Raw genomic sequence first — 57,671 nt, forward strand, 5'->3', positions numbered from 1 at the left:
GTCCTGCACCGGGTGACGGATCACGCTCTCCACCTGCTGCATGCCGTTGTACTGGTATTCGGTTTGACGTCCGGCGTAGTCCTGCTGCTGCGTCAGCAGCCCGGCTGGCGTGTACGCAAAATGCCACTGCTGACGGTTGCCATTGGTGAGCGACACCAGCCGTCCGGCGCGGCTGAAGTCATAGCGCGTCACTTGTCCGGCAGGGTCAATCGCCTCGGTGACCTGACCGCGTGCATTAAGCGTCACCCTGCGCTCCAGCATGCCGTCGATGTTCTGACCGCACACCAACCCGGCTTTGTTGTACTTAAACAGCGTTTCCCGCCCGTCGGCGCGCACCCAGGTCTGCAGTCGTCCCGCTGCACTCCACTGGTAGCGGTCGGTGTTACCCAGTGCATCAGTGGTGCTGAGCAGTTTTCCGCAGGCGTCGTACTGGCGCTGACTTTGGTAGCCGGAGCAGTCCTCTTCACGGATCAGCTGTCCGCGCATGTCCCACCAGAATTGATGGCTGTTTTCCAGTGCATCGATACGCCGCGTCAGATCCCCCTGCTCATTCCATTCGAAACGGGTCACGCCGCCCGTGGGATCGGTCAGTGCGACGACATCACCCGCCAAGTTATAGTCATACTGCCACTGTGCGCCATCTGGCAGCACCTCTTTGAGGGGCAACGCGTACAGCGGATGCCAGGTGGTGATGCGGGTGCGATCCAGCGGGTCACGCTCCATCGTCAGATTACCGCGTTCATCCCAGGCGTATTCCCAGCGTGCGCCACCCGGCTGCGTCATCGCCAGCAATTGTTCGCTGTCGCCGCTCCAGGTATATGACCAGTGTCCGCCGTGTGGATCGGTCCAGGCGGTGATGCGGCTCAGTGCATCCCAGTGATGCTCGCTGCTGACACCTTCATCATTACTGACACGCGCCACCCGCTGCTGCTCATCCGTTTCAATACGCCAGCTCTCCAGCTCGTCACCCTGCTCGTCACAGACCTGATAAGCATCGACGAGCCAGTGTCGTGAGTGGAGTGCGGGCCGCCACTGATACTGAACCTTCAGTCCGGTGGAATAGCTGTGCCACGCCAGCATGTCGCTCGCTTGATCCCAGCCATAACGACGCGTGACGACAGCGTCGGCGTCCGTCACCGTCGTTAATTGCCCCTGGTCGTTATAATCGTAGGTAACCAGCAGATGCCGGGCCCCTGCCGATATCTGGTAAACTGCGCTCAAACGCCCGGAATGCGTGTCATACTCCAGTTCCACATCCAGCGCATCGTTATCGCTGGAGATACGGAGCAGTCTGCCCTCATCGTTCCAGCTGAAATGCTGCACGTTTTCATGGCGGTCATAAATACGGTGGATGCGCCATTCACCCGGTCGCGTGGGATCCGGCTCAAACAGCTGATGCTCACCTTCACTGGTTTGTATCACCATCGCACCGTTCGGGCTGCAAAACAGCTTCAGCCCCTCGCCCTGGAAATCAATCACATCACCGGCATGCACTTCCCCCATACCCAGCTCACGCCCGGTCATGTCCTGGTAGATCAGTTGATTATCCGGCAGGCGCCAGAGACGCACCTCGAACGGCAGCATCCAGCCGGTACCGAGTATCCCGGCCGCCAGATTGCGGCTGTGGTAGATGCGCTGCCAGTAGAGCGGCATGCGATCCGGCAGCACAAAATCGAGATCCTCTTCCCGTGCCAGTATTTTCGCACCGGTGGCAATATTCACCGGGTGTAGCGTCTGGACAGCGGCTTCCATGGCGATACTCCCGCCGATGGGGCAAACGATATCTTTTGCCAGCCCGCGTAAAATCAGGCGGCTGAAGCCAATGCGGTAGAGCTCCGGCAGAATACCCACCAGCGCCCCGCCGATCAGGTTACCGGCCATGTACGCCCAGATGTTTTTGCCACTGTGGATATCGCGCACCGTGATGGTATCGCCACCGATGCGCACACGCGGGTTTTCGCTCAGTTTGATTTCTGCTTCACAGGTGCTTTTGTGGCCGTTACGTGCCGCGGGCTGATTGTTGATCAGGACTTTTTTCGATCCCTGCGCAATAAAATTGCTGCTGGTGACCATATGACCTTTAGTACAGGCCACGGTATCGAGCGGCAGTGGCGTTGCATACGGACTGGCGCTCTCCACCACTGGCTGCATCAGGCTGGTCCAGACGTTCTTGCCCCACTCCTTTACATCATCCACTGAGAGATGGCTGGCGCGCTCGGCTACCGCCATCAGCGCGGCACCAGGGTTAAGCGCGGTCTTCATCGCCGCCGCGACACCGGTCAGTGCCAGCATGCCAACCGCCGCCCAGTCGATGCCATTGTCAGCCGCCGCAGGCGCGTTGAGGTAATCACGCGACACGCTGCCCGCCGCGCGCGCAGCTAGCTTCCCTTTGATATGGACGTTGCCGGACCCGCTGACAATAAATGCATCCGGCGGTCCGGGGTCGATAAGGCTGTCGACCAGCGATGCCGCCGCGTTGCCGATCTTCTCCAGACCTCCACTGAACACCAGCGTAGCAATGGCCACGCCACCCAGCAGCGCCCCAACGCCAGTGCCAGCGGCGATCATGATGCCAGCGACAATCGCCCCTTCCACCAGACCGCCGACAAAATCCGCCAGCGCCGAACTGTGTACCAGCGGATCGCCAATGCGCGCCGCGAGATAATCTGTCATCCTCAGCCTCCCGGTTGCAGACCCGCTTTGATCGCGGCCCAGAAGGCATCGCCATCGGCATCAAACGGCTGCATGCGGCTAAGGGTAAACGCCAGCAAGTGGTCATCCACCCGCGCCACGGCGAGTTTTTCATATACCATCACATGTTGATTTTCGAAGCGCAGCGCCACCTCGCGGGCAGGGATCCCTGCGATGTTGCTATCTGCAACTTCACTCAGCACCACCTTTTTCATATTGCGTTTAATTTTGCCCAGTTGCTGGCTGAGGTATTTCTCCTCATCCCCTGCCGGGACATCCCAGGCTCGGGTAATGACCAACGTCGCATCAGCGAATTTCAGCACATTGATGGTGTGGTCTTGGACTGCGGCGGGCAGGTTAAGTACGCCTTCTGAGAGGGCAAAAGGGACGGTTTTCATGCTTTATCTTTTCCTTGATCAAATGCCGCTTTAACGGCGTCCTGGATTTGCGCTGGCGTGGGTTCCACTGCGGGTAATGCTCCGGGTTGTTTCAGGTTCAGATCCAGCGTACCGCCGGTGTTGATCTGCCCGGTGCCGGAGGCATCGATATTAAAATTCACGCACTGCAACGTGACCTGGCCGTTAGCGCCTAATTCCAGCACCGACTGGCCCGCCACCAGACGAATGCCGCTGTCGGAAGCCTGCACAATTGCCCCCTGCACACGCTGAACAAAACCACCGCCCACCAGTTGGGAATGGGCCAGTTGCGTCGCCTCGGTGTGGCTGCCCGACACTGTTCCGTTGTAGTCCTGAGTGACACTGACAGTACGCGAACCACCCACGCTGTGGGTTTCGTCGTTTTTAACGTTGGTATCCATGTTCTTCTGCGCCTGGATCCACAACTGCTCCTGACCGGACTTATCCTCGAAGCGCAGGGCATTGGCGGTTTCTGCGGTGCCATCTTTGGTACGGCTGAGGAAGCCCATCTGCGTTGCACCGGCGGGCAGCGCCCAGGGGGGCATACTCGCCTCGTTATAGACGCGGCCGATGATCAGCGGACGGTCCGGATCACCATTAATAAAGTCCACCACCACTTCGTCGCCGACACGCGGAATCTGCACGCCGCCAAATCCCTGGCCCGCCCAGGCGCTGGAAACACGCACCCAGCACGAGCTGGTATCATCGCCCTTTGCCAGCCGGTCCCAGTGAAACTTCACCTTGACCCGGCCATAACGGTCGGTCCAGATCGACTCTCCCTTGGGGCCCACTACTTTCGCCGTCTGTGGACCGTGGGTTTTTGGCCATGACGTGCGGGGTGGCGCACGGAACGTGATCGCGGTCGGCAGCACGGTAAAGGTGATATTGTGCGAGGAGGTAATATCACCGCTGGCATAGCTGTTTTCCTCGAATTTATATTCGGCACTGGTGATGAGATAAGTGCCGTTATCGCTGAAATGCGGCGCATCGAGCAGCCCAAAGGTGTACCCAGGCGCAATGCCGCTCGCCGTACCTGTGCCACTGACGCTGTGATGCTCCACTTCCCACACTTCCTGGCGGATGCGGGTATAAAACTCGCCGTGGCTGTGGTCAACAAAATGACCCGGCCAGTCATAGACATCCACCGAACCCGGCGTGGGCGCCACCGGGTTCTGCCGCGCCTGAAGCATCCAGGCATTGGGTTTACGGAAGTCATAGTCATCTGTGCTGTACATCCCCGGCGTCACGCTCTCGGCCAGTGACCACTGGCTGATCCCCTCTTCCGTTATGCTGCCACCGGAAGGGGCTACGTGGTAGGGAATGGTGGCATAGCCGCTAAACGCCTGATGCTGGTCGGCTGCATCACACAGTACCAGCGTATGCTTATCGGATTCGTGGCGGAACCAGTAGTAGATCCCCTCCAGTTCCATCAAACGGCTTATGAAATCGAAGCTGCTCTCCTGATACTGCACGCAGTATTCCCATACCCGGTAGCTACTGGCGAGTTTTGATTCGACGTTGACGTTGTACTCTTTCAGCAACGTCTGCACGATTTGCGGCACGGTCTGGCTCTGGAAAATACGCAGGTTACGATCACGTTTCATTGGCCACACGTCGGGCTCAACGGTCAGAGCATGAACGGCATAGCGCGATCCATTCAGCTCCTCACTGCGCACGGCCACGCGGGTGATTTTGCCGTTGAAGTAACGTGGCGTGAGCAGGTTCTGTGTCGGCAGGGTAAAAGTCACCGACTTGCCCAGCAGTGCATGGCGATCGATGCGCGCATCGGTCGCCAACAACTCCGCCTGGAGGGTGAATGATTCCGACAGGGCTTCACGCCCGCTGAGTTTCCAGAACAGCAGGCCCTCCGTGGGCAGCTGGACGGTGATGCGTGAGAACATAAGTAAATCCCGGAAAATAATTAACTGTGAGGATCGAGCAGCCAGACACCTTCCGCACTGATGGTGAGTGTCTGTTCACGAGCGCCGTTATGGCTGCTGATAGAGAAGGTGTAGTTGCCCGGAGCCAGTTGCAGCGCGGCAAAACCATTCGCCGCAGGCACCACGGCCTGCTGTTTGCCGTTGACCTGCACGTGTTCGCCCGATTGCAGACGGATGTAGACCTGTGCCACTGGTGCCGGGGGCGGTGCGGGTTCCACTTTAGCCTGTGCGGTCTGGACTTCGGCCTGGGACACCGGTTTCTCTGCCACCACCGGGGGCAGTGTAGCCGGTTGAGCCACCGTGGCGTTTTGCGCCTGCGCGGGCACGTCATCACCGCCTCCGGCCATCAATACCCCCACGCCCAGCCCGACCAGCACACCCGCCGCCACCAGGCCTGGCAGCGCAAAGCGGTGTTGCAGGAAACGTTTCGCTGGCGATAACGGAGCCTCGGCTTCCACCTCTTCGATCGGCACCAGCATGGTGCCCGGCCCACTGATTTTCGCCGCGAGCAAGGGTTCAGATTCGCGCTCGGGCAGCGCCATCAGTTCCGCAAACGCATCGATGTTTTGTGGGCGATCCTCGGCTTTCAACGCCAGTGCCTGGTCGACCGCATTCAGCAGCGCCGTGGAATAGCCAGCAGGGCGACTTTGCACCAGTGGCTGGTAATTATCTTCGATGCTGCGCACCACGCTAACCGGCGGCGGCGCACCGGTGATTAACATGTGCAGTACTGCCCCTAGCGCATAGATATCAGTCCAGGCACCCTGCTCGCTTTCATCGTTGTCGCTATACTGCTCGATCGGCGCAAAACCAGGACGCAACATGGTCTCGCTTTCATCAGACAGGTTACCGATGGTTTTACGTGCGGAACCAAAATCGAGCAGTACGGGTTCGCTATTGCTCAGGATCTGGATGTTATCGAGCGAAATATCGCGGTGCAGATAGCCAGCGTCATGAATGGTTTTTATCGCCCCGAGCAGGGGGGGCAACAGACGACGAATCCAGGCTTCGTCGATCTGCTGTGGATTGCGCGCACGCAGATTGGACAACGTGGTACCACTGTAAAACGCCGTCCCCATATAGGCGGTGTCATTCTGTACCCAGAAGCGCAACACGTGTAACAGGTTGGGATGATTAAAACGTGCCAACAAGCGCGCTTCCTGGATAAAACTGTTCAGACCGGCGTGGAAGGTTTTGCTGAACCGCTCACTGCGCAACACCAGATTCAACCCATCGCTACGCACCGCCAACGAGGCCGGCATAAACTCTTTGATGGCGATATCGCGCTCCAGCTGATGATCCCAGGCGCGATAGACGATGCCAAAGCCGCCACCACCGATGACTTCTTTTATCTCAAACTCATTAAACCGGTAACCCAGCGGCAAGGCGTTGGGTACATTGAGGTGATTATCGTGTTCCGACATAGACGAAAACTCTCTGATAACGAACGGCTTTAGACATCAAACTGGCAAACAAACTCACCCTGTTCACAACGCACCAGCACCCGACGGTAACGTTCATCGCGGGCGTGGGCGCTGAGCAGTATCTGGCTCATTTGCGGCAACAGGGTATTGGTGAGAATGGCATCGACCATACGTCCGCCGGACTCCACTTCGGTGCAGCGCTGCACGATCTGGCTGACGACGCTATCTTCAATTTCCGCTGAGATTCCGTGGTTCTCCTCAAGACGGCGCACAATGCGCGCCAGTTGCAATCGGACGATCTGTGCCAGCATCGCATCGCTGAGCGGGTAGTACGGCACCACCAGCATGCGTCCCAGCAGCGCCGGCGGGAACACCTCCAGCAGCGGCTTGCGCAGTGCATTGCTGAGCGCGTCAGGTTCCGGTAACAGTTCCGGATCGGCACACAATGCGCTAATCAGCTGTGTGCCCACATTGGAGGTCAGGATGATGATGGTGTTACGAAAATCGATATGGCGTCCTTCACCATCTTCCATCCAGCCTTTGTCGAACACCTGGAAGAACAGTTCATGCACATCCGGATGTGCTTTCTCGATTTCATCCAACAGCACCACACTATAAGGCCGACGGCGAACCGCCTCGGTCAGCACCCCCCCTTCGCCGTAACCGACATAGCCCGGAGGCGCGCCTTTCAAGGTGGAAACGGTGTGTGCTTCCTGGAATTCACTCATATTGATGGTAATGATGTTCTGCTCGCCGCCATACAGCGATTCGGCCAGCGCCAACGCGGTTTCGGTTTTCCCCACACCAGACGGGCCACACAACATAAACACCCCGACCGGTTTGTTGGGGTTATCCAGACGGGCGCGTGAGGTGCGCACACGTTTCGCAATCAGATCCAGCCCATGGCGCTGGCCGATGACTCTTTGGTTCAGGGTTTCCGCCAGGTTCAGCACCGCATCGATCTCGTTTTTTACCATGCGTCCTAAGGGGATGCCGGTCCAGTCTGCCACTACAGCCGCCACCACGCTGGCATCCACGGCGGCAAACAGCAGCGGTGCTTCACCCTGCAATTCATGCAACTGCTGCCGGGTGGCATCCAGCTCACTGCGCAGCGCAGTTTCATCTTCAGTGACACAACGTGCACGCAACGCGATAAGTTGATCCACCAGCGTTCGTTCCTGCTGCCAGCGCGCGGTCAATGCCTCTCGCGTAGCGCTGAGTGATGCCTGCTGCCGGGCAATTTCCTGCTGGCGCTCTGGGGCACCGAGCCCGACTTTCGCCTCGCGCCCAGCGATTTCCGCTTCAATGTCGAGTGCCGCCAGACGATGCAAACAATCTTCCAGCGCCGGAGGCTGTGCCCCCTGACTGACGGCGACCCGTGCGCAGGCAGTATCCAGCAGCGCCACTGCTTTATCCGGTAACTGCCGCGCCGGGATGTAGCGGTGCGACAGCTTGACCGCTGCACTGACCGCTTCATCCAGCAGTAGCACCTGATGATGTTTCTCCAGCGCACTAACCGTACTGCGTAGCATCTGGATGGCTTTGGCTTCATCCGGCTCCTGCACCTGCACGGTCTGGAAGCGACGCGTCAGTGCCGGGTCCTTCTCGATATATTTTTTATATTCGGCCCAGGTAGTGGCGCCGATGGTGCGCAGCTGTCCGCGCGCCAGTGCCGGTTTTAGCAGATTAGCGGCATCACCCGTGCCTTGCTGTCCACCCGCGCCGACCAGGGTGTGAATCTCATCCACAAACAAAACAATCGGGGTAGCGCTCGACTGCACTTCGTTGATCAGCGCTTGCAGACGCGCTTCAAACTCCCCTTTCATCCCCGCGCCGGCCTGCAACATGCCGATATCCAGCAGCCAGAGTTGTACATCGCGCAATGGCGCAGGCACATCACCCGCAGCAATGCGCAGTGCCAACCCTTCCACCACCGCCGTCTTGCCGACTCCGGCTTCGCCGGTCAGCAGCGGATTGTTCTGGCGACGGCGCATCAGGATATCCACTATCTGACGGATCTCTTCATCACGCCCGGAGACCGAATCGATACAGCCCTCACGTGCACGCGCAGTGAGATCCTGGGCGTACTGCGCCAGAGTGCTGCTGCCACTGGCTGCCGGGGCTGCTGCGACATCCGGTTGGGACAGCGCCTGTTGCGCCTCTTTGCTCTGGCTCAGTAACGCATCGAATTGATCAGACAGCGCATCGACGTTAATGCGCGCAAACTGCGATGAAATTCCTTTCAGCACACTGGCGAGGCTGTAGGTTTTAAGCAGACCCATCATCAGATGACCGCCACGAATGCGGCTGGCTCCGTATTTGAGCGAGGCATAGACCCAGGCGCGCTCCACGGCACTGTCGATGTGTTCGGCAAGATCGGAGACGGCACTCGCACCGCGTGGCAGACGGTCAAGCGCCGCCACGATATCCCGCGTCAGCGCGTTTTCATCCAGTGAAAAATGACTGATTATCTGCTGTAAGTCCCCGTCCTGTTGCTGCATCAGTTGATGCAACCAGTGCACCAACTCGACATAGGGATTGCCGCGCAGTTTGCAAAAGGCGGTGGCGCTTTCCAGCGAGGTAAATAACAGCGTGTCCAGTTTGCCGAATAACACGGCGCGGCTGATTTCTGACATATCGAATCTCTGTAATAGAAGAAGCAGGCTATGTAACAGGAAAAGGCGATGGGCTAGCGCGAGGCTGCCTCAACTTCAAAAACAAAATCTTCTCGATCGACAGGCTTTGCTGGTTGTCCCAGCCAGCTGGTGTAACCCAGTCGGGCGCTGCCGCCCAGGGTCGCGCCCTGGACCTCGTTCGCGGCGAGGATCAGGCTAAGATCCCACTGCATTTCAATCCCGATGTAGTGTTGCACCCAGTCGCGCACTTCACATGCCCCTGGCGCATCGGGTAAGAAATGGGCATATTGCGCGGCGGTGAGTGGCCCCAAACGCAGGCGAAAACGGTGCTGCACATCGCGCACCGCCACCCCGAGAAAAGCCGATTCACCCAAGCGTGGCATGTGCCGCCCGGCGGCCAGACGCGCCTGATCGCGGCTATCCAGCGTCAGCCACTGCGGTTGGTTTTGCTCCAGCCGCACCGGGATACCAAAATAGAGGCGCAGAATGCGCACCAGACCTTCTGCATCATGTCCGTGGCGACTGAGATGTCCCACCAACATCAGTCGTGCGTGCAGGCTTAGCGAGCTGGCCTGTTGCTGCGCCGGTAAACCAATCCCGGCCAGACAGGCGAGATAGTCCTGAAAACGTTTGTCATCGCCGCGATCGAGAGAAGCGGTCGGCTGCGCATCCGCCCAGGCGCGGTAAAACAGTAAGGTGGCCCGGTGATGAAACAGGTCAGCAAAAGCCGCCAGACTGTAATCCTGATGATGGTCGATACGTTCGCGCACATACTCAGTCAAGTGGGTGGGTAGCGGGCCGTTAGGGCCAAACAGGCCAAAGCTGTAGATGGAGACATCATGACGACCGTCCTCTTCGCGCTCACGCACCGAGGCAAGCGTCGCCGGGGCGAAGGTCAGGGAGGGCATCTGGCCGATACGCAGACTTTCGAACTTTGGCAGCGGCGCGCGCCCCAGCGCATAACGCTGACCACCTTGCGCATTTAACCGTCGCAACAGTTGGAACAGGTCATAGCGCCAGGGAGTCGCCATCACCGCTGGCCAGAAATCGTCCGGCAGACGGCTGGCGCGCGATAAATGGATAATCTGTGCCACCTCACTCATAGCAGCGCCTTCTGGCCCATACGCGGCGGCCAGTAACCTACTTCGCCACGTTGCTGGCTGGTTAGCGTCAGTTCGGTGAAACTGTTGAGCGCCACAAGACGCGAGAAGACCCGTTCCAGCACGCTGCCAAACAGCCACGGACTGGCTCCGGAGAACACCTGCTCATCCACTTCCAGCGCAATACTGACCCCCCGTGCAAACACCACCGGCCCCGGTTCCGGCACCCGCCGATGTACCGCACTCAGTTGGCAATGGCGAATGCCCTCGATCTGACGCGCCACTGGCGCTTCCGCCAGATTGGCATACAAACTCAGCAGTTGGCGCAAGGCGGCAGCCCCTTCCCCGTCAGCGCTGTCCATCAGGCTTAGATAGTTCATTTGCAGATGGCTGATCAGCCGCCAGGAGGATAAACCTTCTGCCAGCGCCGGACGCGGTGGCGTTGGCCCTTTGCACAGTGTCAGCTGACTCACCGGGATTGAATCCGGCATCACAAACTGGCCGTGTTCCTGTTGCAGCAGCATCAGCGGTAAATCGCGGCTGGTGCACATGACCTCAGCAGAAAGATGGCGCATATCGTCGCGCCACGGTGTGTGGTGTTCATCCACCAGCGAGAGAAACACTTCAGAGCCAATATAGCCGGTGCGGGTGCCATAGCGTTGCGCATGTTCGGATAGCGTGCGCTGTTCACGACGCAGGGAAAAATAGGCGCCGTAGTCACCGTTATCCGCGCTGAAGGTGCTCCAGAAGGGTCGGAATACCTGCTCCTCGCGCTGCCCTTGCACGCTGGCAAACAAACGTTGCACCGAATGCACTTCGTAATCCAGCGGGCGGATGTTATCCACCACCAGATGATATTCATGCTGGCTGTCGCTGACTTTCAGTCGCTCGGCCATTTTCGGGAACAGGTTGATCACCGGGGTGCAATGCAGCGCCAGATGGCTGCGATCCACCACGCTCTCCAGTTCGGCGTCGGCCTTATCCAGCAGAATGATGATGTCGAATGCGGTGGCCTGTTCGCAACGGCTTAGTAACGCCGCCAGTTGATGCAGGCTGATAAACTGAAAGCGTGCCGGGAAAGCAAAATATTCCTGCAACAGACGGTAGCCATCGAAGTTGCGTAAATCGTCCGGTAACAATGCCTGCTCCGGTGCAAAACCCTGTTGTTGCAGCGCGTTATCGGCCAGTACCTGGCGCTGCGGCTGTGGTTCGACCGATTGCAGCACAATGCCAACACGGTGCTGCATCAACAGCTCCAGCAACCTGAGCGCCTGAATATCCGGGCCGCTGAGGTAGAGCATCAGTTCATCGACTGTCAGTTGGCTGAGCGACGCAACGCCTTCGCACTCGATCCGGATGCGCAATGCGCTGGCCGCCCCCAGGCCGCTCAACTTCAGCTCACCGAGCGGGATGTCACCGGGTACACCGCCGAGCGCCACATCGCTGATGCGTAACGGATGCAGCATCACGTCATGCGCTGTGGTGTAGCTACAAGTGACGCCCGATTTCTTCAGGCTCTGGCTCTCCATCATGGTGCCACGCGGCACCAGAAAACCGTTGCTAATATCCCCTTTGCGGCTATCCGGCGTTAGCTGGGCAATAGCCATTGAAGGGGTTGGCGCTAAATAGCCTGGTGCAATCATCTCCAGCAGGCGCTGGGAAAAACGCGGGAACTCCGCATCCATTTTTAGCTGAACGCGTGAGGTGAGAAACGCAAAGCCTTCCATTAAGCGTTCAACATAAGGATCGGCGATTTCTATGCCGCGCATCCCCAGCCTTCCGGCCACTTTGGGATAACGTTCGGCAAACTCCCCGCCCATCTCACGCAGATAGGCCAGTTCGCGGTTGTAGTAGTCGAGCAGTTTACTGTCCATGATTACCCCACATCCTGGAGTTCAAAATGACCATTCTCGAGATCGACTTGGGTACGAAACAGAAACTCCAGCGGATACGGCACGCACCACAGGCGACCTTTGATCTCAATCGATAGCACGTTGTGCAGGTCAAGTGCTTTCAGGTCGCTGACACAACGCACCTGCAAGCCCTGTGGCAAGATGCGGGGTTCGAAATGCAAAATGGCGTTAGTCATTTTGCGCTGGATGTCCTGCCATTCGATGTCAGACATGTTTTGTCCGGCCAGCGGCGCTACACCGAAATTCCATACCGAGCGCTGCACCTCGCCAAACGGGCTGAGATCCTGCTGCGCTTCGTTATTGATGGTGTTGAACAGCCACTGCAAATCGCGCAGTACATGGCGGCGTAGCGTGTTATGGGTAATCAGCACGCTGTTTCCCGGCTCGCTGCGTTTGTCAGGGGCATCGTCAGTCAGGCGATCCAGTAGCGAGGATTGCAACTTGTCGCGCGAGGTCAGCGTGTCGCGGTTTTTACGCGCACGATAGCCGCCGTGCAGCTGTGCATAGCCGTCTTCACGACTCATAAGCTGGCCCGATACGGTTAAAAGTAAGGCGTTGCAGTGCCAGCAGTGAGAACTCCTCACTGTCGCTCAGCCAGACTTTCTGTCCCAGACCAATAAACTGATCATCCTGGCTCCCCAGCGGCTGCCATTCGGTGACGCTGGCGCGCAACCAGGCTTCCTGCGCTGGTGCCGGTAAGGGATAGCGCACCGGGATCTGGCACACCTGTTCGCTGCCATCTACCAGTTGGATCAACGTATGGCGCCACACCAAATCCGTTACGCTGGCCGGTGGCTGGAACTGCATTTCCTGGATCGCAGCAAACGGCACCCAGTAATAACGGCCATTAACGATAGCTTCACACACCGGACCAAAGCGGCTGTCGCCATCCATCAACCACGGGAACGCCACGGACTGGTCCTGCTGCTCTAACATACCGGGATTGACGTCGGCTTGTTCCAGCGCTTGCTGGCGTAACTCCGCACCGCGTGCCTCATCCCCTTTGACCTCGGCTTGCAACGCCGCCAGCAGGGTTTCACTCCATGCCCAGGCACTGCCCGGCAGTTGGGGTTGCGCCTCACCGCGTAACACTGCCGCACGTTGCAACTCTCCGGCAATCGCCTGTTGCAATAGGGTGATGGTGGGTTGTGCCTGCGGGGTAAGCGCCAGCCAGGATTGCAGTTGTGTTTGGGCACGCGTCCAGTTACCGGCCAGGCACAGCAGTTGGACAAAGGTGGCGCGCAGATCGGCGTCAGCAGGATTGGCCTGGATTTGCGCCGTGGTACGGGCAAGATTCTCCGCCAGTGATGCATCAGCCAGACGTTGTTGTAGCGACTCCATGCAAACTCCTTTTGCGTTAGTTGAGGGTGCGGTAAGCCGCTGCGGCCGGATCTTTCAATTCCGGATGCAGTTGCTCCACCAGTTGTACTTTCAGCGGCGCGGCGCTTTTCAACCACGGCGACCAGACTTTACGTACCTCTTGCAAGCGGGCACGCAGCGCGCTTTCATCGGCCGCATCGCTGGCGTGCATCTGCACTACCACCTGGTCCGGTGCCTGCCAGCCATTAAATTGCCTACTGAACGGCAGTACCAACCAGCTTTCCGGGGATTTCTCATTAGCCAGCACCATACGTTCACGGTTGACGGTGGTGATGGTCAGTTCGCTGGTCGACTGCCCGCTGCTTAAACCGGCAATCGGGAAACCTTGTAAAAAGCTCACAGCCACTGATTTTGTGGCCCCGTTACCCATCTGTGTCAGGTTGCTGTTGCCGCTCAACCAGCCATCCTTGCCACACACCAGCCCCTGCTTTGTCGGCACAAAGATGGCGCTGGATTGAGCCGGTTGCTGCCACCAGGTGCGGAAGTGGCAGCCATCCAACAGACTGAATTGCTGCCAGGGCGTGGTGTCCGCAGGCGGTGAACTGAGAGTGGGTGCCGCAGGTGTCGGGATCGCCGCCTGAGGTGGCGGGGTAACCACCGGCTGCCAATCTTTCGTGCGCTCAGCTGTACCTTCTGCCAGGGCGTTACCCTCTGCATCCTGTAATTGCCAGTGCAGTTGTTGCAGCGGTTTGCACTGCGACGCCATCAAACCGGCGACACGCGGCAGGAAGCCATCCAGCACGCTGGCACTTTTTTCACCTTTGCTGACGATGCGCAGATCCACACTCTTCTGACACCAACTCGCCAGCTGGTTATCTTTGACGTCATCAATCCAGACATCCAGTTTCTGTGCCGGGGACTGCACAATGCGGTAGTTCTCGGCAAATACCTGTGTACTCAACAGCAGCGCAGCCAGCCCCAATAATCCATATTTCATGTTGGCGTTCTCAATCGCGAAGAGGGAAAAACTGCGCCGCATCTGACAGCGAGTGCAGTAAGGTGGTGTCCTGAGGTGAACCAACCCACACGGCTAGCGCACTAAAGTTGTCCTGCTGCCCCTGTTGCGGTTGTTCGTTTTTAATGATCTGCTGCATCAGCGTGAGCCACTCTTGCGGCGTGTTGACCATATGCAGTGACTGCTGCATCTGTTCCAGCGTGACGCCATGCCAGAAGCCGTCGGTACACAGCAGAAAGGCATCACCATCTTCAATCGCCACCACATCGCTGTAGCTGGCATCACGCTGCTCGTCGCCCATGCCGAGCGCAAAATAGAGCAAATTGGTGTTGATGCCCTCGGTCTGATGCCCGGCATCTTTCATTTGCTGCACTAAGCTGTGGTCGGTGGTGACGTGGTAGAGGTAACCGCGTCGAAACAGATAGAGGCGACTGTCACCGGCGTGTGCCCAGTAAGCCAGGCCGTAATCACGATCGATAAACAAGCTCACCAGCGTTGTACCCATCCGGCTGTGCTCGCTGCTGGCTTTCTGTTGCTGGCGGATGGAGTGATTCGCATGATTGACATAGTTACGGATCGACTGCGCATTCAGATGGGTTTCGCCGTTGAAGGTATCCATCAAACTGCTGCGGGCGATGGTGGCAGCGACGTCTCCACCAGGGAAACCGGCCACGCCGTCACAGACGACAAAGCAGGCTGAACGTTCACCGATGATCTCACCGGTCTGATCCTGATTGCTGGCGCGGTCGCCCTGATTCGACGTGGAAGCAATAGTGATATTCATGCGTCATCCGTGTGGGTTTGTGAATCTTTGTACTGATTAACTTCCATGTCATAGGCATGCAGGAACGCTTCGCCAAACAGGGTGTGAAAGTCGTCTTCGATCTCGCCTGCGGTTTCGCCGTAGCGCTCGACAAAATGCTCCCACAGCGCCGCCTTACGGCTCCCCGGCAGGCCAAGGCGAGACACGGAACCCGCCTCGCGCGCTTCTTCTTCTAGCTGATCGGGGTTAAAGGATTGCAGCATAGAGGCGATGATGGCGCGGATTCCGGCGATCATCCCTAACTGGTGCGCCTGGAGGTCGATCAGCGCATCACGTACTGCCTGGCGTGGCGGCATAAAGCCGGGCATGCGGCTGCCAAACATCTGCATCAGCACGGTTTTGCCGGAAGGCAGCAGTTTGAACGGGTTGTTGGCATCGTCGAGGATCACCGTCATATCCGCTTTTACGCCACGCTTGAGAATCGAGCGGGAAGAGAGCAATGCGACTGTGCCCTGCGAGAACATGCTGAGCATCTGGCCGAACTGGCGCATTTGATCGCAATCGAACTGCGGCGTGGGCTGCAAATCCTGTAGCCCCATTCCTTCCAGCAAGGCATCCAGTAACTCACCTTTCAGCGCATCACCACTGCTCTGAGCCGCCGCCTCGCGCTGGCTGTGAGACGCCACCGGATCAATGCGCAGACGCCCTTTCGGGGTGGGTGATGGGCTACGCTGCACCGCCTGCGGAGTAGGCAGGGTGATACCACCATATTCAATCGGTGTCGGGCTGGCTTCGGTCGGTTCTTCAGCTTCTTCAGCTTCTTCACCCACGATGGGCGCAGGCGTCGTGTCAGTGTCATCAAATAATGGCGAGCTGCTAAGTTCAGCCAGATTGACGGTGTCTGGCGCGGCCGACGCTGGCTTTAGCTCTGGTTCTGGTTTTGGTTCTGGTTCAACTTCTGGCAGCGGCGGTCCTTCGGGTTGTGCCAGCGGAGCCGCTCCGCTCATCATCAAACCTAGTGGGTCATCGTGATGGCGGGGGTCAGGAGTGTTCTGGCTGCCAAACAAACTAAGAGGATCCAGCTCATCGGGCTGCTTCTCAACCGGTGCAGAGGCCGCAGCACTCTTCTGCCCCACCAGTGCACTCGGGGTCGCATCATCAAAAATGCTATCCTGGGCGAACAACGCATCCTCTTCATCAAACAAACTGCGGTGAGGTCGCTGTTGGCCGATATCCAGTGGCGTCTCACTGATCAGCGCAGCCAGTGGATTTTCCGGATTACGGTCAACTGCAGCGGGAGCCGTCAGCGGATGAGCTTCGGATGGCGCTGGCACAGGTTTGTTACGTTGCGATAAATCGTCAGAGATGGAGAATTCTTTCGCCAGGCTGTCCCAGATCTCACTGGGGATGGCGGCAGTGGTACTGCTCACCACTCCGGCGGGCTCATCAACAATGACGGCCGCTTTGGCGGCTGGCTTAGCGACCACGCTGGCAGACGATGCGGCGTGAATATCGTTAACCAGCAACTGATAATCATCAATGCCAAGAATATCGCCGTCCTGCAATTCCACCTGACGTCCACGTTCCAGTGGAATATCGTTCAGAAGCACGCGAGTGACGTTACCACGGTTGGTCAGACGACATTCACCGTCAGCAGTAATATGCACAATCGCCTGTAATCGGGAAATGGTACGGTCGTCATCAGGCAATACCAGATTGTTATCCACCCCACGACCAATGGTGCCGCCAGGGGGTAAGAAGTCAAAAAGAGTTTGCGGCGGCTGGTGGCCGGGTTTAGTCGTTATTATCGTAAAGCGCATAACGGATTCCTGCGGTTGGCTGTTCGGCATCTATATCGCGCCTCTCTCGCGAAAGAGGCGGAATATAGGAAGCGTTTTATGACGGGTTGCGGCGCGATTTATCGCGCTCTTTTTAGCTGGTTAGATATTTATTTATTACCGCGCGATAAATTGCGCCACTACGAAATACGGACAATTATAAGAAATGAGAGAGACGCAACAATGATTAAAGGGCCGAGATATTTTGTTTTACTCATATCTCATTAGAAACAACGCCCCCAACAAAAAGGCGCCAGCAATAAGATAAAACTTATCAATGATTATTCATAAGGCATCGATTTAAGTTGCTCTACACGTTCCAAATCAATTCTGGCAACGCATTTATCTGTCAGCGTATCGTGAGTGAGGGTTCCTTTCTCAGCCATAAAGGACTCAAGACTACATTGGCCATCGCGGTACTTGAGCCAACCACGCTGGGTATCGGCTAACGTTGTCATGTAACTTTGTAAATTTGCCGGTGAAGCGGAATACTCAGCATTAATTCTTTTCTTTGCTGCGATATATTCTCTATTTAACGTCCTTTCTGCTGCCTTTTTTGCGGAATTAAAACAGGCGAAAATCTCACCATCATTAGCAGCTTCGCTGCATTTACCCTGCGCATTAGCGTAATTCTGTAGCACACCTATAAACAGAAAGATAATAATTCCCTTTTTCACATCAATTCCCTTATTTTTTGAAATAATTCGGCCATCTCATAAAGACCACTGAATTTTACTTTTGATATGCCTTACGCAATTCAGCAATGTTTTTCAGCGAAGAATTCTGGAATTTTTCAGTAGTACCATCATCATAGTAAACACCGTCACCCGCTTTAACTCCCATAACATAGTAGTCGGTACCGTAGTGAACAGCGGCTTCAATGGTATAAATCACGGCAATTTTTTCATTTTCATCATCTTTCTTAAAATGAAACCTACCGAATCTACTTTATGGCAACCTACTGTTTCCCAGTCACCCTGCTCAATCGTTTGAATAAACTGATTAAGACATTAGTTCAAACTTCCGTAGAAACCATTATCTTTAAAGATAATGGTTAATTAGACTCAACGCAACAGCAATAAAAAGCACTGCAAAACTCGCGACATTCAGTTTATGGAGAGACAATAACCAACCCACCCTTTCCATAGGTTGACTCCTGATAAAATCACAGGATTCTTCACTAGCCGGTTTTTTTTTGTCAAGGATGGCTTTTTGGCCGTGATACAGGCTGGAAAAATAAGCAATTTTATGGGCATTAAACATTGGACCAAGAAAAGAGGCTATATCTGTGATCAGATCTAACTTCAGACCTCTTTGCCTGAAATCGCTAAGCAACAAATCATATTTATCTTGGTTGCGCTTGAATATTAAGTAAGAAGCAACCTGGGAGGTAAAAAAAATAAAATAAAAAAACAAAGATAAATAAAACAAAAAATCAAATCTATTCATAAAATTTTATCCATCAATGTGCCAACAGTCACTTCAGCACCTTTCGCGGAAATATAACTCCCGACAGCTGAAGTGACGATAGTACATGTCAGAAGCCCTACTGGTCCAGTCGCAGCTCCAACTGCAAGGCACGCTCCCCGAAGTGCTAATGCAGCGCCAATGCCCCCATAGATTCCAGCCGCTGTACTGCCTGAAAACTTTGCATATTCAATCACCGCCACTCGCCCACATTCATTTTGGCGCTCAACTGTACAAGCCTTATAGACTTCATTCGTTGTGTTCAACGCGCTAAATCCAATAGACACCCAACCACCAGCTTTCATAAATTTTGCTGCCTTGGCTGCACCATCAACATAAGTTGAATAGCCCCGGATGGCGCCAACTCCCGCCGTTTGCCAATCATGAACAATCGATGAGCTGGACAGATTCAACGCATGTTTCAGCTTCTCGTAAGGCTGTAACCTCAAAACCAGCCGAGAGAATTTATTCAACATTATGTCAAGCTCAGCAAACAAGCGACGGCGTTCGACAAAGAACTGTTCACCAAATAGTGTTCCAGAAGTGAGATATTGGTTACGGTACGCGCTCTCGATGGCCGTCAGTTTTTTTCCAATCTCAGCAAAGTATTTCTCTCCGGCATCGCCTATCAGACCCGAGGACTTGTCCATAAAGTTCGTCATTGCCGCAATCGAGGCGTAGTGCTGATGAAAAAAGCTCGCTTCATCGCTGGACAGTTGTGACAAACTATTATTCGTGGTCGTTTTCGCCGCTTTCAGAGCATTCATTGCTGCCGTTGTGTTGTTACCCTCAGGATCGGCCACAATCAAAATCTGACCTGGCTTTGCCCAGGCAACGTCTGCATTCAATTGCAAAAAGTAATTTGCTGCTGCAACATTGCGATTGCCAAATAAAAACATCGCCTGCTCCGTGAGCCTTCCAGGACGCTGCACCACACAAAAACCTGGTTCGACCCTACTTTTCCCGCTCATTACAATCTCCTTTTGTAATTCAATGCATTCAATAACGTTGAATACCGTAATGTAGCGGCGCGATTTAACACGTGCCTTTGAATAAAATTAAATCGCGCCGCTACAATTACTGCAGAGTTAATTAATAAAGAACATTACGCCTCTTTATTTTCCTTAATGTTCCAGCCTGAACTGCTTTCTGCTCCTTTACCACCGGAAGAGCTCTGCTCCCAATACTGCTGCTTAACTTTAGATGCCTGGAAGGAGTAGCTCATTCCCAGCGTATCGCCATTGTCAGAACCATTATAATTCACATTAGTTACCAGCACGTCTTCCAGTGTAATGCGGGCATACTCAACCTGAGTGCCACCCGCTTTACAGATAGAGAGTTCGACCTTCGTGAGATGTTTACCGCTGGCGCAGTTCTTCAGTAGCGCAGTGGTGGATTTATCGATCAGTGCATTGACGTGCAGATCGTTGAAATTAACCTTACCCGCACCGCCGCCACCGCCAACAGACATATTGCCTGGTTGAGAAGCTCCCCATGAGAAAGAGGTAATATCGGTCCAGCCAGTGTGGTTTGAGTCTTTTGATTCGCCGGTAACGCCGTCGACCTTCATAAACATATCAATAGCCATTATCTTTCTCTCTTAATTGATTGAGATTGTTGCTTTAAAAAAAGCAAGGATATGGCAAAAAGAAAAGCATGGGGCTGAATAAAACAGTCCATATTTTACCTTTGCCTTGCTTCTGAAACAGTGTCGTAAACAATATTTCAGATAACGTATTGCCGGATACATACCCGACAAAATTTGTATGCGTTTTTAAATCGATATATATATTGAGAACCTGATTCCTTTTTGCATACCCGGACTTCACGCGCTCATTTCATGGACAGTGACCTGACAGATAGTCTATAGTAGCCCAGCGTATCAAAAGTTCACCGAAGGAACGAATATGAAAAAGGTTATCTCAGCATTCCTGATATTAGTGTTATCGCTGCTCTCACTCTATTCAATTGCAGATATTATCGAATCGATAGTGCTGGTTTCTCGTTATGAAAACTTTAATGCTGCTTCTGCAGGTATCATTGCCGGTAAAGTTATCTTTTCAGCGCTCTGCATCGCTATTATTTTTGTTTTATATAAAACAGTATACAAAAAACCGCTTAATTAGTTCGCTTTAGCTTTTCGGCCACTGCATAGATTGCTATTGACGCAGTTATTGAAATCATTATCAGAACTGCGTGGATAACTTTCCCCACTAAAGAGACATTCCAGTCAAAGAACAGAATATAATAACCTGCACAGGTTATTAAAATCAGCGCAGATAAAAAGGTCAGCAAAAGGCTGATGATATAGAACGCTGATTTTTTAAACATCCCGTATCCCTTCCAGAAAATTCGAAAACACCTGTTGCGCGAGTGGCGAATTATTCTGTTGTAGTGCAATCGCATCCAGCCAGGGATCAATATTATCTTGTAGCAGAAAATAGAGTAAATCGAGATCACCTGCACCGCGCAACATGGCATAAACCTCCCTATTCTTTTTCATCAAATCCCGTGAGGTATAGATTGACCTTGAAACAGAAGCACCAATGGTGATGATCCCTGTCATCCCCGCGCTAAAAAGAAACTTAGGGATGACCCGGCTAAAGAATCGTGACACGATCTCATTCACAAACACGTATTTAAACGCAAAAGATCCCGCTGCACTCCCACCCATTTTTACCAGTAATTTTTCTAACTGCTCTTCGCTGAGCCGTTTGAAATATTGCTCAACCACCAGTTTTATCAACGTGCGCAGATCATCACTTGTCGCTCCCTTCTTCAGCAGGCTGATCAAGCGGATGCGATCCGTTTCGTTATCCCAACGATGATCACTATCGAGAAAGTCTTTGGTCAGCGCATAGAGATCACCCGGAATCGCGGCAAATCCACTCAGCGCACTCACCATAAACGTCTCAACATCCGATTTCTTTTTGGTATTGAACAGGGCCAGCATGCCATCAGCAATACTTTTCGGCGAATCCATATCCCGAATCCTTTTATACAGCGATGATTCCAGAAGACATCAGGCGCAAAACCCTCTAGCGCCTGACATCTTAAAAGTTTTAGGATGTGTTCTGCTCAGTGAGACTCAGGCATCGCACATCCTTTTCAACACTTACGCATTGTCATTTTTCAGCGAAGGCAGTTTCGATACCAGACGCAGCGAGACCGTCAGGCCTTCCAACTGATAATGCGGACGCAGGAAGAATTTCGCCGCGTAGTAACCTGGATTGTCTTCCTGCTCCTCAACGGTCACCTCGGCTGCGGCCAGAGGTTTGCGTGACTTAGTTTCCTGTGAGGAGTTAGCCGGGTCACCGTCCACGTAGTTCATCACCCAGTCGTTCAACCAGCGTTCCATCTCATCGCGTTCACGGAAGGAGCCGATTTTGTCACGCACAATGCACTTCAAATAGTGAGCAAAGCGGCAGCAGGCAAACATATACGGCAGACGCGCCGCCAGACGCGCATTGGCGGTAGCGTCGGCATCGTGGTATTCCGCCGGTTTCTGCAATGACTGCGCACCAATAAAGGCCGCGAAGTCCGAATTTTTACGATGTACCAGTGGCATAAAACCGTTTTTCGCCAGCTCCGCTTCACGACGATCGCTGATGGCGATCTCAGTTGGACATTTCATGTCCACACCACCATCGTCACTCGGGAAGGTATGGCACGGTAAGTTTTCTACCGCCCCGCCCGATTCCACACCACGGATTGAGGTGCACCAGCCGTACTCTTTGAAGGAACGGTTGATGTTGGCTGCCATCGCATAGGCGGCGTTACTCCAGGCGTAATTGCCATGATCAGAGCCATCCGTTTGCTCTTCAAAATCATAACTGTCCACCGGATTAGTACGGATACCGTATGGCAGACGAGCAAGGAAACGTGGCATCACCAGGCCAAGATAACGTGAATCCTCTGATTCACGCAGACTGCGCCAGGCAGCATATTCAGTGTTCTGGAAAATCTTGGTCAAATCGCGTGGATTCGCCAGTTCCTGCCATGACTCCATCTGCATGACTTCGGGTGCCGCACCGGTAATAAACGGACAGTGTGCCGCTGCGCCAATACGTGCCATCTCTCCCAGCAACTCCACATCCTGTGGGCCATGATCAAAGTAGTAATCACCGACCAGGCAACCGAAAGGTTCGCCACCAAACTGGCCGTATTCCTGCTCATAGATTTTCTTGAACAGCGGGCTGCGATCCCAGCCCACACCTTTGTAACGTTTCAGGGTACGTCCCAGCTCCTGCTTGGAAATACTCATAAAGCGAATTTTAAGCATCTCATCGGTTTCGGTGTTGTTCACCAGATAACTCAGGCCACGCCACGCGCTTTCCAGTTTTTGGAAATCCTGGTGGTGAATAATCTGGTTAACCTGCGCCGATAATTTCTCGTCAATTTCAGCGATCAGTGACTGGATAGTGCGGTACGAGTCGTTGGAAATGGTAACGCTGTTCTCCAGCGCTTGTTGGGCCAGAGTTTTGACCGCGTTTTCAACCGCTTCCCGCGCCTGATCGTTCTTCGGACGAAACTCTTTACTGAGAAGCGCGCTGAATTCATCCTGGCTGAAGCTGGATGCGCTTTCCGCCTGCTGTTGCAATTTCTCTCTCATTATTCTTCCTCCTTACCTTCTGCTACGTCGGCTTGCTTTGGCAGATGCGTCAGCGCCTGCAGTAGCGTCGGGTCATGCAGAATTTTGCCAATCAACTCTTCCGCGCCGTTTTTGCCATCCATATAGGTCAACAGGTTAGCAAGCTGGGTACGTGCTTCCAGCAGCTTGTTTAATGGCTCAACGTGGCGGGCAATCGCATCAGGTGAAAAGTCATCCATGCTTTCAAAGGTCAGTTCGACATTGAGTTTTCCCTCACCCGTCAGGGTGTTTTCAACCTGAAACGCCGCACGCGGTTTCATCGCCTTCATGCGCTCGTCAAAATTATCAATATCGATTTCAAGGAATTTACGATCATCAACAGCAGCCTGCGGTTCCAGTGGCTTGCCAGCGAGGTCTGCCAGCACGCCCATCACGAACGGCAGCTGGATTTTGCGTTCCGCACCATAAATCTCCACGTCATATTCAATTTGAACGCGGGGCGCGCGATTGCGGGCAATAAATTTCTGCCCGCTGGATTTCATAGTGGCCATGATTTTCTCCATAAATGATGCGCGGTTAAGGCGCGCAGGTGTCACTGCGTGATGAAATGAGGAACGCGGCGTTAGTCGTGGCGTCCGAAGATGTTTTGCAACTGATGAACGCCGTCCGGTGCCAGATCGCGAATGATGTCCATAAAATCGAGTTCGACCAGCCGCTGTACGCGGTCAATCATTAACGGCGCCGGATGGCTTGGCTCATGCTGGGCGAAGTATTGCTTCACCTTTTCCAGCATCAATTGGGCATCCGCGCGGCTGGTAAGCTGTACTGTTCGCCAGTCTGGCGCATTACGAGTCGCCGTAGATGCTGGCACGTCTGCGGGCTGATCATCAGCAGCATCTGGCAGTGCCTCCGCTGAGTTTGCGGATTGCGTCAGGCTGACCAGCAAGGCAAAACTTTTCTGCAACTGCGTCATATCAGGCACCGCGCTTTCCCCGAGACGTTCGGCGAGCAGCGCGTGCAGGCTTTGCAGGTATTGATAGATGTGTTGCAAGGTGGCAGCGGCGGGTTGCCCCTGCTGCGCCAGTTCGTCGCGCAGACGCGCCATCCCGCCTGGGTAGTCAGGTGTCTCTAATTTGCTGCCATCACACAGGGCGATTGCATCACGAAGCGTGATACCGTCCGAGGCTTGACGTAACAGCCAGGCCTGGCGCACGGCTGCCGTTAACGCAGAAGCGTCTTCAAGCAGTGCCAGCGCATTGATGCGATAGAACGGATCCTGTTCGCCGTCCTCTTCCAGCCGTGGCCAGAGCGGTTCCCAGTAACGCAATAGTGCTTTTTCAATCAGTTCCAGCCCCTGCGCATAGCCTGGCAGGCCATTAAGATGGGTCCACGCCTGGGTGAGGGCCAGCATCACGCGTAAATCTTTGCTGCGGCTCAGCAATTCCGTCGCCAGCTTTTCTACCCGGTTCCAGTCAGCTGGCTCAGCCGGGATAATGGTTTCACCAAACTGTTGCTCAGCTTTACCCGCGCTGGCCTGCTCCATCGCCTGAAAATCAGCGTGATATTCCAGGTTGTCGCCGCAAGGGTCATCATTACCGATCGGCGCCAGCAACGCGTCGAGATTAATAGTCATGCGGTTGCACCTCAGGATTCAAACATAGGGGGGTAAAGTCCATTTCGTCCGGGCTTCGCACCGCCTGCCGGGTCAAACAGCAGCGAAAATAACTGGGCGGTGAAGTTGCCACTATGCACATGGGTGTATAACGGGAAGCCGTCGCTTTGATTGGTCCACCAGAAACTGGTGTAAAACTGGGGATCAAAGATGTCGGCAGGCAGTTGCCAGCTCAGGTTCGACACGCTGCTCCCTTCACCAATAATCGCCAGAATCTCTGATGCCTCCTCCTCTGGCTGCTGCGGCAGAGGAATGCTGAGCAAAGCCTGATCCAACTGTTCCGGGCTACTACCGTCGCGCACCACACGCAGTAGTGTGTTGCCGACCTGTTGATACCAGTCGCCCGCATAGCCCAGCATGGCAGGCGACCATTCTGTCGGGCTGAAGTGGCGCAGGGCGCACAGCGGATAGTGGCGGCCAACGCTATCGCGTGAAGCGGTCAGGCTCCCCATCTGCACCAGTTGGCTGCCGAGCATCGGTGGCACGACAAAATTCCATACTGGAGCGCTGAGAAACGCTCGCGAAGGCGCATTCTCCCCTTCGGCACTGGTTTGCCAGTGGTGTAACCCCACCTGAAACCAGTGTGACCATTGCCGTAGCAAGCTGTCGGGAATGCGTCGCTTAACAAAGTCCCCCGCACTGGGGAGTTTGCCGTACCAGCCGGGTGCTGCGTATTGCGTCATCGTAAGGCTCCGATTCAGGGACAGCTAAAAGCGGGAAGCTGGAACGGGTTGCGAATGCTGCCGGGGGTAAATGACAGCGTGACCTGATGTCCTTCCACGTTAAAGTTGGCTTCGCGCGTCAGGCCGCCGGACTGTGTCAGCCGGGCGCGATCGAAAAAGCGATTCAGCGCCCAGGGACCACTGGTGACCAGCGTGGAGGTGGTACCATTAGTTAAGCCAAGCTGCATACGCACTTGACTGGTGCCACCAGGCCCCGGCCAACTGACCATTTGTACCGCCTGTGGGCCATGGCTGTAGCGCAGGATCTGCCCATCGACATCCAGCGTCAGGGTGAGGATTTCGTTATCCATTTTTACCGTGCGCAGTGTGACGCGAAAAGATGGCGTGGTCGCGCCATTGGTAAAGAACGCATCGCGAATTGACTGCGACTGCTGGAACGGACGCAGCAACGCTTCACCACCCGGCAAGGTTTTGCCATCAATCCCGGGTGTGAAACGCCAGGCCGCGTGGGTGGTATCAACTTTGCTCGCCAGATTGTCACGAAAGAAGCTGTCCATCAGGCCGCTTCCCGGCGCAAACATGCGTGCCAGGTCATCGGAAGTTACTTCGTTGCGACCATTGCGCACCAGCGGATAACGTCCGGCGATAGCCTGCTGACAGAAACTGCCCACCTCCATCTGGATACGTTTGCGTACGTTATCCATATCGCGACGCTGGGCGTCTGAACTGGCCCCCACCGCCATGCTGGAAACCATGTTTTGTAATGTACCAGGTAAACGACCCGCACTGGCCTGTACGCGGCTAATGGCATCACTCGATGGCGGTGGCATACCGCTGTTAGCCGCATCTTGCACCGCGGTCAGGTAACGATAGAGATCGTCAATCTGGTGCAGAAAATCATCCACCGCCAGCACTTTACTGCCCTGCTGTAACGGCTGCGCCAGTTCGATAATCGAGGCAAAGTGCGCTCCCACTACCTGTTCTGGTGCCGGATTCGCTTCGTTCTGTGCCGCACTGGCCTTCGGCGCACTAAATAACGCCTGCAAGGTGCGGGTAGCGCTATTGTCTGACGCTGGCGGCGCGGTTTGTGCTGCTTTGTCATCTGTTATCGGACGCGTCAGCGTCAACACTTTACTCAGGTTGATAACCAACTGGCGCAATGGTGAGTGGTTGCCGGAAAGTAAACGAGCGGTGTTAATACGCTGTGCCAGATCAGCGCTGTTATTGAGCTGAATATCGCTGAGGAATTGTTCCCACTGACGAATGTAATCCTGCATATAGAGCCGGCGCACCGCTAAGTCGGTCTGTTGGCTGTTTTCCTGTTGCGTGGTGCCGCCCAATACCCAGCGATCGTCCTGATACAGTGCCTGAGTTACCGGCACAATTTGCTTATCAACGTACTGCCAGTATCCGTCCGGGGTATACAGGCCTGCGACGCCATCGTTAACCGACTTTCCACTTTTACGTGAGAACACCAGTTCGCTTTGCGGGCCACCGAGCGCGGCGAGGGTAACCGTAGGTAAGCTGCCATCACGTTGTAGCAGGCGCTTCAGGCGTCCGTAGACGCGCTGTGATAGCGGCATCTGATTAATCAGCGCCTGCTCGCGCTTTACCAGCGCATCATCCTGCGCATAAGGCGAGGATTGGATTTGCGTTTCCAGCAACTGTTGCAAATGCCACGCCAGCTGTTTGACTTCCTGCTGGGTCACGTTCTGCGGTAGCTCACGCGAGATATTCAGCATCAGCCAGGCTTGCAGGAACTTGCCGTCATAATGCTTAGGTTGATACAGCATCTGATATGCCTTCAGCGCCTCGTAGCTGTAATCCGCATCACTGCCGTTGTCATTACGCAGCCAGCGGGTGATGTTTTGTGCCACCTGCGGCAGCAACAATTGCTTCAACGCTTTGCTGTAAAGTGCCTGGCTGGCGTCACTTACTTCAATGCCACGGTATAACCACATACGACGCGTTAGCGGTGGTTCCTGCAATGAGAAGTCTTTGCTCTCCGGCAGATGCAACAGCATATTGAGGTAAGGCATCAGCGCAAACAAATCGCCATTTCCCTGCTTTTGCAGTTGATCGCCAAGTTGCTCAACCTGCGGCGTTTTAGCGGCCATCTCCTGCAAATAGGCTTTGTTTTTACTGTAACTGGTCAGCCATAACCCACTCGCAATCAGCACCAAGGCCAGCAGCGCCAAATAGCCGGACCAAAGTCCCGCACGATTGCGCAGTTCCCACCAGCGATTGCTGGCTGCCAGTCCAGACTCCTGAAATACCACATCTTCCAGCATGTCTTTCAGGAAAAAACTTTGCCCTTTGGTCGGGGGGATGGGCGCATCTTTGCCAACCTGATCCCAGCGACCTGATTCGCCATTCTGTTGTCCCGGTAAATGTAACGCACGGGTTAATTCACCCATCACGCGGTCAAACGGTAGTCCTTCCTGGGTGCCGCTGGCAAAGTAAATGCCGCGCGGTGCGAACTGGGTCTCAAAATCGGAGCGGGCGAATAAGGTATCCAGTGCTTCGGCCAGCAGCGGACGTAATGCGGCAAACTCCTGCGGGAACAGATAACTTTCCGCGCGCGACTGCGCGTCGCTTTCAGCCAGCAAGGTATCGGCTAACCCGGCATCCAGACGTTGTTGCAGCAGCGAATACTCCTGCTGGAACTGACTACTCAGTTCGAAATCGGCCGTTGACGCCTGCGCCCAGGGAAAGGTGAAGCCCCATATCTGTTCGCGCTGGGTTTTATCCAGCCCGGCAAAATAGCTGCGAAACCCTTTCAACAAGTCCGCTTTGGTAACCAGCACGTAGACCGGGAAACGAATACCGAGGCGGTCGTGCAGCTCCATTAGACGCTGACGTAAAGTGAGGGCCTGATTGCGCAAGGCTTCCGGCGTCTGACTAAGTAGATCCGCCACGCTCAGGGTGACGATGACACCATTGATCGGCTGGCGACCACGGTATTTGCAGAGCAACGCCAGAAAGTGGTGCCACTCACTGGCATCACGCTCCTGTTGGCTCTCCTGAGTAGCATAGCGTCCGGCGGTGTCCAGCAGCACAGCATCATTGGTAAACCACCAGTCGCAGTTGCGCGTGCCCCCGATACCCCGCAGCGCGGCCTTACCAAACTTATCCGCCAGCGGGAATTGCAGACCCGAATTGACCAGCGCAGTCGTTTTACCGGCCCCCGGAGCGCCGATGATCATGTACCACGGCAATTGGTAGAGATACTGACGGCTGAAACGCTGTGCCCAAAACGGCGTCCCTTTGCTGTTATGACGCTGGAAATGCGCTTTTTTCAGCATCTCCGTCGCTTCGCCAAAACGGCTCGCCAGCACTTGCTCCTCGTTGGTGAGGCGTTTTCTGTCCTGTTCAGATTCGCCACTCGGGCGGGTTTCCAGGCTCGACATCAGTTTACGGTTGAGCCACATGTTGTAGAGGCGAGGAATCGCCTGGCTCAAACCCCACACCAGATACAGCAAGGCAATACTGATCACGCGATTCTGCTCAGGTTCAAGCGGCCGCGAATCGACAATCGAGAACACCGGGCCAATCACCCAGATGATAAATGATAGCGCCGTGATACCGACAAAACCCCAGGCGAGGCGGCTGGTCAGCACGGCAAAAAGCATATTCAGCATGGATTAGTTCCCTCTCGCCAGGCCGTTGAGTTCAGCTAGCGTCGCATCCGGCGCCACCAGCAGCGTAATCTCCACACGACGGTTACGCGCACGGTTCTCAGCACTGGTATTTGGCACAATTGGATTGCTCTCGCCACGCCCTTCCGCTTTCACGCGTGCCGGTTGGGTCAATTGCTTTTGCAGCAAGCTCTGAACCGTCTGGGCACGTGCCAGCGAGAGTTCATAGTTGGAAGCAAAACGGGCGCTGCGGATCGGTACGTTATCGCTGTAACCCACCACCAGAATCTTGCCGCTGACGTTATTCATCGCCGCCGCAATACGTTCGATAACCGCTTCATAACGGCCCCGCACCGTGGTTGCGCCGGAGGTAAACAAGCCATCCCCTTTTAGCGTCACGACGCTTTGATCGGCTTCATCCCGCACCACGACCAGGCCAGCATCAATTTCCGGTTTGAGGAACGTTTTCAGATTGAGCGCAGCCGGTGGCGGCGGTGCCGGATGACGAATCTGCATTTCCGGTAATGAAGTTTGGTAAATGTTGGCCAGCACTGGCGTGGTGTAATCCCCCAGCCGCCAGTTGAGAACGATATAGAACAGACAGGCACCGAGCGCGGCCACTGCAGCGCAGGCCCACAGCGGGATCATCGGACGCCACAACTTGCGCAACACCGGTTGATCGGTCGGATGCAACGACAGCGCCGCCGCATAGCTGCCGCGTACGCTTTTGATCATCTGCAACAGTCGTTGTTTGATGGTTTCCAGCTGCGAGCGCCCATTGTCCAGTACCCGATAGCGCCCTTCAAAACCGAGCAGCAGGCAAAAGTAGATCAATTCCAGTAACAGGATATGCTGACGCGGATTCTGCGACAGTTTTGCCAGCAACTGGAAAAATTTCTCCCCACCCCAAGTTTCATTATGAAAAGTGACCAGCAAACCTTTGCTGGTCCAGACGCCGCGGCTGCCCCAAGGCGTCAGCGCGGCGGCTTCATCCAGTGCGGTGCACAGGCAATAACGCGCACCGATGATCACTTCATAACTCAGGCCCGACTGCTGACAACGCAGTTCAAAGTGACGGATCTGGTCTATCAATTGCTGACGCAGACGTGCGGGATCGTCATGGGAAACGGAGTGCCGGATCTGCGGGATGGCGTTAATCAGCGGGTTAGCCGCTGCCACCAACGCATTCTGGTGGCTCACGTCGGGCTGTGCGACATCGCTATTCGATTTCTGTTGTGGCTGCATCATGCGTGCTCAGTTTTGATTATTCTGACTGACTGCGAACGGCCCAGAACTCCATATTCAGGCCAGGAAATTCTCCGGCGAGATGAAGCGCAAAGGCGCCTGATCGTTCCATCTCCTTCCACAACTCACTGTTTTTATCCAGTTCAAAGTAGCTATACCCGGCATGCCATGGAATTTGCGGTGGCGCACCCGGCATACTGATCAGAGACAAGCCAGGCAACTGAAGTTGCACCAGATCGCGAATTTTGGTGACAGGGGCGACTTTCATCTGCGCAGGGAAATGGGTTTTTAATGCATCGACAGGCACGTTGGCTTTTACCGCCAGCACGAAGCCAAATTCGCGCACCATGCTGCTTTCCGGCACCGTTGCCACATTCAATCCATGTGAGCGCTGGGTCAGAGGCAGTTGAATGGCGCTCTCCTCCATCACCTGCGACAACGCCTGCCGCAGTTGCAGGGTCAAGCGCGTAAAGCAGCCATACAGATCGTCATGGTCATAACGCGGAAACACATCCGGCGTGCGCGCGGGTGACCAGGTGCACAACTCTGACGCCAGTTGTAGCCAGTGGCAATATAGGGATTCAGGATGCAGCAACGGTAGGCTTTGCAGATGCGCATGCAGACCCAACTGCCGGTTTAATAAGGCCAGCAGCATGAAATCAACCATATCGGCGCTGTTAAAACGACCGGTGCCCGGTGTGCGCTGACTCAGTTGCTGGCTGCGTTGCAGAATCAGGCCATGCAGATCGTTCATCATACTTTGCAGCCCGTGACTCCCGGTCAGGGTCAGCATCGGCGGGATGTAATCGTTATCGAGACGCAGGTGATTATCGCTACGCTTTTCAACCACGCGCGCTACTCCCATCGCCGTCCATTCTGCGGTGAGATCCTGCTCCAGCATCAGGCGCAGGCGCAGTTTGCCGAATTGAACCGTGGCTGCCCCCACCGCCATTGCGTTGTCATCTTCCACCTCGCTTTCCCATGCCAGATAACGCGCCAGTGAGTCTTGTGAATCCTGAAATGTCACAGCCTCACGTCCATTGCGTCGCGTCGGGATCGCCAGCACCACTTTTGCCCGATCGACATTGTCTGGCAGATCCAACGGAGCCGGTCCCTGCTGAGGCTGGCTGAAAGCAAAAAAGGTGCCGTCCGGCAGGCAGCCGCTGGCCGTATTTAAAGCCAGCTTGCCCTGACGCAACAGCGCCTCATCAAATTCAACATCAAAAAAACCCCAGGTGTAGACGCGCTGGGACTGCCCCCATTCACGTAAGGTACTGTGCAGAAAATTTTCCGACTGCTGGAAGTGATGTGGCCGCAGAAACATCCCCTCCGTCCACACCACCTTTTCGGCTCTATTCATAATCATCCTTTACTGCTTAACCAGGCGCAGGCCATTGATATCGACAACGATGTTGGCATCCAGCTCGCCATCATGACTTTTCCAGAATTGCCAGAACGCACTGTCATTCCCATCCGGGAAGGGCAGCGCCAGACGCCAGACTTTTCTGTCCAATGTCTGGTATTCCGCCATGATGCCGATGAAGCGCGCTTGCTCGAGGCTTTTGCCACTGAGCGTGTTGCTTAACTGCCCTGCCCTGAGGAAGAACTCTTGATTGTTCAACAGTGAATTGCCCAGCACCGTAGCCGGCTGATTTTGCAGAGAATAGAAATCTGCAGACATAAATGCGGCGTCAGAGGTTAATAGCATCACCCGAACTTTTAGCGGCGCACCCGAATTGATTTGAGGGTGCGCCTGGAAATGCAGGTTGTAACGCGCCACTGAAGGCTGCCCGCCACTGCATGCAGCCAGTAGCAAGGCGAACAGCGGAAAACACCACTTTTTCAGACGGATTATCACCCTCACCTTTCCCTCCATGTTCAGCGCACTTAGTTAATGATCCAGGTACCGCTGTTACCGTTCTGGCAGGCTTTGCTGTCGCCATCGACCGACACACAGGTCTTTTTCTTCGCACTGCGTACACGGCGTTTAGGCTGGTCAGCTTTCAGGGTTTGGTCATAAAGATCGCTTTTCACCAACGCACGGAACGGCACATAACCGGTGAGCTGGGCAGCGGCTGGTGCGGCTGCGGCTTTTGCATCAGTAGTTTTCTGGCCGTCTGCCGGGGCGGCTTCTGCCTGCTGAGCCAGTTCGCCAATCGCCAGCCAATTGTTCTCTACGGTGCCGAGCACGGTGTAGGTTCCCCCGGTTTCCAGGGTAGTCACCACTTTGCCGCCAAAATCAGGACGGGTCATAACCGAGGTCGGGTAGAGCGCACGATAGGTTTCGTTGATCGGGCTGAACTGGGCCGGCGGCACAACTGCATGGCGGTGGACCAGTGCCACACCGTCAACGGTGCTGGTTTCAAGCATGTCATCAGTGATTTGCGGTGGCGCTTTACAACCTGCCATAGCAAGGACAAACAGCAGGCTTAACGCGATGCGGAGATTCACCATTTTCTTCATGTTTAGTTCCATTAATCTCTAAAAAATGGCCATTGGCCGGTTGTTAGCAAAACAAATCACTAAATGCAGGGACAAGCCTATACATTCAGGACCATTTGATAGTTTGGCTCCGGAGTTTTCTGGAACCTTTAGATCAAATATCAAGTTAAAATAGATCAATACAAATTATGTAATTGAGATGCAATAAAAGGGAGTGCAACACCAGGAAGGATTTTGAGTTGCAATGAAAACATTCATCAAAGTGATCAATATTTGCATCCCAAAGAGAGTAAAGCAGCGTTCACAAGATTTACTAATGACATTCCTGGTCTGAAATCCACCCTGTCATATGAAACCACACAAGCAGGGCGCAAAAGTCGTGACGAATATAAATCGCGAGAAACATGAATCGTAATCGATCTAAATCAACGAGTTAAGATCAACCAGTCACGCCATAGCTACCGCACGAGCTCGGTAAAATCCGCTCGCGAGCACAAAAATCATCCCTGTATTTACATCTGCAAAAGATTTACATAAGCCTGACAAAATATCAACGTGCGCCAACCTCAGAAACATACATAAACATATCTTATTAAATATATTTAACTGAAATTCGCTCCGTTTGTTGATGATTAAATGAGAATTCTCTCAAAAAACCCTTTGATTCATAAGAAAATCACCACTTATGATGAAATTTAATCCATTAAAAATTCATAAAATCTCACAATTTACTGGAACTGATCGAGAATGCTTTTTCTCAATTTGAGTTAAGAGCAGCAGAGCAGGTTTTTATACTTACAAAACCCGCATCACGTATATTTAATCCCCGTACTGCAGGGTTTCGCCCTGTCTCTTAGACAGAAACGCTCACTACCAACGTGAAGTAAATGGAATGAATGGCTGATTGAGGCAGGAATGAACGTAAGAGAGTTAAAAAAAGCGCAAACCCCTCTCTTAATCCATCGCTAACACTTGATATTTGACTGAGTTTTACTGCTTGTTACCGCCGCTGCTTAACTGAATAGTGCCCCTGACGATCTTTTCCTTATCCAACACTTTGTGACTCTCTTCACAACTCTTTAACAACGACTTGTATGGTAGTATTTGCCGGCGTATTTTTCTTCCGTGCTTTCCCGTTAATGCCAGCACGACTCACTGAGTGCGCGTCTGGCAAGGAGTAAATGATGAAAAGTGTCGTAATTGAACAACCGGGTGAACTGGTGCTGGCGGAACGCGCATTGCCAGAACCTGCCGCAGGCGAAGTGCGTGTCAAAGTACAGTTTGCCAGTATCTGCGGTTCAGATGTGCACATCTGGCACGGCCATAATCCCTTCGCCAAATACCCGCGCGTGATTGGTCACGAGTTCTTCGGCTTGATCGATGCCGTCGGTGAAGGCGTGGATGCCGCGCGAATCGGTGAGCGTGTCGCGGTGGATCCGGTGGTGAGCTGCGGACACTGCTACCCTTGCTCCATCGGCCGCCCGAACGTCTGCAAAGAATTGCAGGTAATCGGTGTACATCGTGACGGCGGTTTCAGCGAGTTCGCGGTGGCACCCGCGAAGAACGCATTCGCTCTGCCGGCTTCCATTCCTGACAAACTGGCCAGCCTGGTGGAGCCCTTCACCATCGCGGCGAACATCACCGCCTTCCTTAAGCCGCAGGTCAATGACGTGGCGCTGATTTACGGCGCAGGCCCGATGGGCTTAACCGCGATTCAGGTGCTGAAAGGCGTCTACGGCGTAGAAAAAGTGCTGGTGGTGGATCGCCTGCCGGAACGTCTGGCGCTGGCGCAAGCGAATGGCGCCGATCAGGTGTTCAACAACAGCGACATTCCGCTGGCCGCACAGCTTGAAGGCGTGCAGCCCACGCTGATCATTGATGCCGCATGCCATCCCACCATCCTGGCCGAAGCCGCTGCCCTCGCCTCTCCGGCGGCGCGTATTGGCCTGCTGGGCTTCTCTGGTGAACCTTGCAGCATTACGCAGCAGGCATTAACCAGCAAAGAGCTGTCACTGTTCACTTCGCGCCTTAATAGCCATCGCTTCCCGCAGGTGATTGAGTGGATGGAGAAAGGTCAGATTCAGCCAGAAAAACTCGTCACGCACTATTTCCCGCTGGCGGAGATTGAACGTGCGATGACGCTGTTCGAAAAAGATCCGCGCACTTGCTGCAAAGTGATTCTGCACATGGGTTAAGTTAATCTTCACACCAGGTGTCCTTAATCCGGTGCGTACCTGCCGGCCAATATAATAATCCTCTCAATGCTTCAGGCTGTATCAAGGCGGCCAGTGATTAAGCCCCCAGACGCTTACAACGATAGGCGAATGGGGCAATCACGCAGCCAACTTAAAGACAGATTGAAGCATGACGGGGAAACGGAGTTTCTATGATAAAGAATCTACGCTGGACCCTCGTACTGCTGTTGTTCCTGGTTTATATGATCAACTACCTCGATCGTATTGCCCTTTCTCTGACTGTACCGCTGGTAGAAAAAGACCTGATGATCAACGCCGAACAGTTCGGCATGATTTTCGGTAGTTTCTTCTTTGGCTACGCGCTGTTTAACTTTATCGGTGGCCTGGCGACCGATAAATTCGGCCCCACCATCGTGCTCGGCACCGCTGTCGGTATGTGGTCGCTGTTCTGCGGGATGACCGCACTGGCGACCGGCTTCTGGTCGATGATGATTCTGCGCGTGCTGTTCGGCATGGCGGAAGGCCCGATCTGCGCCTCGGCCAACAAAGCGATTAACGGCTGGTTCCCGAAAAAACAGGCGGCTACCGCGATGGGCTTGCTGAGTGCCGGTTCACCGTTGGGTGGCGCGGTAGCCGGTCCGATTGTCGGTTATCTGGCCTTGTCATTCGGCTGGCGTCCGGCGTTCGTGGTGATCTGCCTGATTGGTCTGGTGTGGATGTGCCTGTGGTTCTACTTCGCCGCCGATAATCCCGCGCGCAGCAAAAAAGTCTCTGTAGAAGAGCGCGCACTGGTCGAAAAACTGAAAGCGGAAGAACCGGCTGACGTTATCGATCCGACCGGCAAAGCGCACGGCATGGGCTACTACCTGCGTCAGCCGATTATCCTGGTGACCGCTTTTGCCTTCTTCTGCTACAACTACATTCTGTTCTTCTTCCTGAGTTGGTTCCCGGCCTATCTGGTGCAGGCGCACGGCCTGGACATTAAATCCATGAGTATCACCACCATGATCCCGTGGATTGTCGGCTTCGTCGGCCTGGCATTGGGCGGCTGGATCTCGGATAAGATTTTCAACATCACTGGCAAGCTGCTGCTGTCGCGCAAAATCGTGCTGGTGGTCTCGCTGCTGGCTGCCGCGATCTGCGTGGCACTGGCAGGAACGATTAAAGAGGTGAATTCGGCGGTGATCATGATGTCGATCTCCATCTTCTTCCTCTACATCACCGGTGCGATTTACTGGGCGATTATTCAGGATGTGGTGCACAAAAGCCGTGTCGGCAGCATCAGTGGCTTTATCCATTTGATTGGCAGCCTGTCCGGGATTGTTGGACCGATTGTCACGGGCTTTATCGTGCAGCACACCGGCAAATTCGATAGCGCCTTTATTCTGGCGGGCTGTGTCGCCGGGATTGGTGCGATGTTAGTGCTGTTTGTGATTCGTAGCCCAAAGACCATAGATAAACCGGTGTCCGCATAACAGATTGACCATAATGGGGCGCTCAGCGCCCCGTTTGCTAAAAGGAAAACGCATGTTAGAGCTTGATCGCCTTCCCGCCGACGTCCAACGTCCCGCTTATGACCGCAGCCAGTTGAAAACCCGCATGGTGCACATCGGCTTTGGTGCTTTCCACCGTGCGCATCAGGCGCTCGCCACCGATAAACTGGCGGCGGAAGGCAGTGACTGGGGCTACTGCGAAGTGAATCTCAACAGCGGTGCATTGATTCAGGCGCTGCGCCAGCAGGATTTGCTCTATACCCTCACCGAGATGGCCGATAGCAGCCTGCATACCCGCGTGATTGGCGTGGTGACGCAAGCACTGCATGGCAAAGGCGACGGCATTGATGCGGTGATTGAGGCGATGAGCCAGCCAGATGTAGCGATTGTCTCGATGACGGTGACCGAGAAAGGCTATTGCTATATGCCCTCCAGCGGCAAGCTCAACCCGGATCATCCTGATATCGTGCATGACCTGGAAAATCCCACACAGCCCCGTTCACTGCCGGGTCTGATTCTGGCGGCGATTATCCGTCGGCGCGAGCGTGGATTAGCGCCGTTCAGCGTGATGTCCTGCGACAACATGCCAGAGAATGGTCACGTCACGCGCAACGTCATCACCCAACTGGCAGCACGCCATAGCCACGAACTGGCAGAGTACATTCAAACGCACATCACCTTCCCTTCCACCATGGTGGACCGCATCGTCCCCGCGATGACGGATGCAGCATTTGATGCGCTGGAAGCACGCTTAGGCAGCAGCGATCCGGTCGCGGTAGAAGCCGAGCCTTTCTTCCAGTGGGTCATCGAAGATAACTTCGTCAATGGCCGCCCGGCATGGGAAAACGCCGGTGCTGAATTGGTGAGTGATGTATTGCCGTTCGAAGAGATGAAGCTGCGCATGCTCAACGGCAGCCACTCCTTCCTTGCCTATCTTGGCTTCCTCGCCGGATACGAACACATCAGCGATTGCATGGCCGACAACCACTTCCGCACGGCGGCGCGCGCGCTGATGTTGCAGGATCAGGCCCCGACACTGCGCACTCAGGGCGTGGATCTCACCGCTTATGCAGACTCGCTGATTGCACGCTACGAAAACCGCGCCATCAAACATCGCACTTACCAGATCGCCACCGATGGCACACAGAAGCTGCCGCAGCGTTTGCTGGACAGCGTGCGCTGGCATCTGCGTAACGGCACATCTTGTGACTATCTGCTGCTTGGTGTGGCGGGCTGGATGCGTTACGTGAGCGGTGTCGATGAGCAAGGGCAGGCGATTGAGATTCGCGACCCAATGAAAGATCAATTGGCGAGTATCGTTGCGCACAGCGATGACGGTGCACAGCGCGTCGAAGCCTTACTGCGGATACAAGCGGTGTTTGGCGATGATTTGCGTTATCAGACCGCCTTTGTCTCGCGCGTCACCGAGTTGTATAACCAGCTTAATACCCAAGGTGCACGCGCCACGGTGCAAGCCCTTGTGACGCAGGCTTAAGCGCTTTCACAAATGTGTAGCGCAGATGCAGCGTGCTGATTAGACTGAACCTTTCTCATCGGGCTGGCGTAGGCCAGCCGTAATACGGATATTGCTGCATGTCGATTGCCTATACCATAACCACCAGCGAACCCGTAAATCAGCAGATCTATCGTTATCTGCGCAAAGATATCGTGACCTGCGCCATTCATCCGGGCTCGTTGCTGTCCGAAAAGGAAGTGTCCGCACGCTTTAATGTGTCACGCCAGCCGGTACGCGAAGCCTTTATCAAACTGGCGGAAGCGGGCCTGGTGCAGGTGCTGCCCCAGCGCGGCACTTTCGTGCGCAAGATTTCCGCCCAGCGCGTGGCCGACGGCCGTTTTATCCGTGAAGCGGTGGAGATCGCCGTGGTGCGTCGTGCTGCGCAGGAGATCACCCCCGAGGGGTTGATGGCGCTGGAGCATAACTTACAACTGCAACGCTTAGCTGCTGAACGCCACGACAGCCAGGCGTTTTTAACGCTGGACGATGAGTTTCATCGCCTGATTGCCGAAGGGATCAACTGCCTGCTGGCCTGGGAAACGGTGGAGAACATCAAAGCCACCATGGACCGCGTGCGCTTCCTGACCCTGAGCGAAGTGTCGCCACCGGAAAGCTTGATTCAGCAGCATGAAAACATCTACCAGGCGTTAAAAGCGCAAGATGTTGAAGCGGCAGAAGCGGCGATGCGCCGTCATCTGCAGGAGATGATTTTGACCATTACGCCGATTGCTGAGCGTAATAGCGAGTGGTTTGAAGCGCCTTAGTTCCTCAGCAATTTGATGCCCTCACCCCGCCCCTTACACACAACTAAGGGGGATACAGCAGAGCGTGAGTAAAGTGCGGTTTGCGGGTGAGTGAAAAGCGAAGTGCTGGCCAGTAAAGCGAGCTTTGCAGATAAGATTTCGCCCCAATGCTGTCATTGATTCTTCAATGGATACTTCGCTGGATCGGTTCCCCTCCCGCTTGCGGGAAGGGATTTGGGCAATCAATTACGCAATCGTGACATCTTTCGCCAGATAGACATCCTGAACCGCATTAATCAGTTGAACGCCCTCTTTCAGCGACTTCTTGAACGCCTTACGGCCAAGAATCAGCCCCATCCCGCCCGCACGCTTATTGATCACCGCAGTACGCACTGATTCGGCAATGTCGGTGTCTCCGGCTGATGCGCCACCCGAGTTGATCAACCCTGCACGGCCCATATAGCAGTTCGCCAGTTGGTAGCGCACCAGATCGATCGGGTTCTCTGTGGTCAGCTTGCTGTAGACGCGCTCATCGGTGTGACCAAATTTCACCGCCTTGTAGCCGCCGTTGTTCTCGGCCATTTTCTGCTTCACGATGTCTGCGCCAATGGTCGCCGCCAGATGGTTGGCCTGGCCGGTTAAGTCGGCGCTGGCATGGTAATCCACGCCGTCTTTCTTGAAGCCATCATTACGCAGATAAGCCCACAGCACGGTCACCATACCCAGTTCATGCGCACGCTCAAAAGCGGCCGAGATCTCTTCAATCTGACGGCGTGATTGCTCAGAACCAAAATAGATGGTCGCGCCCACCGCGATCGCCCCCAGATTGAATGCCTGCTCAACGCTGGCATACAGGGTTTGATCGTATTGGGTCGGATAGCTCAGGGTTTCGTTGTGGTTGAGTTTCACCATAAACGGAATGCGGTGCGCATAGCGGCGTGATACCGAGGCCAGCACGCCATAGGTGGACGCCACGCAGTTACAGCCCGCTTCAATCGCCAGCTCAACGATGTTCTTTGGATCGAAATAAGCCGGGTTAGCGGCGAAGGAGGCGCCCGCTGAGTGTTCAACGCCCTGATCGACCGGCAAAATCGACAGATAGCCGGTGCCCGCCAGGCGACCGGTGTTGTACAGGGTTTGCATATTGCGTAATACGGCAGGAGAACGATTGTTGTCGATCATCACACGATCAACGAAATCCGCGCCCGGTAAATAAAGGCTGTCCGCTGGAATGGTCATGCAGCGATGTTGAAGAAGAGAGTCCGCTTCTTTGCCCAATAACTGTACGATGTCCGTCATGTTGGCTCCTGAATAAATGGCTGGAATGGAACCGGCAATGGCCGATTCGCCCCCAACAGCCTGGACCGAAATGCGCCAGGCTGGCAAATTGCTGACACCATTTTTCAGACGGATACGCAGTAAAAAAATTCTGCCACCTTGCGATGGGCGGCCTGCAGATTGCATCCTGCAACGTAGAGGCTCGCCTGAAGCATCGTTCTATTGCCCTACCACCACTGATGGAAATGGTGCACCGGCCCAATGCCTTTACCCACTTCCAGCGAATCCGCATGCAGCAAGGCCTGCTGTAACCAGGCTTTGGCTTCAGTGACCGTGTCCGCCCAGTTATCATGACGTGGACGCAGCGCCGCTAAAGCAGCGGACAGCGAACAGCCGGTGCCGTGGGTATGGCGCGTATTGACGCGCGGTGCGGTAAAGCGCTGACGGCCCGCGCGGGTGATTAGCCAATCCGGGCTTTCGGCATCACTGAGATGTCCGCCCTTCATCAATACGGCTTCACAACCGAGATCCAACAGCGCATCGCCCTGCATCAGCATGGTATTTTCATCCTGCGCCATATCCCGCCCCAGCAGCGCAGCGGCTTCGGGCAGATTGGGCGTGATCAACGACACCTGCGGCAGCAGCAGTTCTCGAACGCTGGCCAACGCATCGGGCGACAGCAGCGGATCGCCACTCTTGGCGATCATCACCGTATCCAGCACCACAAACGGCAGGCTGGCGCGTTTCAGCCGTTCGGCAACCACTTCGACAATCGCGGTTTCAGACAGCATGCCGATTTTGGCGGCATCAATGCGCACATCATCCAGCACGGAATCCAGCTGCGCGCCAACAAAATCGGGTTCGATGCGATACACCGACTGCACGCCGCAGGTGTTCTGCGCCACCAGCGCGGTGATCACGCTGGTGCCATAAGCGCCCAGTGCGGAGAAGGCTTTCAAATCGGCCTGAATGCCCGCGCCGCCGCTCGGGTCAGTGCCTGCAATGGTTAACGCGTTGATGCGTTTCATACGGTGACCTCCAGCGTCCAGAGGTTATCCAGGAAAGCCGCGACAAAGCTGCCTGGCCCCTGCACAGCACGTGCCGCCTGCTCACCCGCCAGCGACATCACACGGCACGCCGCCGCGACATGCTGTAAACGATCGCCCGGCAAGCTGCTGAAGGCCGCCACCACGGCTGAAAGCGCGCAGCCGGTGCCGACCACGCGCGTCATCAACGGGCTTCCGCCAGGAATCGCCAGCGTGCGTATGCCATCGGTGACGTAATCGACTTCGCCAGTGACCGCCACCAGCGTGTGGTAATCCTGCGCCAGCTGCTGTGCCGCGCTCAGTGCCGCATCGGCCTGATGCACGCTGTCCACGCCGCGTCCGCCCGCAGCCTGGTTGGCCAGCGCGAGGATTTCCGAGGCGTTGCCACGAATCGCGGCGGGATGCAGGTTCAGCAACTGTTGGCAGAATTCGGTACGTAACGAGAGTGCGCCCACGGCCACCGGATCGAGCGTCCAGGGCGTGCCGACTTTGGCTGCGGATTGCACCGCCGCCAGCATCGCATCGCGACGGTCACGGGTTAAGGTGCCCACGTTGATCAGCAGCGCATCGGCAAAACTCACGAACTGCGCGGCTTCTTCGGCATCGATCACCATCGCAGGAGAGGCTTGTAGAGCCAGCAGCACATTGGCAGTGAAGGTTTGCACCACGTCATTGGTCATGCAGTGCACCAGCGGCGCCTGCTGACGCAGCAGCTGTAGGGATTGCGCGAGTTGCGCGGAGGTAAGAAGGTCAGGCTGTGTCATAAAACTCCCAACCGGCGATCAAGAAGGCGAATGCGGTCAGGCATCTGACTTCCCTACGCTGGCATTATCCAGATCAGGTCAGCGGGTGTATCTCAGCCCTGTTTAACAGGGGCACCCCGAGTCATGGCATGGTGAACATGCCGCATACAGGATAAGGGCAGTTCGGGGGGTTGTAAATCGTGGTGCTTTGAAAGACGCTGAAAACGGCACTAAATCAAAATAGTTAAAATCATTCGACAGGCTGAATTTAAAAAAAAGCTGTATCGGTCAATTATCATCATTAAATAATTCTCATCTGAATTTGCCAGATTTATTCTAATCACTGAAAAATCGACTAATAAACACCCGCCTTCGCATTCATTGATGCACATCAACGCCCCGCCCGCTGTGGCAAGGCCTAATCCCCCTCCGGACTTGAAGAGAGTCACTGCCTATCCAATTCCGGAATCGATAATGATCTCAAAATTATTCAGCTTTATTCCGCATGCCCATAAATGGCACGACATTCGTATTTCGCGAAAAGGCGCAATTTGCCCTTCCGGCCGCCACTATTTTTCTACCCATGTTGAAGCGCAATGCAAAGGTTGCGGCGAGCGTTTGCATAAAATTTATTATCGCGACATCAGCGATGCGGAAGCACGCCGTTGGTTAGGATGAATAACAGGCAAAAAAAAGCCCCGTAACATCCGTTACGGGGCTGCTGCGTGGCTATCGCAATAAAACTTATTCAGCCGGTTGGGTGCGGATCAAGTAATCAAACGCGCTGAGTGAGGCTTTCGCGCCTTCGCCGCTGGCGATAATGATCTGCTTGTACGGCACCGTGGTGCAGTCACCGGCCGCGAACACGCCTTTCAGGCTGGTTTCGCATTTGGCGTCGATGATGATCTCGCCCATTTTGTTACGTTCCACCGCGCCTTCGAGGAAGGTGGTGTTGGGCAGCAGACCAATCTGCACGAAGATGCCGCTCAACGCGATCTCATGGCTGGTCTGGTTGTTACGATCGATGTAACTCAAGCCAGTCACTTTGCTGCCGTCGCCTTTCACTTCGGTGGTTTGGGCATTCAGAATCACATCGACGTTTTTCAGGCTGCGCAGTTTGTCCTGCAGTACTTTGTCGGCACGCATTTCGCTGGCAAATTCCAGCAGCGTCACGTGCTCAACCAGGCCAGCCAGATCGATAGCCGCTTCGACACCGGAGTTACCGCCGCCGATGACCGCAGTGCGTTTACCTTTGAACAACGGGCCGTCGCAGTGTGGGCAGTAGGTCACGCCTTTGGTGCGATACTGCTCTTCACCCGGCACACCCATGTTGCGCCAGCGTGCACCGGTGGCAATGATGATGCTGCGTGATTTCAGGACTGCGCCAGACGCGGTTTCAATTGCGTGCAGACCGCCCTCTTTGGCAGCGGGAATCAGCTTGATGGCGCTCTGGGTGTCGATGACGTCAACATCGTAATCATCAACGTGGGCGCGCAGTGAACCCGCCAGCTTAGCGCCTTCGGTTTTCTGGACTGAGATGTAGTTTTCGATGTCTACGGTGTCGAGTACCTGGCCACCAAAACGCTCGCCCATCAGGCCCGTGCGGATACCTTTACGTGCCGAGTAAATCGCTGCCGCTGCGCCCGCTGGGCCGCTACCGACGATCAGCACTTCATAGGCTTCACGCTTGTTCAGCTCTTCTGCCGCACGCTTCTCTGCGTTGGTGTCCACTTTGCCGACGATTTCCGCCAGGCTCAAACGGCCCTGACCGAACTCTTTGCCGTTGAGGAATACCGCAGGAACGCCCATCACATTGCGCTCAGTGATTTCGTTCTGGAACATGCCGCCGTCAATCGCAGTGTGGCTGATGCGTGGGTTCAACACTGCCATCAGGTTCAGCGCCTGTACCACGTCAGGGCAGTTATGGCATGACAGCGAGTAATAGGTTTCGAAATGCAGGTCAGTATCCAGAGCCACCACTTGCTCCAGCAGGCTCTGCGACTCTTTCGAAGGGTGTCCACCGGTCTGCAACAGTGCCAGCACCAGTGAAGTAAATTCGTGTCCCATTGGCGAACCGGCAAAGCGGGGGCCGCTCTGGCTGCCTGGGTTAGTGATCAGGAAAGAGGGTTTACGAACCGGACGATCATTCTCTTCACGGAAGCTGACTTTTTCTGACAAGCTCGCGATATCGGCTAACAGAGAACGGATCTCCGCAGATTTAGCGCCATCATCCAGTGTGGCAATCAACTCAACCGGTTTCGTTAATTTCTCAAGGTAAGCCTTGAGCTGTGTTTTTAAATTGGTATCGAGCATAGTGAGTTCCTGTCAAGAAAATCGGGTGCCGTAGCACCCGATTGAGAAAGATCGAATGGCTGGGTGTGACTTAGATTTTTCCAACCAGGTCCAGAGATGGAGCCAGTGTTGCTTCGCCTTCTTTCCATTTAGCCGGGCAAACTTCGCCTGGGTGAGAAGCAACATACTGAGCCGCTTTGATTTTGCGGATCAGGTCAGATGCGTCACGGCCAATGCCTTCAGCGGTGATTTCGATAGCCTGGATGATGCCCTGTGGGTCAACAATGAAGGTACCGCGATCTGCCAGACCTTCGTCTTCGCGCATGATTTCGAAGTTACGGGTCAGTGCGCCAGTTGGGTCGCCGATCATCGCGTATTTGATTTTTGCGATGGTTTCGGAAGAACCGTGCCAGGCTTTGTGGGTAAAGTGCGTGTCAGTAGAAACAGAGTAGATGTCTACGCCCAGTTTCTGCAGCTCTTCATGATGGTCTGCCACGTCACCCAGTTCAGTCGGGCATACGAAGGTGAAGTCAGCCGGGTAGAAGAAGAAAACACTCCATTTACCTTCAACGTCTTTCTCGGTTACGTCGATGAATTCGCCGTTTTTGAACGCTGCGTTTTTGAATGGTTTGATTTTGGTATTAATGATGGACATGGTGACCTCCGTTAAAAGATGTGATGCAAGTTACAGTTTTTCCGGGCCAACTTCTAATATGCAGTCGTTATCAATCAGATAATCAAAAGCTATCAAAGTGCTGATGCCAGATTCCATGCGGCTTGCCGCGGCATTCTACACAGAAAGCCTGATGATTTGACAGGCTTTATCTTTTTGGTCGGCTATTGTTACCTAGGGTTGCCCTCTATGGCGACAGATGCGCATCAATGCGCACCTACGAAAATCCTGCTTTGCTGTAGGGTCACCCTTCCCTGGGACTGTTGCGATATAAACACCCTGCTTTGATGTAGGGTCAGCATTTATGGCGACCGACACGCAATTTGCCATTCTTCAACTGGAGCCCCTGCTTGGACATTCGATTATTTGAGGAAGCCGATCGCCCTTTTCTGCGCACGCTGTTTCTGGCTGCACGACGTCATAGCTGGACATGGCTGGATGGCGATGATTGGGCGCTGGAAGATCTGGATGGGGTGATATTGGGTGAAACGGTGTTAGTGGCGTTCGTCGAGGGCCATCGCGCCGGATTTGCCGGCATCCTTCCTAACGACAACTTCCTGCACAGCCTGTATGTCGATCCTGACTTTCAGGGTCGCGGCATTGGCAGCGCTCTGCTGGAGGCGGTGCAGCGCCGCTTCACCTCAACCGGTGCCTTGAAATGCCTGATGCTGAATGAGCCCGCGCAGGCGTTTTACCTGAAACACGGTTGGCAGCGTGAAGCCACCGGTGTGAGCGAACAGGGAAAGTACGTGCTGATGCATTTTCCGCTGACGGCGCGCGCCAGCGTAAAAACGTTGCGCTAAACCGCGCGGAAGGAAATATCGGCCGGGATCACGTCACCCTGCCAATAAAGCTGTGCCGCCACGCGACCGGCTAATTGACGATAGAGTGCGGTGAATTCGCTGTCCGGACGACGGATCACCGTCGGCTCACCATCATCCAGATCCTCACGCAGATTGATGTGCAGCGGCAATTGCGCCAGCAGCTGCGTGTGGTAATCAGCCGCCAGCTTCTGCGCGCCGCCCGTGCCAAATATCGGCTCGTGATGGCCACATTCGCTGCAAATGTGAATACTCATGTTCTCCACAATGCCCAACACCGGCACGCTGACCTTCTCAAACATCACAATGCCTTTGCGCGCATCAATCAGGGCGATGTCTTGTGGTGTGGTCACCACTAACGCGCCGGTTACCGGTACGTTTTGCGCCAGCGTTAGCTGGATATCACCGGTGCCTGGTGGCATATCGAGAATCAAATAATCGAGATCCGGCCACATCGTCTCATTCAGCAGCTGCATCAAGGCTTTGCTGGCCATCGGACCGCGCCACACCATCGCATTCTCATCAGTGACCAGATAGCCAATCGAGTTGGTCGCCAATCCGTGCGCCATGATCGGTGCCATGTGCGTGCCATCCGGTGAGGTCGGACGCTGGCTTTCGGTGCCGAGCATATTGGGAATCGACGGGCCGTAAATATCGGCATCGAGAATACCTACCTTCGCGCCTTCGGCAATCAGCGCCAGCGCCATGTTCACCGCCGTACTGGATTTGCCCACGCCGCCTTTACCGGAACTCACCGCAATGATGTTCTTCACGCCTGTCGCGCCGGGATGATTTTTCACCCGCTTGAGCGTGGCGATGTCATGGCGCAAACGCCAGTCAATGGCGCTGGCATGGGTTAAGCGCAGCAGTTCAGCGCTGGTTTGCGCCTTAAGCTCCTCAAAAGCCGAGGCCCACGCAAACGGCATCACCAGCTCGATGTGCAGTTTGCCGTCGAGTAACGCCACATGACGCAGTGCTTTGAGGGTAGTCAGATTGTGATGCAGCGTCGGATGTTCAAAGTCACTCAGCACGCCGATAACCACAGCGCGCAATGCTTCGGGTGAATGATGTTCCCGGGATTGTGAAGTCATCCCAACTCCTTGTGTTTTCATAACGCCAGATAACGGCGGTGTGCTTTCAATAATATCAGATGCCGTCCAGTTGTGTTTACGCCAGAGGGTGCTTCGGGTAACATCTAAGCCCGATTTTTATTCACGGAACGCTACGCAAACTATGACTCAAGTCGCTAAAAAAATTCTGGTAACGTGCGCACTGCCGTACGCAAACGGTTCTATCCATCTCGGTCACATGCTTGAACATATTCAGGCTGACATTTGGGTCCGTTACCAGCGAATGCGTGGCAACCAGGTTTACTTTATCTGCGCAGACGATGCCCACGGCACGCCGATCATGCTGAAAGCACAGCAGCTCGGTATCCCACCTGAGCAGATGATCGCTGAGATGAAGCAGGAGCACGAAACTGACTTCGCTGGCTTCGACATCAGCTACGACAACTATCACTCCACCCACGGCGACGAAAACCGTCAGCTGTCGGAGTTGATTTACGGTCGTCTGAAAGAAAACGGCTTTATCAAGAACCGCACCATTTCACAGCTGTACGATCCGGAAAAAGGCATGTTCCTGCCGGACCGTTTTGTGAAAGGCACCTGCCCGAAATGTAAGTCACCGGATCAATACGGCGATAACTGCGAAGTGTGCAGCGCGACCTACAGCCCGACCGAACTGATCGATCCGAAATCCGTGGTATCCGGCGCGACGCCTGTACTGCGTGATTCCGAGCACTTCTTCTTCGACCTGCCTTCATTCAGCGCGATGTTGCAGACCTGGACGCGCTCAGGTGCGTTGCAGGAGCAGGTGGCGAACAAAATGCAGGAGTGGTTCGAATCGGGCTTGCAGCAGTGGGATATCTCCCGTGATGCGCCATATTTCGGTTTCGAAATTCCAGGTGCACCGGGCAAATACTTCTACGTGTGGCTGGATGCGCCAATCGGTTACATGGGTTCCTTTAAGAACCTGTGCGACAAGCGCGGTAACATTGATTTCGACGAGTTCTGGAAAAAAGATTCTTCTACCGAGCTGTATCACTTCATCGGTAAAGACATCGTTTACTTCCACAGCCTGTTCTGGCCAGCGATGCTGGAAGGCAGCAACTTCCGCAAGCCGACCAATCTGTTCGTACACGGTTATGTGACGGTAAACGGCGCGAAGATGTCCAAATCGCGCGGTACCTTCATCAAAGCCAGCACCTGGCTGCAGCATCTGGATGCGGACAGCCTGCGTTACTACTACGCGGCGAAACTCTCTTCACGCATCGACGACATCGACCTGAATCTGGAAGATTTCGTCCAGCGTGTAAATGCCGATATCGTTAACAAGGTGGTGAACCTCGCGTCTCGTAACGCCGGTTTCATCACTAAACGCTTTGGCGGAAAACTGGCGAGCGAACTGGCCGATCCGGCGCTGTATCAAACCTTTGTCGATGCTTCAGAGAAGATTGGTGAAGCCTGGGCGAGCCGCGAGTACAACCGCGCGATCCGTGAAATCATGGCGCTGGCAGATATCGCCAACCGTTATGTGGACGAGCAGGCACCGTGGGTGGTGGCGAAACAGGAAGGCCGCGATGCTGACCTGCAAGCGATCTGCTCAATGGGTATTAACCTGTTCCGCATTCTGATGACCTGGCTGAAACCGGTGCTGCCTTCACTGAGCGCGCGTACCGAAGCTTTCCTGAACACGGAACTGAGCTGGGATGCGATTGCGCAGCCGTTGCTGGATCACGATGTCGCTCCGTTTAAAGCCTTATATGGCCGTATCGAAATGGCCAAGGTTGAAGGGCTGATTGAAGCGTCTAAAGAAGACGCGGCAGCGGCGAACAAACCTGCGGTAACCGGTCCTCTGGCTGACGCACCGATTGGTGAGGCCATCACCATCGATGATTTCGCTAAAGTGGATATGCGCGTGGCGCTGATCGAGAAAGCCGAACTGGTGGAAGGTTCTGACAAGTTGCTGCGTCTGGAACTGGATCTCGGCGGTGAGAAGCGTCAAATCTTCTCCGGCATTCGCGCGGCGTACCCCGATCCGTCGGTGCTGGTCGGCAAGATGACCATTATCGTCGCTAACCTGGCGCCGCGTAAGATGCGTTTCGGCGTGTCAGAAGGCATGGTGCTGTCTGCCGGTTCTGGCGGTTCAGACCTGTTTGTGTTGTCCGTTGATAGCGGCGCACAACCTGGAATGCAGGTTAAGTAATTGAACAAGCCGCCTTCAGGGCGGCTTTTTTATCGAGCCTCTGTTGTGGAGCCTGTCGTGCTAACTGCTTGCTGGCACTATTTGCGTGCCTTTGTAATTATCTATGCCGCGCTCTATGCCGGGAACGGTATTGCTGCCCTGCTGCCGTTTACCATTCCAGGCAGTATTATCGGCATGCTGCTGCTGTTTACCCTGCTGGCACTGCAAATCCTGCCGGTGGGCTGGGTGAAACCGGGCTGTCATTTGCTGATCCGCTATATGGCGCTGCTGTTTGTGCCGATCAGCGTCGGCGTGATGGGGTATACCGATATCCTGAGCGCACAGTTTGGACCGATTGTCGTCTCCTGTGTGGTCAGTACCTTTATGGTGCTGCTGATCGTTGGCCTGAGCGCCGAACGTTTGCAGCGCCCGAAGGAGCAGCCTCATGACTGACGCCTGGTGGTCACTGCCGCTCACCGTGGTGGCGTATCTGCTGGCACGTAAGCTGGCAGCCAAAATCAACATCTCGATCATCAATCCGCTGTTGGTGGCGATGGCGATTGTCATTCCGATCCTGTTGCTCACGCATATCCCTTACACCCGCTATTTCGCCGGCAGCACCTTCCTTAATCATCTGCTGCAACCTGCGGTGGTCGCGCTCGCATTGCCGCTATATGAGCAGATGCACCAAATTCGCGCGCGCTGGAAAACCATCATCAGCGTCTGTTTTATCGGCAGTATTACCGCGATGGTGTCGGGCACGGCTATTGCGCTGTGGATGGGGGCTACGCCAGAAATTGCCGCGACGATTATGCCGAAATCCGTCACCACGCCGATTGCCATGGCGGTATCCGGTTCACTGCACGGTATTCCCGCCATCAGCGCCATCTGCGTATTGATTGCTGGCGTGCTCGGTGCGGTGTTCGGCCATATGCTGCTGAATCTGTTTAACGTGCACAGCAAATCGTCACGCGGCCTGGCGATTGGCAACGCATCGCACGCGTTGGGCACGGCGCGCGCAGCAGAGATCGATTATCAGGAAGGGGCGTTTAGCTCTTTGGCACTGGTGATTTGCGGCATTATTACTTCGCTGCTGGCACCGTTCCTTTTTCCGCTGTTGATGCACTGGTTGGGCTAAAACTTGCGAGAGATCTCGCAAAGTTGAAACGACTCAATCAGCTTGCATTGTCATAGCGACACAGATCACATATAACCCCATAGGCGGCGCATCGCCGCTAACGCGTTAATGAGGTCATCACATCATGCATCCACGATTTACTGCTGCTTTCTCCGCCCTGCCCGCTGAATTGCAAACTGCGATTCACTCCTTGCTGGATTCAGCTGATTTTAACGGCGTACTACGCCCACAGGATGTGGCGCGTCTGAAGCAGGAGACGGGGCTGGATGAGGATGCCTTAGCGCTAGCGCTGCTACCGATTGCGGCCTGTTGTGCGGTCGCACCGGTGTCTAACTTCAACGTAGGCGCCATTTCACGCGGCGTGAGCGGTCACTGGTATTTCGGTGCCAACATGGAGTTTGAGCATGCGCCGCTGCAACAAACCGTGCATGCGGAGCAAAGCGCCATCACGCACGCCTGGCTGCACGGCGAAGAGAAGCTGGATGCGATAACCGTTAACTACACGCCGTGCGGTCACTGTCGTCAGTTTATGAACGAGCTGAACAGCGGCACGGCGATCCGCATCAGTTTACCGGGGCGCGCGGTGAGTACGCTGGGTGATTATTTGCCCGATGCGTTTGGCCCTGCCGATCTGAATATCACTGAACGTCTGCTGACACCGATTCATCACGGCTTCATTTCAGAAGGTGATGCATTACAGCAGGCGGCTATTGAAGCCGCGAACCACAGTCACGCGCCTTACAGCCACAGTTACAGTGGCGTGGCCCTGCGCAGCCAAAGCGGCAACCTGTTCACCGGACGCTATGCAGAAAACGCGGCCTTTAACCCGAGTTTGCCGCCATTGCAGGCTGCGCTGATTATGATGAACATGCGGAATGAAGCGCTGGATACCATCCAACAGGCTGTGCTGGTCGAATGTGAAGACAGCACATTGAGTCAGCGCGATGCCACTCGCGCCACGCTGGTGGCGCTGGGCTGTGAAGATTTCTCACTTACTTTAGTTTCGAAAACATCAGTTTAGTGATCCTTTCATCGCTTTTGTGACTTTCTATTAACAAAAGCTGTACATCTGCAAGAATCCTCATAGGATCGGGCGCCAGAACCACTTCACAAGAAACAGGTCTGGCGTTACCTTTTCCCGGTGACACGTCAGAAAACACTGCAACCGGAGCAAACACTGCATGGAACTCGACTACGAAAGTAAACGTCCGCTGTATATTCCTTACGCGGGTCCGATTCTGCTGGAATTTCCGCTGCTGAATAAAGGCAGCGCCTTCACCCTGGAAGAACGCAACGAATTCAATCTCAATGGCCTGTTACCCGAAGCCGTTGAAACCATCGAAGAGCAGGCAGAGCGTGCCTGGCGTCAGTTCCTGGATTTCAAAAACAATAACGACAAGCACGTCTATCTGCGCAACATCCAGGACACCAACGAAACCCTGTTCTACCGCCTGCTGGATAATCATCTGGAAGAGATGATGCCGATTATTTACACCCCAACCGTCGGCGCGGCCTGTGAACACTTCTCGGAGATTTATCGTCGTGCGCGCGGTGTTTTCATCTCGTATAACAACCGCGATCGCATTGAAGATATGCTGCAAAACGCCACTAAGCAGAACGTGAAAGTGATCGTGGTGACCGATGGCGAGCGTATTCTCGGCCTCGGCGACCTCGGCATCGGTGGTATGGGTATCCCAATCGGTAAGCTGTCGCTGTACACCGCCTGTGGCGGGATCAGCCCGGCGTATACCCTGCCTGTGGTGCTGGATGTGGGAACGAACAATCAGCAGTTGCTGAACGATCCGCTGTATATGGGCTGGCGTCATCCGCGTATTACCGGCGAAGAGTACGAAGCCTTCGTTGATGAGTTTATTCAGGCAGTGAAGCGCCGCTGGCCGAACGTGCTGCTGCAGTTTGAGGACTTCGCGCAGAAGAACGCCATGCCGCTGCTCGAGCGTTATCGCGATGAAGTATGCTGCTTTAACGATGATATTCAGGGCACCGCCGCCGTTACCGTGGGCACCCTGATCGCCGCCAGCCGTGCAGCGGGCAGCCGTCTGTGCGAGCAGAAAGTGGTGTTCCTCGGCGCGGGTTCCGCCGGCTGCGGTATCGCTGAGCAGATCGTCGCGCAGATGAAGTCCGAAGGTCTGAGCGACGACGAAGCGCGTTCCCGCGTGATGATGGTGGATCGCTTTGGTCTGCTGACCGACAAACTGCCTAATTTGCTCGATTTCCAGAGCAAACTGGTACAGAAGAGTGAAAACCTGAAGGACTGGGATGTGACCAGCGATTCTATTTCACTGTTGGATGTGGTGCGCAACGCGAAGCCAGACATTCTGATTGGTGTGTCCGGCCAGCCGGGTCTGTTCACCGAAGAGATCATCCGCGAGATGCACAAGCACACCAAGCGTCCTATTGTGATGCCGCTGTCGAACCCAACCTCACGCGTTGAAGCCACACCAGCGGATATCATTTCCTGGACCGACGGTGAAGCGCTGGTCGCCACCGGAAGCCCATTTGCACCTGTGACCTGGAAAGGTAAAACCTACCCGATTGCGCAGTGCAACAACTCCTATATCTTCCCGGGTATTGGTTTGGGTGTGATTGCCGCCGGTGCCACTCGCATCACCGATTCGATGCTGATGACCGCCAGCCGTGCATTGGCCGACTGTTCACCGCTGGTGAACGATGGCGAAGGTCCGGTGCTGCCAGAATTGAGACACATTCAGGGCGTATCAAAGCTGATCGCCATGGAAGTGGGTAAAGCAGCGCAGTTGGCTGGCGTGGCCGTGGTCACTTCAGAAGATGTGCTGTCGAAAGCCGTGAACAACAACTTCTGGCTGCCGCAGTATCGTCATTATCGCCGTACTTCGATCTAATCAGCCAGCGCAGCCGGTGAATACATTACCGGCTGCGCTTAAAATATCGCCAGCCAACCGGCGTAAACTTGCTTAGCGCCCCCACCTCAAGTAGCCTTTAGCCATCTTTTTTTTCGCCAACCGAGTGCTTACGCGCATGATTAAACGCGTTTTCTTTGGTCTGTTTTTCATCATCTTATTGATGGTGGCGACCGCGCTCGGCCTGGATCGCTGGATCAGTTGGAAAACCGCGCCCTTTATTTATGAAGATGTCACTTCGCTGCCGCATCGTCAGGTCGGGGTGGTCTTAGGCACGGCCAAGTATTACCGCACTGGCGTCATCAATCAGTATTACCTTTATCGCATTCAGGGTGCGCTCAACGCGTACAACAGCGGCAAGGTGAATTATCTGCTGTTAAGTGGTGACAACGCGCTGCAAAGCTATAACGAACCGATGACGATGCGTCGCGATCTCATCAAAGCTGGTGTCGATCCTGCCGATATCGTGCTCGACTATGCCGGATTCCGCACGCTGGATTCAATCGTACGCACCCGCAAAGTGTTCGATACCAATGATTTCATCATCATTACGCAACGTTTCCACTGTGAACGCGCGCTTTACATCGCCCAGCACCTGGGGATACAGGCGCAGTGCTATGCCGTGCCATCGCCGAAAAATATGCTGTCAGTGCGTTTCCGTGAGGTCGGCGCACGTTTGGGCGCGCTGGCTGATTTGTATCTGATGAAACGCGAGCCTCGCTTCCTTGGGCCGCTGGTGCCGATTCCGGCAGTGCATGAAGTGCCGGAGGATGCGCAAAGTTATCCGGCGGTGACGCCAGAGCAGTTGCTGGATTTGGAAGAGAAGTTACAGAAGTAATGCTGCCAGAAGCTATTGTGGTTACACTTGGGCTGTCAGGGTGATGCTGTCTGGTGCCGCTTTGGGCTGCCACGGTGACGCTGTCTGGTGCCGCTTTGGGGGCTGGCGGTCCTCGCGCCGCTAACGCGGTGCCTTCACGCCGTTCGTCTGCCTTACGGAACGGCGGGGATGGCACATCCATGTGCCGCCCCGCCTTCCGCCCGCATCCCTGCGGGCTATCCTGGCATCCTCACTCTGTTCAGCGCTGCGAAATGCCTGCCCCCAAAGCGGCACCAGCCTGCTCCTGAACTTTGTTGCCTGCTGTTAAATAAGGGCAGGCAACTTCAAGCCTTAACCGCTCGGCTGCAAGGGCGTTGCTCGGATGCCATGCATTTGATCTAAAGGCAGACACATAGCTATTCCCATCTCGCTTTGCTACTGCAAAAACCCAATGTGTTAACCGAGCATCTGTTTGGAAAACGGGGCACAACGTTTGAGGCCATAGCCCTTTTGCTGCTGCAAGGGCTATCCGCAGAAGCCACATTGTTGTGAGAAATGGGCACAACGTTTGAGGCCATAGCCCCTCTGCTGCTGCAAGGGCTATCCGCAGCGCTGAGGCTTTTACGTTGGGCCAGGAGCCAGTCGCAGGGATGCGACTGGCAGTTCGGGTTGGCCAGGACGGCCTTACCCGAACGGTCCGTCGGCACGACGTGGAAGCCGAAGGCACCGCGTCAGCGGCGCGAGGACGGCCCGGCAGCAGCAGAGGGGCTAAGGCCCGCATCGCACCCGCCTTTCACACACCACACCAAGGCCTCAATACTCAGCCACTCAGCCACTCAGCCACTCAGCCACTCAGCCACTCAGCCACTCAGCCACTCAGCCATGCTGACATAAACAAAAAAGGCTGCCATATCTGAAATGGCAGCCTTAACTGTACTTAGCCCTAATTGACATTCATCCCGCTATCAATAAGGCCCTTTGCTGTGATGTGTTGCTGTGTGTCAGTCTTATTTTTTACGTGCGTACTTCAGTGAATCCAATGCGACGGCGAAGATGATGATGCCGCCCTTGATGATGTATTGCCAGTAAGGGTTCACGCCGATATACGTCAGACCGTAGTTGATCACGGTGAAGATAATCACACCGGTCACCACACCTGCCACGGTACCCACGCCACCTGCAAATGACACGCCGCCAACCACGCAAGCCGCAATCGCATCCAGCTCATACATAAAGCCGAGGTTGTTAGTGGCACTGCCGATACGGCCCGCTTCCAGCATACCGCCGAAGGCGTAAAACACACCTGACAGCGCATAGACCAGAATCAGGTTCAGCGGCACGTTAACACCTGAAACACGTGCAGCCTCAGGGTTGCCACCGATAGCGAAAATGTTCTTACCGAAGCGCGTCTTATTCCACAGAATCCAGACGAAAATAATGGCGATAAACGCGTAGAAAGTAATGAATGACAGCTTAAAATCACCGAAACGCAAGAAGCCTTGCGCAAAGGTGGAGAAGCCCGAGTCAAAACCTGCAACCGGCGAAGCACCGACGAAGTCGTAATACAGCGAGTTGATACCGTAAACGATGATCATGGTGCCCAACGTGGTGATAAACGGTGTCACCTTCAGATAGGCAATGATCACGCCGTTCACCAGGCCAATCACACCACCGATGATGCACACGGTCAGGATAACCAGTGGAATCGGCACCGTATCCAGATGTGGGAACACCTTGTTGGCGTTATCCATCGATTGCAGCAAGGTGGCGGCCACCACCGCGGCCAGACCCACCTGGCGTCCGGCTGACAGGTCAGTACCCTGCGTCACGATCAATCCGGCCACGCCCAGTGCAATAATAATACGCACCGAAGATTGGGTCAGAATGTTACTCAGGTTCATCAAACTTAAAAACGTCGGATCCTGGAAAATAATAATTGCCAGCAGTACCAACAGGACAACGTAAATGCCGCCCTCTTTTAACCAGGTTAGCGCATTCTTTTTAGTAGTCGCTTTCATGTTAAAGCCCTTGCTTCATTAAAGGTGTAATGACGCTAAACGCAGGATTTCATTCTGCGAGGTCGTTTTGGTCTCGACAATGCCCGCTACCAGGCCATTACTCATCACTAAAATACGATCGGTAATTCCCAGCAATTCTGGCATTTCAGAAGAGATAATAATGATCCCCTTCTCTTTCTTCGCCAACTCAGAAATCAACTGATAAATTTCGAACTTAGCACCGACGTCAATACCGCGTGTCGGTTCATCCAGCATCAGAATTTCCGGCTGAGTTAATAACCAGCGACCAATAATAACTTTCTGCTGGTTACCACCGGAAAGCGAACCAATTTGCGTATGATGACCCGGCGTTTTCACGCGCATTGAATCAATCACCCACTGGGTATCACTCTTCATGCGCTTATTATCAAGCAAACCCATGCTGGATTTATATTTCTTAATATTGGAAATAAGCGAGTTAAAACCAATATCCAGATAGGCATAAATCCCGGTTGAACGACGCTCTTCCGTCACCAGCGCAAAACCGTGGTTAATGGCTTCATTCGCGCTGTGGTTATTGATCGCTTTACCGTGCAATTTGATGGTACCGCCCGACTTCTCACGAATCCCAAACAGGGTTTCAACGATGTCAGTACGCTTCGCACCCACCAGGCCGGCAATGCCCAGAATCTCCCCTTTGCGCAGGTCAAAAGAGATATCGCGGATCGACGGTTGACGCAGCGAAGTTAAATGGCGCACCTCAAGAATGGTCTCACCCGGCACGTTGGTTTTGTCCGGGAAGCGCTGATTCAATGAACGACCGACCATCATGGCGATGATCTTATCCATATCCAGCCCTTCCAGCGGCTGGGTGGCAATCCATTGTCCATCACGTAAAATCGTAATCTCATCACACAGCTGGAAAATCTCTTCCATTTTGTGCGAGATATACACAATACCGCAGCCACGATCTTTCAGCTTACGGATAATAGTGAACAAGTGATTCACTTCTTTTTCGGTCAACGATGACGTCGGCTCATCCATAATGACGATTTTCGCGTCATAGGAAAATGCCTTGGCAATTTCAATCATCTGCATCTGTGAAACAGAAAGATTGGCCACTTTATCACGTGGATCGATATCAATATCTAATTCATCAAAGATCGCTTTGGTATCGCGATACATTTTATCCTGATCAACAAATACGCCTTTGCGTGGGTAGCGGCCAAGCCACATGTTATCCATCACGTTGCGCTGTAATACCAGGTTTAATTCCTGATGCACCATTGAAACGCCATTCTCCAGCGCTTCTTTGGAACTTTTATAATCAATCTCTTCACCCTGAAACAGGATGCTCCCCGTATCCTTTTTATAAATACCAAACAGGCATTTTAATAATGTGGATTTTCCGGCGCCGTTTTCGCCCATTAAGGCATGGACTGAGTGCGGCCGCACTTTCAAATTCACATTATCTAAGGCTTTCACCCCTGGAAATGATTTCGAGACATTCGTCATCTCCAGCAGATATTCACGCTGTGCGGTCGGATTCTCACTGGCCATAATTTACCTGGCTAAATAAAACGTGGGTCAGATGCAATAAGGCGCGGCGTAATGCCGCGCCCGGTACGTATTACTTCACAAACTGGGACAGGTTTTCTTTATCGACTGGTACGTAAGGAACACGTACGATTTTGTTTTCCATCTTGAAGGTCGTACCCGCAGTTGGCTCTTTGCCATCGGCCAGGTTCTTCGCGATATCAATGGTGGCTTTCGCCTGGTTTTCCGCATCGTTCAGCACGGTACCGGCCATCGCACCGGATTTCACCAGCGCCAGCGCTTCTGGCAGCGCATCCACACCAAACACCGGAATGCTGGTTTTGTTGTGGGCTTTCAGGGCTTCGACTGCGCCCATTGCCATTGCATCGTTGTTAGCAATGATCACTTCAATTTTGTTGCCGTTCGGGCCAGACAGCCAGGCATCA

General features: G+C 54.5%; 49 protein-coding genes and 1 riboswitch (1 of these 50 running past the window's edge). Of the genes, 13 read left to right on the forward strand and 36 right to left on the reverse strand.

From position 1 onward, the window contains the following. The 17 genes from VH86_RS09905 to VH86_RS09980 all read right to left on the reverse strand — a co-directional run. Positions 1–2,673, reverse strand: a 2,673-nt coding sequence (locus VH86_RS09905) for a DUF6531 domain-containing protein (protein ID WP_045832799.1), incomplete at its 3' end; no start/stop codon positions are given. Positions 2,674–2,675: 2 nt separating this feature from the next. Further along, on the reverse strand, positions 2,676–3,089 hold the full coding sequence (locus VH86_RS09910; protein ID WP_045832800.1) for a DcrB-related protein: 414 nt from the start codon (positions 3,087–3,089) through the stop codon (positions 2,676–2,678). Then, positions 3,086–5,008, reverse strand: coding sequence for a type VI secretion system Vgr family protein (locus tag VH86_RS09915; RefSeq protein ID WP_045832801.1), 1,923 nt, complete (start codon positions 5,006–5,008; stop codon positions 3,086–3,088). The genes VH86_RS09910 and VH86_RS09915 overlap by 4 nt, the downstream gene beginning before the upstream one ends. A gap of 20 nt (positions 5,009–5,028) precedes the next feature. Further along, positions 5,029–6,471: a serine/threonine-protein kinase gene (locus tag VH86_RS09920; protein WP_045832802.1), complete on the reverse strand. Its 1,443-nt coding sequence runs from the start codon at positions 6,469–6,471 to the stop codon at positions 5,029–5,031. A 29-nt stretch (positions 6,472–6,500) separates the two neighbouring features. Then, positions 6,501–9,107, reverse strand: coding sequence for a type VI secretion system ATPase TssH (tssH, locus tag VH86_RS09925; RefSeq protein ID WP_045832803.1), 2,607 nt, complete (start codon positions 9,105–9,107; stop codon positions 6,501–6,503). A 53-nt stretch (positions 9,108–9,160) separates the two neighbouring features. Next, complete coding sequence (gene tssG / locus VH86_RS09930; protein ID WP_045813573.1) at positions 9,161–10,210, reverse strand: type VI secretion system baseplate subunit TssG; 1,050 nt, start codon at positions 10,208–10,210, stop codon at positions 9,161–9,163. Beyond that, positions 10,207–12,081: a type VI secretion system baseplate subunit TssF gene (gene tssF, locus VH86_RS09935; protein ID WP_045832804.1), complete on the reverse strand. Its 1,875-nt coding sequence runs from the start codon at positions 12,079–12,081 to the stop codon at positions 10,207–10,209. The genes tssG and tssF overlap by 4 nt, the downstream gene beginning before the upstream one ends. 2 nt (positions 12,082–12,083) lie before the next feature. Beyond that, positions 12,084–12,644 (reverse strand): type VI secretion system baseplate subunit TssE, encoded by a 561-nt coding sequence (gene tssE / locus VH86_RS09940; protein ID WP_045813575.1) that lies wholly within the window; start codon positions 12,642–12,644, stop codon positions 12,084–12,086. After that, positions 12,634–13,461 (reverse strand): type VI secretion system accessory protein TagJ, encoded by an 828-nt coding sequence (locus VH86_RS09945; protein ID WP_045813576.1) that lies wholly within the window; start codon positions 13,459–13,461, stop codon positions 12,634–12,636. Before VH86_RS09945 ends, tssE begins: the two co-directional genes overlap by 11 nt. A 16-nt stretch (positions 13,462–13,477) precedes the next feature. Next, a complete protein-coding gene (locus tag VH86_RS09950; protein WP_045813689.1) occupies positions 13,478–14,437 on the reverse strand; it encodes a hypothetical protein in 960 nt (319 codons plus the stop codon). 10 nt (positions 14,438–14,447) lie between these two features. After that, a complete protein-coding gene (locus tag VH86_RS09955; RefSeq protein WP_045813577.1) occupies positions 14,448–15,239 on the reverse strand; it encodes a PP2C family serine/threonine-protein phosphatase in 792 nt (263 codons plus the stop codon). After that, positions 15,236–17,038, reverse strand: a complete 1,803-nt coding sequence (tagH, locus tag VH86_RS09960; protein ID WP_045832805.1) for a type VI secretion system-associated FHA domain protein TagH — start codon at positions 17,036–17,038, stop codon at positions 15,236–15,238. The genes VH86_RS09955 and tagH overlap by 4 nt, the downstream gene beginning before the upstream one ends. Before the next feature lie 299 nt (positions 17,039–17,337). Beyond that, the gene (locus tag VH86_RS09965; RefSeq protein WP_052696597.1) at positions 17,338–17,733 is read right to left on the reverse strand and encodes a lysozyme inhibitor LprI family protein; all 396 of its coding nucleotides are present in this window, start codon (positions 17,731–17,733) and stop codon (positions 17,338–17,340) included. 55 nt (positions 17,734–17,788) lie between these two features. Then, the gene (locus VH86_RS25725) at positions 17,789–17,950 is read right to left on the reverse strand and encodes a hypothetical protein (protein ID WP_156150580.1); all 162 of its coding nucleotides are present in this window, start codon (positions 17,948–17,950) and stop codon (positions 17,789–17,791) included. 147 nt (positions 17,951–18,097) lie between these two features. Further along, positions 18,098–18,505 (reverse strand): hypothetical protein, encoded by a 408-nt coding sequence (locus VH86_RS09970; protein WP_052696598.1) that lies wholly within the window; start codon positions 18,503–18,505, stop codon positions 18,098–18,100. Continuing rightward, complete coding sequence (locus VH86_RS09975) at positions 18,502–19,494, reverse strand: hypothetical protein (RefSeq protein WP_045813580.1); 993 nt, start codon at positions 19,492–19,494, stop codon at positions 18,502–18,504. Before VH86_RS09975 ends, VH86_RS09970 begins: the two co-directional genes overlap by 4 nt. A 134-nt stretch (positions 19,495–19,628) precedes the next feature. Next, positions 19,629–20,111: a type VI secretion system tube protein Hcp gene (locus VH86_RS09980; protein WP_045813581.1), complete on the reverse strand. Its 483-nt coding sequence runs from the start codon at positions 20,109–20,111 to the stop codon at positions 19,629–19,631. A gap of 319 nt (positions 20,112–20,430) precedes the next feature. Here VH86_RS09980 and VH86_RS09985 point away from each other — a divergent pair, with 319 nt between their 5' ends. Beyond that, on the forward strand, positions 20,431–20,649 hold the full coding sequence (locus VH86_RS09985; protein ID WP_045813582.1) for a hypothetical protein: 219 nt from the start codon (positions 20,431–20,433) through the stop codon (positions 20,647–20,649). Between the two features lie 197 nt (positions 20,650–20,846). On the opposite strand, the gene VH86_RS09995 is transcribed toward VH86_RS09985, so the two are convergent. From VH86_RS09995 to VH86_RS10040, 10 genes are all read right to left on the reverse strand, one after another. Next, positions 20,847–21,506 (reverse strand): hypothetical protein, encoded by a 660-nt coding sequence (locus VH86_RS09995; protein WP_045832806.1) that lies wholly within the window; start codon positions 21,504–21,506, stop codon positions 20,847–20,849. A 132-nt stretch (positions 21,507–21,638) separates the two neighbouring features. Then, on the reverse strand, positions 21,639–23,135 hold the full coding sequence (gene tssC, locus VH86_RS10000; protein WP_045832807.1) for a type VI secretion system contractile sheath large subunit: 1,497 nt from the start codon (positions 23,133–23,135) through the stop codon (positions 21,639–21,641). Further along, entirely contained in the window at positions 23,135–23,665 is a 531-nt protein-coding gene (tssB, locus tag VH86_RS10005; RefSeq protein WP_045813586.1) for a type VI secretion system contractile sheath small subunit, read from the reverse strand. Before tssB ends, tssC begins: the two co-directional genes overlap by 1 nt. A gap of 71 nt (positions 23,666–23,736) precedes the next feature. Beyond that, positions 23,737–24,747: a type VI secretion system protein TssA gene (gene tssA / locus VH86_RS10010; RefSeq protein ID WP_038646129.1), complete on the reverse strand. Its 1,011-nt coding sequence runs from the start codon at positions 24,745–24,747 to the stop codon at positions 23,737–23,739. Positions 24,748–24,758: 11 nt separating this feature from the next. Continuing rightward, complete coding sequence (tagF, locus tag VH86_RS10015; protein ID WP_038646127.1) at positions 24,759–25,469, reverse strand: type VI secretion system-associated protein TagF; 711 nt, start codon at positions 25,467–25,469, stop codon at positions 24,759–24,761. Between the two features lie 14 nt (positions 25,470–25,483). Continuing rightward, positions 25,484–29,110 carry a type VI secretion system membrane subunit TssM gene (tssM, locus tag VH86_RS10020; RefSeq protein ID WP_045832808.1) on the reverse strand — a complete coding sequence of 1,209 codons (3,627 nt, stop codon included), beginning with the start codon at positions 29,108–29,110 and terminating at the stop codon, positions 25,484–25,486. 3 nt (positions 29,111–29,113) lie between these two features. Beyond that, positions 29,114–30,355 (reverse strand): DotU family type VI secretion system protein, encoded by a 1,242-nt coding sequence (locus VH86_RS10025; RefSeq protein ID WP_081946721.1) that lies wholly within the window; start codon positions 30,353–30,355, stop codon positions 29,114–29,116. A 16-nt stretch (positions 30,356–30,371) separates the two neighbouring features. Next, on the reverse strand, positions 30,372–31,712 hold the full coding sequence (gene tssK / locus VH86_RS10030) for a type VI secretion system baseplate subunit TssK (protein WP_045832809.1): 1,341 nt from the start codon (positions 31,710–31,712) through the stop codon (positions 30,372–30,374). Positions 31,713–31,721: 9 nt separating this feature from the next. Then, complete coding sequence (tssJ, locus tag VH86_RS10035) at positions 31,722–32,216, reverse strand: type VI secretion system lipoprotein TssJ (protein ID WP_156150581.1); 495 nt, start codon at positions 32,214–32,216, stop codon at positions 31,722–31,724. Between the two features lie 23 nt (positions 32,217–32,239). Further along, positions 32,240–32,827 (reverse strand): hypothetical protein, encoded by a 588-nt coding sequence (locus VH86_RS10040; RefSeq protein WP_045832811.1) that lies wholly within the window; start codon positions 32,825–32,827, stop codon positions 32,240–32,242. 1,151 nt (positions 32,828–33,978) lie between these two features. On the opposite strand from VH86_RS10040, the gene VH86_RS10045 reads away from it, so the two are divergent. From VH86_RS10045 to VH86_RS10060, 4 genes are all read left to right on the forward strand, one after another. Then, positions 33,979–34,989, forward strand: coding sequence for a Zn-dependent oxidoreductase (locus tag VH86_RS10045; RefSeq protein ID WP_038645898.1), 1,011 nt, complete (start codon positions 33,979–33,981; stop codon positions 34,987–34,989). Positions 34,990–35,180: 191 nt separating this feature from the next. Further along, positions 35,181–36,464 carry an MFS transporter gene (locus VH86_RS10050; RefSeq protein WP_045832812.1) on the forward strand — a complete coding sequence of 428 codons (1,284 nt, stop codon included), beginning with the start codon at positions 35,181–35,183 and terminating at the stop codon, positions 36,462–36,464. Between the two features lie 52 nt (positions 36,465–36,516). Next, positions 36,517–37,977: a mannitol dehydrogenase family protein gene (locus VH86_RS10055; protein ID WP_045832813.1), complete on the forward strand. Its 1,461-nt coding sequence runs from the start codon at positions 36,517–36,519 to the stop codon at positions 37,975–37,977. 98 nt (positions 37,978–38,075) lie between these two features. Beyond that, the gene (locus VH86_RS10060; RefSeq protein WP_045832814.1) at positions 38,076–38,762 is read left to right on the forward strand and encodes a GntR family transcriptional regulator; all 687 of its coding nucleotides are present in this window, start codon (positions 38,076–38,078) and stop codon (positions 38,760–38,762) included. Positions 38,763–38,987: 225 nt separating this feature from the next. On the opposite strand, the gene fbaB is transcribed toward VH86_RS10060, so the two are convergent. The 3 genes from fbaB to thiM form a co-directional block, all read right to left on the reverse strand. Then, entirely contained in the window at positions 38,988–40,040 is a 1,053-nt protein-coding gene (fbaB, locus tag VH86_RS10065) for a class I fructose-bisphosphate aldolase (protein ID WP_045832840.1), read from the reverse strand. 206 nt (positions 40,041–40,246) lie between these two features. After that, positions 40,247–41,047 (reverse strand): bifunctional hydroxymethylpyrimidine kinase/phosphomethylpyrimidine kinase, encoded by an 801-nt coding sequence (gene thiD / locus VH86_RS10070; RefSeq protein WP_045832815.1) that lies wholly within the window; start codon positions 41,045–41,047, stop codon positions 40,247–40,249. After that, positions 41,044–41,829, reverse strand: coding sequence for a hydroxyethylthiazole kinase (gene thiM, locus VH86_RS10075; RefSeq protein ID WP_045832816.1), 786 nt, complete (start codon positions 41,827–41,829; stop codon positions 41,044–41,046). Before thiM ends, thiD begins: the two co-directional genes overlap by 4 nt. Before the next feature lie 33 nt (positions 41,830–41,862). Beyond that, positions 41,863–41,958, reverse strand: a riboswitch (TPP riboswitch). Between the two features lie 324 nt (positions 41,959–42,282). On the opposite strand from thiM, the gene VH86_RS10080 reads away from it, so the two are divergent. After that, complete coding sequence (locus tag VH86_RS10080; protein ID WP_038645883.1) at positions 42,283–42,486, forward strand: hypothetical protein; 204 nt, start codon at positions 42,283–42,285, stop codon at positions 42,484–42,486. Positions 42,487–42,552: 66 nt separating this feature from the next. Here the strand turns inward: VH86_RS10080 and ahpF are convergent, their stop codons facing one another. Together ahpF and ahpC are read right to left on the reverse strand one after the other, a co-directional pair. After that, a complete protein-coding gene (ahpF, locus tag VH86_RS10085) occupies positions 42,553–44,121 on the reverse strand; it encodes an alkyl hydroperoxide reductase subunit F (protein ID WP_045832817.1) in 1,569 nt (522 codons plus the stop codon). 70 nt (positions 44,122–44,191) lie between these two features. Further along, positions 44,192–44,755, reverse strand: a complete 564-nt coding sequence (ahpC, locus tag VH86_RS10090) for an alkyl hydroperoxide reductase subunit C (RefSeq protein ID WP_034824884.1) — start codon at positions 44,753–44,755, stop codon at positions 44,192–44,194. A 368-nt stretch (positions 44,756–45,123) separates the two neighbouring features. Here ahpC and VH86_RS10095 point away from each other — a divergent pair, with 368 nt between their 5' ends. Next, complete coding sequence (locus VH86_RS10095) at positions 45,124–45,576, forward strand: GNAT family N-acetyltransferase (protein WP_045832818.1); 453 nt, start codon at positions 45,124–45,126, stop codon at positions 45,574–45,576. Here the strand turns inward: VH86_RS10095 and apbC are convergent. After that, positions 45,573–46,685 carry an iron-sulfur cluster carrier protein ApbC gene (gene apbC, locus VH86_RS10100; protein WP_045832819.1) on the reverse strand — a complete coding sequence of 371 codons (1,113 nt, stop codon included), beginning with the start codon at positions 46,683–46,685 and terminating at the stop codon, positions 45,573–45,575. The genes VH86_RS10095 and apbC overlap by 4 nt on opposite strands. Before the next feature lie 88 nt (positions 46,686–46,773). Between apbC and metG the strand changes: the two genes are divergently transcribed. From metG to sanA, 6 genes are all read left to right on the forward strand, one after another. After that, positions 46,774–48,861 carry a methionine--tRNA ligase gene (gene metG / locus VH86_RS10105; RefSeq protein ID WP_255352486.1) on the forward strand — a complete coding sequence of 696 codons (2,088 nt, stop codon included), beginning with the start codon at positions 46,774–46,776 and terminating at the stop codon, positions 48,859–48,861. 57 nt (positions 48,862–48,918) lie between these two features. Next, positions 48,919–49,293, forward strand: a complete 375-nt coding sequence (locus VH86_RS10110) for a CidA/LrgA family protein (protein ID WP_034824894.1) — start codon at positions 48,919–48,921, stop codon at positions 49,291–49,293. Then, entirely contained in the window at positions 49,286–49,978 is a 693-nt protein-coding gene (locus VH86_RS10115) for a CidB/LrgB family autolysis modulator (protein ID WP_045832821.1), read from the forward strand. The genes VH86_RS10110 and VH86_RS10115 overlap by 8 nt, the downstream gene beginning before the upstream one ends. A 124-nt stretch (positions 49,979–50,102) precedes the next feature. Beyond that, on the forward strand, positions 50,103–50,999 hold the full coding sequence (gene cdd, locus VH86_RS10120; RefSeq protein WP_045832822.1) for a cytidine deaminase: 897 nt from the start codon (positions 50,103–50,105) through the stop codon (positions 50,997–50,999). 160 nt (positions 51,000–51,159) lie between these two features. Then, on the forward strand, positions 51,160–52,857 hold the full coding sequence (locus tag VH86_RS10125) for an NAD-dependent malic enzyme (RefSeq protein WP_045832823.1): 1,698 nt from the start codon (positions 51,160–51,162) through the stop codon (positions 52,855–52,857). 136 nt (positions 52,858–52,993) lie between these two features. Continuing rightward, on the forward strand, positions 52,994–53,713 hold the full coding sequence (sanA, locus tag VH86_RS10130; RefSeq protein WP_034824903.1) for an outer membrane permeability protein SanA: 720 nt from the start codon (positions 52,994–52,996) through the stop codon (positions 53,711–53,713). A gap of 986 nt (positions 53,714–54,699) precedes the next feature. On the opposite strand, the gene mglC is transcribed toward sanA, so the two are convergent. From mglC to mglB, 3 genes are all read right to left on the reverse strand, one after another. Continuing rightward, on the reverse strand, positions 54,700–55,710 hold the full coding sequence (mglC, locus tag VH86_RS10135; protein WP_038645867.1) for a galactose/methyl galactoside ABC transporter permease MglC: 1,011 nt from the start codon (positions 55,708–55,710) through the stop codon (positions 54,700–54,702). 18 nt (positions 55,711–55,728) lie between these two features. Further along, on the reverse strand, positions 55,729–57,249 hold the full coding sequence (gene mglA, locus VH86_RS10140; RefSeq protein ID WP_034824907.1) for a galactose/methyl galactoside ABC transporter ATP-binding protein MglA: 1,521 nt from the start codon (positions 57,247–57,249) through the stop codon (positions 55,729–55,731). Positions 57,250–57,319: 70 nt separating this feature from the next. Next, a protein-coding gene (mglB, locus tag VH86_RS10145) for a galactose/glucose ABC transporter substrate-binding protein MglB (RefSeq protein WP_045813605.1) crosses the window boundary here: on the reverse strand, positions 57,320–57,671 show its 3' end. The gene runs 644 nt beyond the window's last position; the window shows 352 of its 996 coding nt (coding positions 645–996); its start codon lies off the right edge, out of view; its stop codon occupies positions 57,320–57,322.

The sequence above is a fragment of the Pantoea sp. BL1 genome (assembly GCF_000963985.1).
Classification (GTDB): Bacteria; Pseudomonadota; Gammaproteobacteria; order Enterobacterales; family Enterobacteriaceae; genus Pantoea; species Pantoea rwandensis_B.

Bases quoted from the DNA above. Each gene is read 5' to 3' on its own strand.
- VH86_RS09910 (WP_045832800.1), bottom strand. From the start codon at position 3,089: ATGAAAACCGTCCCTTTTGCCCTCTCAGAAGGCGTACTTAACCTGCCC.
- VH86_RS09915 (WP_045832801.1), bottom strand. From the start codon at position 5,008: ATGTTCTCACGCATCACCGTCCAGCTGCCCACGGAGGGCCTGCTGTTC.
- VH86_RS09920 (WP_045832802.1), bottom strand. From the start codon at position 6,471: ATGTCGGAACACGATAATCACCTCAATGTACCCAACGCCTTGCCGCTG.
- tssH (WP_045832803.1), bottom strand. From the start codon at position 9,107: ATGTCAGAAATCAGCCGCGCCGTGTTATTCGGCAAACTGGACACGCTG.
- tssG (WP_045813573.1), bottom strand. From the start codon at position 10,210: ATGAGTGAGGTGGCACAGATTATCCATTTATCGCGCGCCAGCCGTCTG.
- tssF (WP_045832804.1), bottom strand. From the start codon at position 12,081: ATGGACAGTAAACTGCTCGACTACTACAACCGCGAACTGGCCTATCTG.
- tssE (WP_045813575.1), bottom strand. From the start codon at position 12,644: ATGAGTCGTGAAGACGGCTATGCACAGCTGCACGGCGGCTATCGTGCG.
- VH86_RS09945 (WP_045813576.1), bottom strand. From the start codon at position 13,461: ATGGAGTCGCTACAACAACGTCTGGCTGATGCATCACTGGCGGAGAAT.
- VH86_RS09950 (WP_045813689.1), bottom strand. From the start codon at position 14,437: ATGAAATATGGATTATTGGGGCTGGCTGCGCTGCTGTTGAGTACACAG.
- VH86_RS09955 (WP_045813577.1), bottom strand. From the start codon at position 15,239: ATGAATATCACTATTGCTTCCACGTCGAATCAGGGCGACCGCGCCAGC.
- tagH (WP_045832805.1), bottom strand. From the start codon at position 17,038: ATGCGCTTTACGATAATAACGACTAAACCCGGCCACCAGCCGCCGCAA.
- VH86_RS09970 (WP_052696598.1), bottom strand. From the start codon at position 18,505: ATGAATAGATTTGATTTTTTGTTTTATTTATCTTTGTTTTTTTATTTT.
- VH86_RS09975 (WP_045813580.1), bottom strand. From the start codon at position 19,494: ATGAGCGGGAAAAGTAGGGTCGAACCAGGTTTTTGTGTGGTGCAGCGT.
- VH86_RS09980 (WP_045813581.1), bottom strand. From the start codon at position 20,111: ATGGCTATTGATATGTTTATGAAGGTCGACGGCGTTACCGGCGAATCA.
- VH86_RS09985 (WP_045813582.1), top strand. From the start codon at position 20,431: ATGAAAAAGGTTATCTCAGCATTCCTGATATTAGTGTTATCGCTGCTC.
- VH86_RS09995 (WP_045832806.1), bottom strand. From the start codon at position 21,506: ATGGATTCGCCGAAAAGTATTGCTGATGGCATGCTGGCCCTGTTCAAT.
- tssC (WP_045832807.1), bottom strand. From the start codon at position 23,135: ATGAGAGAGAAATTGCAACAGCAGGCGGAAAGCGCATCCAGCTTCAGC.
- tssB (WP_045813586.1), bottom strand. From the start codon at position 23,665: ATGGCCACTATGAAATCCAGCGGGCAGAAATTTATTGCCCGCAATCGC.
- tssA (WP_038646129.1), bottom strand. From the start codon at position 24,747: ATGACTATTAATCTCGACGCGTTGCTGGCGCCGATCGGTAATGATGAC.
- tagF (WP_038646127.1), bottom strand. From the start codon at position 25,469: ATGACGCAATACGCAGCACCCGGCTGGTACGGCAAACTCCCCAGTGCG.
- tssM (WP_045832808.1), bottom strand. From the start codon at position 29,110: ATGCTGAATATGCTTTTTGCCGTGCTGACCAGCCGCCTCGCCTGGGGT.
- VH86_RS10025 (WP_081946721.1), bottom strand. From the start codon at position 30,355: ATGATGCAGCCACAACAGAAATCGAATAGCGATGTCGCACAGCCCGAC.
- tssK (WP_045832809.1), bottom strand. From the start codon at position 31,712: ATGAATAGAGCCGAAAAGGTGGTGTGGACGGAGGGGATGTTTCTGCGG.
- VH86_RS10040 (WP_045832811.1), bottom strand. From the start codon at position 32,827: ATGGAACTAAACATGAAGAAAATGGTGAATCTCCGCATCGCGTTAAGC.
- VH86_RS10045 (WP_038645898.1), top strand. From the start codon at position 33,979: ATGAAAAGTGTCGTAATTGAACAACCGGGTGAACTGGTGCTGGCGGAA.
- VH86_RS10050 (WP_045832812.1), top strand. From the start codon at position 35,181: ATGATAAAGAATCTACGCTGGACCCTCGTACTGCTGTTGTTCCTGGTT.
- VH86_RS10055 (WP_045832813.1), top strand. From the start codon at position 36,517: ATGTTAGAGCTTGATCGCCTTCCCGCCGACGTCCAACGTCCCGCTTAT.
- VH86_RS10060 (WP_045832814.1), top strand. From the start codon at position 38,076: ATGTCGATTGCCTATACCATAACCACCAGCGAACCCGTAAATCAGCAG.
- fbaB (WP_045832840.1), bottom strand. From the start codon at position 40,040: ATGACGGACATCGTACAGTTATTGGGCAAAGAAGCGGACTCTCTTCTT.
- thiD (WP_045832815.1), bottom strand. From the start codon at position 41,047: ATGAAACGCATCAACGCGTTAACCATTGCAGGCACTGACCCGAGCGGC.
- thiM (WP_045832816.1), bottom strand. From the start codon at position 41,829: ATGACACAGCCTGACCTTCTTACCTCCGCGCAACTCGCGCAATCCCTA.
- VH86_RS10080 (WP_038645883.1), top strand. From the start codon at position 42,283: ATGATCTCAAAATTATTCAGCTTTATTCCGCATGCCCATAAATGGCAC.
- ahpF (WP_045832817.1), bottom strand. From the start codon at position 44,121: ATGCTCGATACCAATTTAAAAACACAGCTCAAGGCTTACCTTGAGAAA.
- ahpC (WP_034824884.1), bottom strand. From the start codon at position 44,755: ATGTCCATCATTAATACCAAAATCAAACCATTCAAAAACGCAGCGTTC.
- apbC (WP_045832819.1), bottom strand. From the start codon at position 46,685: ATGACTTCACAATCCCGGGAACATCATTCACCCGAAGCATTGCGCGCT.
- VH86_RS10115 (WP_045832821.1), top strand. From the start codon at position 49,286: ATGACTGACGCCTGGTGGTCACTGCCGCTCACCGTGGTGGCGTATCTG.
- cdd (WP_045832822.1), top strand. From the start codon at position 50,103: ATGCATCCACGATTTACTGCTGCTTTCTCCGCCCTGCCCGCTGAATTG.
- VH86_RS10125 (WP_045832823.1), top strand. From the start codon at position 51,160: ATGGAACTCGACTACGAAAGTAAACGTCCGCTGTATATTCCTTACGCG.
- sanA (WP_034824903.1), top strand. From the start codon at position 52,994: ATGATTAAACGCGTTTTCTTTGGTCTGTTTTTCATCATCTTATTGATG.
- mglC (WP_038645867.1), bottom strand. From the start codon at position 55,710: ATGAAAGCGACTACTAAAAAGAATGCGCTAACCTGGTTAAAAGAGGGC.
- mglA (WP_034824907.1), bottom strand. From the start codon at position 57,249: ATGGCCAGTGAGAATCCGACCGCACAGCGTGAATATCTGCTGGAGATG.